We start from the raw sequence: 56,914 nt of genomic DNA on the forward strand, positions 1-56,914 counted from the left end.
GCCGCAAGCGGCGACCAGGGGACCCCAGACCAGTAGCGGGGGCAGGATTTGAACCTGCGACCTCTGGGTTATGAGCCCAGCGAGCTACCGAACTGCTCCACCCCGCGGTGATGTCTTAACTGTATGGGGTGGGGGGTGGTTAGGCAAACGGGTTGGGGTGGGGGGCTTGGAGGGCGGCGGTGAGCATGGCGGTGAGGTCGGTGGTGAAGGTGTCGTGTGCGGGGGTGGGTGGGGGTGTGGGGGGGTGGTGGGTGCGGGTGGCGCGGTCGGATAGGGCGGCGGTGAGGAAGGCGATGAAGAGGGAGATGCGTTCGAGGGCGATGGGTTCGGGGAGGGTGGCGCGGCAGGCGGTTTCGAGGAGGTGGAGTTGTTGTTGGAGGGCGGTGTCGTGGAGGAGGGGTGGGGGTTGGTGGTCGCGGATTCCGGCGCGTCCGGCGAGTTGGGCGGTGATGCGGAGGAAGTCGCGGCCGTGGGGGGTGCGGAGTTCGTCGGCGGTGGGGCGGACGATGGCGTCGACGATGGTGTGGGGGTCGTCGGGGTGGAGGGTGGGGAGGGTGGTGGCGCGGGCGGGTTCCATGCGGGTGATGCCGGCGCGGAGGATGGCGTGGAGGAGGCCGTCGCGGGAGCCGAAGTGGTAGGTGACGGCGGAGTCGTTGGCCTGTCCGGCGAGGGCGACGATGTCGCGGGTGCGGGTGGCGTCGATGCCGTGGGCGGCGAAGAGGTGGGCGCCGGCGCGGATGAGGGCGTCGCGGGTGGCTCTTGCGTCTTTCGGCACGCCGGTGATACTAACAGGGGGCGTTAATAACGACGCCTGTTATAACCGGAGGCGGGCATGGCGGACGTCTACGATCCCTTCGATCCCGGCTTCCAGGCCGATCCCTATCCGGCCTACCGGCGGCTCCGCGACGAGGAGCCGGTGCACCGCCACGGGGAGCCGCCGTTCTGGGCGCTGTCGCGGTTCGAGGACGTCTGGGCGGCGACGCGGGACGCGGAGGCGTTCTCGTCGGCGCAGGGTCTGACGTTCCACCCGGACGAGATCGGCACGCTGGGCCTGGCCCCGACGATCGTGATGCTGGATCCGCCGCGGCACACGGTGCTGCGGCGCCTGATCAGCCACGGGTTCACGCCGCGCCGGACGGCCGCGCTCGAAGGCCTGCTCCGGGAATTCGTCCGGTCCCGGATCGCGGTGATGGAACGCAGGGCGGCCGACGGCGAGACGCCCGACCTGCACCGGGACTTCTCCTCGCCGCTGCCGACGTTCGCGCTGGCGCACCTGCTCGGCGTCCCGGAGGCCGACCGCGCGAGGTTCGATCCGTGGGTGTCCGCCCTCACGACCCTGCAGGACGAGGGGTTCGGCCCGCACTCGGCGCGGGAGGGGGCGGTGAACGCGGTGGCGGAGATGTTCGGCTACTTCAGCGACGTGATCGCCGCGCGCCGCGCCGATCCGTCCGACGACCTGGTCAGCGCGCTGGCGGCCGCGGAGGTGGACGGGGAGCGCCTCACCGACTGGGACGTCCTCGGGTTCTGCTTCGTCATGGTGGCGGGCGGCAACGACACGACCGGGAACCTGATCTCGCACGGCGTGGCGCTGCTGGACGGCGCCCACGGGCAGCGCGAGCGCCTGGCGGCCGACCCGTCGCTGATACCGAACGCGCTGATGGAGTTCCTGCGCCTGGAGAGCTCCGTGCAGGCGCTGGCCCGGACGACCACGCGCCCGGTCACGCTGCACGGGACGCGGATCCCGGAGGGCGAGAAGGTGATGATGCTGTTCGGGTCGGCGAACCGGGACGAGCGCGAGTTCGGCCCGTCGGCCGGCGAGCTCGACGTCACCCGTGAGATTCCGCGCCATCTGGGTTTCTCCAGCGGCGTCCACTTCTGCATCGGGTCGCATCTGGCGAAGCTTCAGGCCCGTGTCGCGCTGGAGGAGCTTCTCCAGGCCCACCCCCACATCGGGGTGGACCTGGAGAACGCGGTGCGCATCCAGTCGCCCTTCACCCGCGGCTGGGTCTCGCTTCCGGCGACGGGCGTCGCGGGGCCGCCGCGGACGTCGTGAAGGGCGGCCGCCGTCAGAGAGGGGCGAAGGCTCCGTTCTCCTGGCAGGCTGAGACGGTCGCGGTGTCGACGTCGTAGTACCAGAGGTGCATGCGCAGGCGTCTGGCGCGCAGGCTCTTGGTCACCGCCGGGTAGCGGCGCAGCTTGTCGGCCTGGGCGAGCAGATGCTGGTGCCCGGGATCCGCGTCGGGGGTGTGCAGGCGGCGCCAGTGGTGGGTCTGGAGCAGCCACAGCCACATCGTCGGCGCCGTCCGCGGGGCCTGCGACCGGGTCCGCGCCTGGACGGCGCCGCACTGGGTGTGGCCGCAGAGGATCAGGTCGGTGACGCGCAGCACGTTGACGGCGTACTCCACCGTCGCGGCCTCGGCGGTGAGCCGGCCGATCCGGTGCGGCGGGATGACGTTGCCGGCGGTGCGGAGTTCGAACAGTTCGCCCGGCCGGGCGCCGGTCAGCTCGGTCGGCACGAGCCGGGCGTCGGAGCAGGCGATGAACATCGCGCGGGGCGCCGGGGCCGGCGCGCCGCCGGTCCGGTGGCCGCCCTGGCGCTGCGGGGCGAGGCGGGCATGGTCGATCAGGGGTTGCATGGGGAGCAGATCCTTCGGTTCCGATGACGAACCAGACGGGGCCGGGTGCGGGCACGCGGAGCTCGCACGCGCTCGACCGCGCGCCTATCCGCGTGGGCGTCCGGTTCTAGCAGCGCAGGATCTGCGATCGGTTGCGGGGCGGCGCCGCCGGACCCCCGGCCGCCGGTGGCCTGCCGGTGCCGGCCACGGGGCGCCGGGCCACGGCGGTCACCGTGGGGGCGGTCCGGCTCGGCGGGAAGTGCGCGGCGCCTCCGAAGTAGGAGCCGTGGCCGGCCTCGCAGTGCTCGAAGGACGGCTGGAGGAGGGCGTCCGCGCCATGGGCGGGCGACGTCGCGCAGGACACGGCGGCGGCCGAGCGGTCGGCGTCGGCGATGTACGCGGCGCTGCCGCGATGTCCGCTGGAGTGGCTCACCCCGTGCAGCAGCAGCACCAAGGGGATCGCCGCCAGCACCCACGCGCGCATCGCCCGCGTACGCGGTCGGCCTGCCCTGGTCGCACGGTTCCCCACGCCGCAGAGATTACTCAAAGTAATGATCGGACACTAGCTGTGACGGGTGAGGGGTTCCTGCCCCCCGTGACGCGGGCGGGCCCGCACCCCCCGGGGTGCGGGCCCGCCAGGACCAGGGGAACCGCCTACCCCATGTGCGGGTACCGGTAGTCGGTCGGCGGGACGAACGTCTCCTTGATCGAGCGGGGGGACGTCCAGCGCAGCAGGTTGAACACCGAGCCGGCCTTGTCGTTGGTGCCGGAGGCCCGGGCGCCGCCGAACGGCTGCTGCCCGACGACGGCGCCGGTGGGCTTGTCGTTGATGTAGAAGTTGCCGGCGGCGTAGCGGAGCACCTCGGCGGTGTGCGCCGCCGCGGCCCGGTCGGTGGCGATGACGGCGCCGGTCAGGGCGTAGTCGGCGACCGACTCCATCTGGGCGAGCATCGCGTCGTAGGCGTCGTCCTCGTACACGTGGACGCCGAGGACCGGCCCGAAGTACTCGGTCCGGAAGATCTCGTTCTCCGGGTCGCCGGACACGAGCACGGTGGGCCGGACGAAGTACCCGACGGAGTCGTCGCAGGTCCCGCCGGCCACGATCTCGACGTCCGGGTCGCCCTGGGCGCGCTCGATGGCGGCCTTGTTCTTGGCGAAGGCCCGCTCGTCGATGACGGCGCCCATGAAGTTGGACAGGTCGGCGACGTCGCCCATGGTGAGCTCGTCGACCTCGGCGGCCAGCTCCTCCTTGAAGCCGTCCTCCCAGATGGAACGCGGGATGTAGGCGCGAGACGCGGCGGAGCACTTCTGGCCCTGGTACTCGAAGGCGCCGCGGACGAGCGCCGTCTTCAGGACGGCCCGGTCGGCGGACGGGTGCGCGACCACGAAGTCCTTGCCGCCCGTCTCCCCCACGACCCGCGGGTAGCCGCGGTACTTCTCGATGTTGGCGCCGACGGTCTTCCACAGGTGCTGGAACGTCGCGGTGGAGCCGGTGAAGTGGATCCCGGCGAGGTCGCGGTGCTGGAGCGCGACGTCCGACACCGCGAGCCCGTCGCCGGTCACGAGGTTGATCACGCCCGGCGGGAGCCCGGCCTCCTCCAGCAGCCTCATGAGCAGCACGGCGGAGTACGTCTGCGTGGGGGACGGCTTCCACACCACGACGTTGCCCATCAGGGCGGGCGCGGTCGGCAGGTTCGCGGCGATCGCGGTGAAGTTGAACGGGGTGATCGCGTAGACGAACCCCTCCAGCGGCCGGTGGTCGGACCGGTTCCACACTCCGGGGCTGCTGATCGGCTGCTCGGCGAGGATCCGCCGGGCGAAGTGCACGTTGAAGCGCCAGAAGTCGACGAGCTCGCAGGGGCTGTCGATCTCCGCCTGCTGGACGGTCTTGGACTGCCCGAGCATGGTCGCGGCCAGCAGCGTCTCCCGCCACGGCCCGGCGAGCAGGTCGGCGGCCCGCAGGAAGATCGCGGCGCGGTCGTCGAAGGCCATCGACCGCCACGCGGGCGCGGCCGCGAGCGCCGCGTCTATCGCGTCCCGCGCGTCCTGCTCGGTGGCGGTGCCGAAGGTGCCGAGCACCGACGCGTGCCGGTGCGGCTGGACGACGGCGACCTTGGCGCCCGCGCCGAGGCGCCGCTCGCCCCCGATCGTCATCGGCAGGTCGATCGGGGTCTCGGCGGTCAGCTCGGCGAGCTTCGCCTCCAGCCGGGCCCGCTCGGCGCTGCCGGGGGCATAGCCGCGTACCGGCTCGTTCACCGGCGTCGGAACGTTGGTGACGGCGTCCATGGAAACTCCTTAGCGGGAGACGAACGAACGGAGGAAGAAGGCGAGGTTGGCGGGACGCTCGGCGAGCCGCCGCATGAAGTAGCCGTACCAGTCGGCCCCGTAGGGGACGTAGACGCGCATCCGGTGGGCCTCGGCGAGCCGCCGCTGCTCGGCGGCCCGGATGCCGTAGAGCATCTGGAACTCGTAGGAGGAGGGCGACCGCTCGGCGGCCAGGGTGAGCGCGATCTCGATGATGCGCGGGTCGTGGCTGGCGACCATCGGGTACCCGTCGCCCCGCATGAGCCGCCGCAGCGCCCGCACGTACGCCCGGTCCACCTCGTGCCTGCTCTGGAACGCGACCGAGGCGGGCTCGGCGTAGGCGCCCTTGACCAGCCGCACGCGCGACCCCTCGCCCACGAGGTCCCGCAGGTCGCCCTCGGTGCGCCGCAGCATCGCCTGGACGGCGACCCCGGCCCACGGGAAGTCGACCCGCAGCTTCCCGAGGATCTCCAGCGTGGAGTCCACGGTCGTGTGGTCCTCCATGTCGAGGGTGACGGTCATGCCGACCCGCTCCGCCGCGGAGCAGATCTCCCGCGCGTGGTCGAGCGCGAGGTCGCCGGGCAGCGCCTGCCCGAGCGCGGACAGCTTCACCGAGGCGTCGGAGCCCCCGGCGAGCCCGTGCTCGTCGAACGCCTCGAACAGGCGCAGGTAGGCGTCCCGGGTGGCCCGCGCCTGGGCGGGCTCGCGGGTGTCCTCCCCCAGGTGGTCGAGGGTGACCTCCAGCCCGCCGTCCCGCAGTTCCCGCACGGCCTCGAGCGCGGCGTCGAGATCGTCCCCGGCGACGAACCGGTCGACGACTCCCCTGGTCAGCGGCACGGAGGTGATGACATCGCGCATCCGTCCGCTGCGCGCGGCGGCGAGAAGAAGCGGGCTGAGCATGGAACCCTCCAACGTCAAGGAACACCTCGCACGTTAGGAGCACCGCCGCGCAGCCCCTATAGTCAAACGCCACTTTCAGGGTGGCCAGTCCTCATACAGATGTACGAAGGAAGCGCGATGGCACTCGACCTCCAGGAAATCGTGGAACAGGCCGCCGACCTCCTGGGCGCGCCCGCGACCCTGGAAGACCGCGACTTCCATCTGGTCGCCTACGCCGCGCACGGCGACACGATCGACCCCGTCCGGATGGACTCGATCCTGCACCGCCGCGCCACCGGGGCGGTCCGCGCCCGCTTCGAGCGCCACGGCATCGCCCGCGCCACGGGCCCGGTCCGCATCCCGGCCGACGCCGCGCTGGGCCAGCTCGCCCGCCTGTGCCTGCCCGTCCGCTGGAACAACGTCACCTACGGCTACCTCTGGCTGCTGGACGACCGGCAGCGCATCACCGACCCCCAGGCGGCCAGGGCCATGCCCCTGTGCGAGCGCGCCGGCCTCCTCATGGCCCGCCAGGCCCGCGAGCGCGACGACCTCGGCTGGAAGGTCGCCGACCTGCTGTCCACGCATCCCGACGTCCGGACCCAGGCGGCCGACGACCTCACCGACGCCGGGGCGGTCGACACGCCCCTCACGGTGGCGGTGCTGCGCACCCCGAGCCCCGAGCCCCTGAACCCGTGGCTGCTCCCCCACTCCGTCCTGGCGACGGTGTGGCAGCGCGACCACGTCCTGCTCCTCCCCGCGGGCAACGCCCCGGCGGCCCTCGCCCGCGCACGCCGCCTTCTGGAAGAGCGCAACGCCCCGGTCCAGACGGGTGTGCACTCGCCCTGCCCCACCTTGGACGACGTCCACGAGGGCTGGCTCAGGGCCCGCGTGGCCGCCCGCACCGCGGCCCCCGGCGAAACCCGCGACTGGACGTCCCTGGGCGTGCTGCGCCTGCTCCGCACCGCGGGCGACGAGGCGCTGGCCCAGACGACCCAGACGCCGGGAACCGAACGCCTCCTGCAGCACAAGGATCTCGCCGCGACGGCCCGCACCTACCTGGACCTGGCGGGCAACGTCCAGGAAACGGCGAAGACCCTGAACATCCACCGCCAGACCCTCTACCACCGCCTGCGCCGCATAGAGGAACTGACGTCCCTGACCCTCGCCGACGGCCAAGACCGCCTGACCCTCCACCTGGCCCTGACACTGGCCCCCCACCTGGCGTGAGGGTGAGGGCTCAGTCCTGCGCGAGCCCCGCGTGCCGTTCCCGCAGATCCCGCTTGAGGATCTTGCCGCTGGGGTTCTTGGGCAGGGCGTCCGCGAGCACGACGTACTTGGGGCGCTTGTAGGAGGCGAGACGCTCACGAGCATGGGCATGGACGTCGTCCACGGTCAGAGCGGCGCCCGGCTTCGGCACCACCACCGCCGTGACGGCCTCGATCCAGTGCGGGTGGCTGATCCCGAAGACGGCGACCTCGGCCACCCCGTCCAGCTCGTAGACGGCCTCCTCGACCTCCCGGCTGGCGACGTTCTCGCCCCCGGTCTTGATCATGTCCTTCTTGCGGTCGACGACGGTCAGGTAGCCGTCCTCGGTCATGATCCCGAGGTCGCCGGAGTGGAACCATCCGCCCCGGAACGCCTCGGCGGTCTTCTCCTCGTCGCGGTAGTACCCGAGCGCGGCGTGGGGGCTGCGGTGGACGATCTCGCCGACCTCCCCGGCCCTCACCGGCTCGCCCGCGTCGTCGACGAGGACGGTCTCCACGTTGACGGCCGCACGCCCCGCGCTCCCGGCCCGTTCGAGCTGCTCGTGCGGCTTGAGGATGGTGGCGAGCGGCGCCATCTCCGTCTGCCCGTAGAAGTTCCACAGCCGCACGTCCGGCAGCCGCCGCATCAGCTCCCGGAGCACCTCGACGGGCATGGGCGACGCCCCGTAGTAGCCCTTCCGCAGGCTGGACAGGTCGCGCCGCTCGAAGTCGGGGTGGCGCAGCAGCGAGATCCAGACGGTCGGCGGGCAGAAGAGCTTGGTGACCTTCTCCCGCTCGATCGTCTCCAGCAGCGCCGCGGGGTCGGGCCCCGGCAGGATGACGCTGGTGGCGCCGAGGTAGACGTCGACGGAGAAGAAGCAGTCGAGCTGCGCGCAGTGGTACATCGGCAGCGTGTGCGCCTCGACGTCGTCGGCGCTCATCTCGCCGTCGATCACGCAGCTCACGTACTGGCTGACGAGTGACCGACTGGTCAGCACCACGCCCTTGGGCCGCGACTCGGTCCCCGAGGTGTACATGATCCGCAGCGGGTCGTCGTCCTCGACCATGACGTCCGGCGCCGTCGCGGGCCCGTCGCGCCACCAGGCGTCGACGTCCTCCCACCCTTCGCCCGGCGCGGCGCCCGACAGGGGGATCCACCCGCGCACCCCGTCCTGGACGCCGGCCGCGGCGAGCGCCTTCTCCGCGGTCGCGGCGAGCGCGTCCTCCGCGACGATCCCGGACGCCCCCGAGTGCCCGAGGATGTAGGCGATCTCCTCGGCGTTCAGCATGAAGTTCACCGGGACGAGCACCACGCCGAGCTTGGCCGTGGCGAACACCGTCACCGCGTACTGCCAGCAGTTGTGGCTGAGCAGCGCCAGCCGGTCCCCCTTGCGGAGCCCCCGCGCCGCCAGAGCGTGCGCGGCCCGGTTCACCGCGGCGTCGAACTCCGCGTAGGTGACCCGCAACTCCCCGCTGACGACGGCCAGCTTCCGAGGATCCCGCCGCGCCGTCCGATGCAGCAGATCCCCCACCGAATGCCGCCGAGCCCGAGCAACGACCGACACAACCGCCACCTTCCCCACAAAGCCGCAGGTGAGAGCAAGTGGGACAGATCATAACCACCCACCCCAATCCCCACACCACCCCCGAAAAGGGGGACGAGGAGCAGAACCTGGAGGGGAAATGGAAGCCGAACCCGAGAGGAGTCGAAGGCCGAGGCCCGAGGAAAATCGAAGACCGAAGCCGGGGGGAAATCGATGGGCGAAGCCCGAGGGGGGTCTAGGGGCGAAGCCCCAGGGGCGGGCGGGTGGGGGATGGCGGAGGCACCAGGGGGCTCCGGGGGATCGTCCCCCGGGCGAAATGCGAAGGGTCCCCGGGAAGCCGCAAGCGGCGACCAGGGGACCCCAGACCAGTAGCGGGGGCAGGATTTGAACCTGCGACCTCTGGGTTATGAGCCCAGCGAGCTACCGAACTGCTCCACCCCGCGGTGATGTCTTAAGTCTATGGCATGGGAGGGGGTGGTTCGTACGGGGCGCTCATCGGGTGCAGGCGGGGACGGCGCCTTTGCCGCTCGTGAGGGCGTTGAGGGCCTGGACGGCGTCGTGGAGGGTGTCGGCGCGGACGAGGCGGAGGCCGTCGGGGCGGGAGCCGGCGGCGTCGGCGCAGTTGTCCTTGGGGGTGAGGAAGACGGTGGCGCCGGCCCGGCGGGCGGCGATCATCTTCTGCTGGATGCCGCCGATGGGGCCGACCTTGCCGTCGGGGGTGATGGTGCCGGTGCCGGCGACGAACCTGCCCTGGGTGAGGGCGCCGGGGGTGAGCTTGTCGACGATGGCGAGGGAGAACATGAGGCCGGCGGAGGGGCCGCCGATGTCGCCGATGCTGATGTCGATCTTGAAGGGGAACTTGTACTGGTCGGAGAGGACGATGCCGACGACGGCGCGCTTCCCGCTGGGGTCGGCGACGGTTTTGAGGGTGGCTTTGGCCTGCTTGCCGTCGCGGATGTAGGTGAGGGTGACGGGGGCGCCGATGGGGCGTTTGGCCATGGTGCCGGTGACCTGGGAGACGCTGGTGACGGCGGCGCCGTCGAGGGTGGTGATCTCGTCGCCGGGCTTGAGGACGCCGTCGGCGGGGCGCCCCTTCTGGACGCCGTCGACGACGACGCGGGTGGTGAGGGGGACGCCGAGTTCGTGGAGGGCGGCGGCCTCGGCGTTCTGCTGGGAGTCCTGCATCGCCCGGGTGTTCTCCTGGTCGACCTGCTTGGGCGACTCGTTCTTCGGGAAGATCGTCTCTTCGGGGACGATGGCGGTGTCGCCGGCGAACCAGCCGCGCAGGGCGGTGAACAGGTCGATGCGCCCGCCGGGGCCGCCGCGGTAGGTGACCGTGGTGAAGTTGAGGTGGCCCTGGTCGGGGTAGGTCTGGCGGCCTTCGATCCGGATGAGGGGCTGGCCTTTGTCGTTCGTGCCGAGGGTGTTGCTCGTGGGGCCGGGCATCAGGGCGACGTAGGGGACGCGCATGACGGAGCCGACGAGGGCGAGCACGAGGACGAGCACGCTCGCGAGGCTGAGCGTGGCGGCACGACGAGACATGCCGGAAACTCTATGCGGTTCGGGCCCTCAGCAGGCCCCGACCCACTCGTCGCCTCCGTCGGCGAAGGTCTGGTGCTTCCAGATGGGGACGGTGGCCTTGAGGTCGTCGATGAGGCGGCGGCAGGCGGCGAAGGCTTCTTCGCGGTGGGGGCAGGACGCGGCGACGACGACGGCGATGTCGCCGACCCGCAGGTCGCCGACGCGGTGGACGGCGGCGAGGCCGAGGACGGGGAAGTCGGCGGCGACCTTCTCCATGACGGCGCGGAGTTCGCGCTCGGCGGTGGGGTGGGCGCTGTAGGAGAGGGCGGTGACGGCGCGCGCGTGGTCGGTGTCGCGGACGGTGCCGGCGAAGACGGCGGTGCCGCCGGCGCCGGAGGCGCCGACGGCGGCGTACACCTCGTCGACGGACAGGGGCGTGTCGCGCACGCCGATCAGCCGGATGACGTCTCCGCCGGCAACGCTTTGGCTCACGTCCCGCAGGCTACCTCTCCGGGGCGGCGCCGTTCACTCGGGTGCGCCGGGCTCGTCGGGTTCGAGGGTGGCGGCGAGGGCTTCGGCGAGGGCGGGGACGAGGTCGGGTCCGGTGAGGACCTCGTCGTCGGCGTCGTGGCGGCGCAGCCGGAGGGCGGAGTGGCGGGCGCCGTCGCGCAGCACGCCGACGATCATGCGTACGTCCTCGCGCTTGGGGTGGGACGCGGCGAACTCGGCGGCCTGGGCCTCGTCCTCGGGGATCTGCTCCTCGACCTCGGGCGGCAGGACGATCCGTTCGAGGACGAGGGCGCAGCCTTCGACGGTGTCGGGCCAGGCGATGGTGGCGAGGGCGTCCTCGACGCCGGCCTGGTCGGGCAGGGCGGGCTGTTCGAGGGCGGCGAGGGTGTCGGCGCCTTCCCGCAGGCCGAGCTGCTCGGCGAGTTCGGGCTCGGCGCGGCGCAGTTCGGAGCTGCGGACAAGGGCGTAGATGCGGGGCGCGCTGTCCCAGCCCTCTTGGGCCGAGTGACGTTCTAGGTCCAGCACGACTTCTTCCAGAAGACTCACGGGCCCATCTTTCCCCCATTCAGCCCGGGGAAGTGCGGGAACCCCCGTCCCAGTCGGTAAGTTGCATCTACAGCACCGGCGGGCGGCCGGTGGGAGAGATCTCGATCGGAGGGGCCACTTGACCTTCCGGACTCCCGGTTTCGGGCGCCGGCTCGGTACCGGACGGACGCGGCCGCTGCTGCCGGTCCTGGTGGCGCTGGCCGCGCTGCTGGTGGCGTTCCTCACGTTCACGGCCGTGTACACGGACCTGCTGTGGTACCGCTCGATCGGCTTCTCGTCGGTCTACACGACGCAGCTGCGGGCGAAGGTGGTCCTGTTCTTCGGGGCGGGGCTGCTGATGGCGCTGGTGGTGGGCGCGAACGTGGCGGTGGCGTACCGGCTGCGCCCGGCGTACCGGCCGCTGTCGGTGGAGCAGCAGGGCCTGGAGCGCTACCGGGCGGTGATCGACCCGCGGCGGCGGCTGATCGCGTGGGGGCTGCTCGGGGTGCTGGGGATGCTGACGGGGTCGTCGGTGGCGGGCCAGTGGCCGGTGTGGCTGGCGTTCCTGAACCGGACGCCGTTCGGCGTGAAGGATCCGCAGTTCCACAAGGACGTCTCGTTCTACGTCTTCACGTACCCGTTCCTGCGCCTCGTCATCGGGGTGGTCTTCGCGACGGTGATCTTGTCGATCCTGGCCGCGGTGATGGTGCACTACCTGTACGGGGGGCTGCGGCTGCAGGGGCCGGGCGACAAGGCGAGCCCGCCCGCGCGGGCGCACCTGTCGGTGCTGTTCGGGTTGTTCATCCTGCTGAAGGCGGTCGCGTACTGGTTCGACCGGTACGGGCTGGTGCATTCGGAGCGCGGGGTGGCGACGGGCGCGTCCTACACGGACGTGAACGCGCTGCTGCCGGCGAAGACGATCCTGGCCGTGATAGCCCTGCTGTGCGCGGCCATGTTCTTCGGCAACCTGCTGCGGCGCGGCATGATGCTGCCGGGCGTCGGGTTCACGCTGCTGGTGCTGTCGGCGATCCTGCTGGGCGGGGTGTACCCGCTGCTGATCCAGCAGTTCCAGGTGAAGCCTGACGAGCTGGCCAAGGAGCGCCAGTACATCCAGCGCAACATCGAGTTCACGCGCAAGGCCTACGGGGTGGACGGGGCGCGGGTCGTCCCGTACGGGTCGCAGCCGGTGACCGACAAGAAGGCCCTCCAGGACGAGGCCGCCAAGCTCGGGCAGAGCGGGGTGCGCGTCCTCGACCCGAACGTGGTGGGCGAGACGTTCCAGCAGTTGCAGCGGATCCGGCCGTTCTACCGGTTCCCCGACACGCTGGATGTGGACCGCTACCAGGTCGACGGCAAGCTCGTCGACACGGTGGTGGCGCTCCGCGAGCTCTCCGGGGCGCCGGTGGGGCAGCGCAGCTGGGTGAAGGACCACATGGTCTACACGCACGGCTACGGGTTCGTCTCCGCGTACGGCGACCGTTTCGACTCGACCGAGCCGGCCTTCATCACCCCGGACATGCCGGCGTCCCCGAACCAGCCGATCAAGGTGGCGCAGCCGGAGATCTACTTCGGGGAGCGCTCGCCGCGGTACTCGGTGGTCGGCGGGCGCGGCCAGCAGGAGCTGAACTACCCGGACAACAGCCCGTCGGGGCAGCAGAGCAGCACCTACGACGGCCAGGGCGGCGTGCCGGTCGACTCGTTCGCGCACCGGCTGCTGTACTCGGCGAAGTTCCAGGACAAGAACCTGCTGCTGTCGGGCGCGATCAACAAGAACGCGAAGATCCTCTACGACCGGTCGCCGCGGCAGATGGTGCAGAAGGCGGCGCCGTGGCTGACGCTGGACGGCGACCCGTACCCGACGGTGGTGAACGGCCGGATCCTGTGGGTGGTGGACGGCTACACGACGTCCGACAGCTACCCGTACTCGGAGGAGATGAGCCTCGGGGAGGCCACCCGCGACACGATCACCGACACGCGGTCGGCGGTGGCGCGGCAGGCCAACGACCACGTCAACTACCTGCGCAACTCGGTGAAGGCGACGGTGGACGCCTACGACGGCACCGTCCACCTGTACCAGTGGGACGAGAACGACCCCATCACCAAGACGTGGATGAAGGTGTTCGACGGCACGGTGCAGCCGCGGTCGTCGATCCCGCCGGAGCTGGAGTCGCACTTCCGCTACCCGCAGGACCAGTTCAAGGTCCAGCGGAAGATCCTCACGAAGTACCACGTGACGGACCCGTCGGCGTTCTACAACGGGGAGGGCTTCTGGGAGGTGCCCGAGGACCCGTCCGCCAAGGGCAGGCAGCAGCCCCCGTACTACCAGAGCCTGCGGATGCCGGGCCAGGACGCCCAGTCCTTCTCGCTGACCACGGTGTTCAACCCGCGCGGCAACCCCCAGCTCGCCGCGTTCATGTCGGTGGGGTCGAACCCGGGGCGCGACTACGGGCAGATCCAGATCCTGCAGATGCCGCGCAACGCGCAGCCGGCGGGGCCGGGCCAGGTGCAGAACTCCTTCGAGACCGATCCGAAGGTGAAGGCCGACCTGTTCGCGTTGCGGCAGGGCGGGACGAAGACCGTCGCGGGCAACCTGCTGACGATCCCGTTCGGCGGCGGCCTGCTGTACGTGGAGCCGATGTACACGAAGGCGGCGGGCGGCTCCGAGCAGCAGCCCTACCCGATCCGCGGCAAGATCCTGGTGCGGTACGGGGAGAGCATCGCCGCGGCCGACACGCTCGACGAGGCGTTGAAGCAGGTGCTCGGCGGCACCGGGGCGCCGGCCCAGCCGGGGCCGCAGGCCCCGCCGGGCGAGGAGCTGAGCGCGTCGGCGCAGAAGGCGATCGACGATCTGAAGGCCGCCGTGGCCGACTACGAGAACGCCCAGAAGAAGGGCGACTACCCGGGCATGGGCGAGGCCTGGAAGCGGATCAAGGACGCGCAGGCCGCGCTGTCGGCCGCGGGCAAGGAGGAGCCGAAGACCTCCCCGAGCCCGTCGCCGAGCCCGTCGGCGTCGCCGTCCGCCTCGCCGAGCGCCACGCCGCCGGCGAGCTGACGGCGCCCGCCCGCCCTCCGGCGCGGGCGGGCGGGAGCTCAGCGGCGGCGCCTGCGGGCGCGGCGGATGGCGGCGGCCGCGCCGATCGCGGCGGCGGCGGCGCCCGCGGCGGTGGCCATGGTGGCCTCCTTGCCGCCGACGCGGCGGCCGACGACGGCGTGCCGTCCGGCGGTCTCCTCCATCACGGCGCGCAGGGCCGCGGCGTTGTCGTGGAGGGGTTTCCAGCCGGCGGCGCGCAGCCGCGCGCAGTCCACGACCCACGGGTAGGCCACGTAGTGCAGGTCGGTGGCGGGCGCCGGGGTCATGCCGAGCCGGTGCAGGCGCTGCGCCATCCCGAAGGTGAGGGCGGCGGGCAGCTCGAAGTGGCGCTTGCCGGTGATCTCGGCGACCTCCTCGGGGCCGAGCCAGCCTTCGGAGCCGACCGCGAGGGGGCCGGGCACGTTCTCGGTGACGACGACGTCCAGCGCGGACGCGAGGTCGTCGATGTGGCAGAACTGCCAGCCGGGCGTGCTGCCCTTGACCGACAGCAGCCGCGGCGCCTCGAAGTGGCGGGTGACGACGGTGTCCACGCCCGGCCCGGCGAGCGCGGCCGGCCGGACGACGGTGACCTCGACCCCCGGGTGGGTGAGGTGCGCCGTGGCGGCCAGTTCCTCGATCTCCAGGTAGTCGCCGGCGATGGAGGTGCTGGCCTCGGCGAGCAGCGGGGCGTCCTCGCTCAGCGGCACCTCGTTGTCCGGCCCCGCCCCGTAGACCATCGCGGACGTGACGAGGACCACGCGCCGGACGCGGGCCGCCGCCGCGGCGGTGACCACGGTCTGGGCGCCGCGGACGTTGTGAGTCCGGCGCTCGCGCGGGTCCGCGTCCGGGGACCGTTCGAGGTCCAGATTGACGATCACGTCGACGTCGGAGAGCCGGCCGGGCAGCAGCGGATCCCTGATGTCGACGACACGCCAGGTGACGCCGGACACGTCGCCGCGGTGCCCGTCGATGGCGACGACCTTGCGGATCTCTTCCCGTTCGGCGAGCCGGGCGGCCAGCAGCCGCCCCGCGCCGGTGGCCGCGCCGGTGACGGCGACGACCGGGCCCTTGCTACGCCGAGGGCGAACCTTGCCCGTTGCCACGGGGGTGCCCCCTTCCTTGAGTACGCGACCTTGCCGGGACCGGCTAACGTTGCGGATATGAGCCCATCATGCATCCCAGGGGCAAACCGATGAGTGACACTCCGTTCGGCTTCAACCGTCCCGGGGACGGCGACGACGACGACCGGCCCCAGGATCCGTTCAAGGGCATGGGCGGCGACATGGCCCAGTTCGCCGACATGCTGCACCGGTTCGCGGACATGATCGGCGCGCAGGGTGCGGGCGGCGAGGGCGGCGGCCCCCTCAACTGGGACCTGGCCAAGAACATCGCCCGGCACACCGTGGTGGAGCAGGGCGACCCGTCGGTGGTGGACACCGAGCGGCGCCAGGTCGAGGAGGCGCTGCGCCTGGCGGAGCTGTGGCTCGACGAGCGGACGACGCTGCCCGCCGGGATCCGCACGCCGCAGGCGTGGAGCCGGTCGGAGTGGATCGAGCAGACGCTTCCGGTGTGGGCGAAGGTGTGCGACCCGATCGCGTCCCGCATGGTCGAGTCGATGGGCGGGGCGCTCGGCGGCGGCGACATCCCCGCCGAGATGCAGGCGATGGCGGGCCCGCTGATCGGGATGGTCAAGCAGATGGCCGGGGCGATGGTCGGCGGCCAGGCCGGGCAGGCGCTCGGCGGGCTGGCCCGCGAGGTGACCGGCTCCGCCGACGTGGGGCTGCCGCTGGCGCCCGACGGCGTCGGCGCGCTGCTGCCCGCGGGCGTCGAGGCGTTCGGGGAGGGCCTGGAGGTCTCCTCCGACGAGGTCCGGCTCTACCTGGCGCTGCGCGAGGCCGCGCACCAGCGGCTGTTCACGCACGTGCCGTGGCTGCGCGCGCACATGCTGGGCGCGGTCGAGGAGTACGCGCGCGGCATCACCGTCGACCTGTCGGGCATCGAGCAGGCCGTGCAGGGGCTCGACATGAGCAACCCGGAGGCCATCCAGGAGGCGCTCGGCGGGGAGATCCAGCTCCAGCCCGAGGAGACGCCGCGGCAGAAGGCGGCGCTGGCCCGGCTGGAGACGACGCTGGCGCTCGTCGAGGGCTGGGTCGACACGGTCGTGAACGAGGCCGCGCAGGGCCGGCTGCCCGGCTCGGTGAAGCTGGCGGAGGCGGTGCGGCGGCGCCGCGCGACGGGCGGCCCAGCGGAGCGGACGTTCGCGACGCTGGTCGGCCTGGAGCTGCGGCCGCGCCGGCTGCGGGAGGCCGCGGCGCTGTGGCGGTCGCTGACCGAGGCCCGTGGCGCCGAGGGCCGGGACGCGGTCTGGGAGCACCCCGACCTGCTGCCGACGTCCGACGACCTCGACGACCCGGAGGGCTTCGTCCACGGCCGCGACGAGATCGAGGGCCTGTCCGACATCGACCTGTCCAAGCTCACCCGGGGGCTGGACGAGGACGAGAAGCCCGACGAGAAGCCCGACGAGAAGGAGTCCGGCGACGCGAAGGGGCCGGACGGCGGGGAGCCCGGGGGGGAGCCCGGCGGCGAACGGGGGCCCGGCGACGAGGGGCCGCGCGCATGAGCCGGTCGCGCCCGTCGCGGGTGAACGGCTGCCGCTACGAGCCGGGCTCGTCCACGAACGCGATCCGGAGGCGGGTCGCGCGGGCGAGCCTGTGCTGGCAGCGCCCGCTCGACCAGGAACGCCGCCGCCGCCATCCGGCCAACTCCCGCTACCCCCGCGTCGGCCGCGCATGAGGCGCTCACCGGGCCCGCGGTCGTGACGGCCGGGGTCCTCTACGGGGATGCGGTGCGCGTCCTCTCGTCCTGGCGGGCGCCCGATTCCGGCCAGGACGGGCTGCGGCAGGAGTTCCTGCGGCATCTGGAGCGGCACCCGGCCGACGGCCTGTGGCGCGAGTGCGCTGACGCGCACATCACGGCCAGCACCGCCGTGCTCGACGCGTCCGGTACCCGGGTCCTGCTGACGCTGCATTCGAAGGTGAAGGCGTGGCTCCAGCTCGGCGGGCACTGCGAGCCGGGCGATGTCGCGCTCGCGGGTGCGGCGCTCCGCGAGGCGACGGAGGAGTCAGGCATCCCGGGCCTGCGGCTGTTCCCGGGGCCCGTCCAGCTCGACCGGCACGAGGTCCCCTGCCACCCGCGGGGGACCTGGCATCTGGACGTGCAGTACGTCGCGGTCGCCCCGGAGGGCGCCCGGCACGCGATCTCGGACGAGTCGGACGATCTCCGCTGGTTCCCGGTGGACGATCTGCCGGAGTCGGCCGACGCGGCGGTCCGGCGGCTGGTGGCCCGGGCGATCGCCGCGCGAGCGTGACGCCCCGGTCAGCGGCCGAGCGGGTGGCCTTCGAGGAGGGCGCGGGTGTTCTCCCAGCCTTCCAGGCCGGGGTCGAGGAAGCGCAGGTCGTCGGGGGTGCGGAGGCGGTGCCAGCCGGGGCCCTGGGGCACGAGGCCGGGGCGCGGCGCGGCGGCCCGGAGCCGGGCGAGGGCGTCGGGGGTGTCGAGGTCGACCTCGCGCAGGGCGCCGGCCAGCCAATCCGGCAGCGGGAGGCGGGCGGCGAGGGCGACCAGGCCGTTGCCGAGGGCGGCGGCGCCTTCGGCCTGGCAGGCGGCGGCCGGGGCGGAGCCGAGGGCGCGGAAGAGCTTGCCGAGCAGCAGCGGCGGCAGGTCCGGGGCGTCGGGGGCGATCAGCGCGGCGGTCTCGGCGCCGAGGGCGTGCAGGGCGGCGAACGCGCCGGCGAGCGTGCCCTCCCGGACGATCGGCGTGCCCGGCCAGGTGACGGCCTCGGCGTCCGGCTGGTCCGGCGGGTCCAGGACGAGCGCGGGCGTCACGAGTTCGAGTCCGGCGACGACCTCGTAGGTGTCCTCGAGGAGCGCGAGCCGGTAGTCCTCCGGGTCGAGGCCGGGGGGCACGGCGGAGCGGAGCGGCCACGCGAGCACGGCGGCGCAGCGCGCCGGCCCTTCGGGCGTGTGACCCGTGGCGACCTGGTCGGTCACCCGGCGGCCTCGTGCGGGTACGCCTCGCCGGGGTGCAGGCCGTCGCCGTGGTGGATGTCGGCGACGTCGCCGGGGGCGTCCGCTTCGAGCGGCAGGTGGGCGGCGGCGGCGACGCCCTCCAGGTAGCCGCGGGCGCGGTCGGCCTTCGGGTAGTTGCCGACCAGCTCCCAGAAGTCGGCGCCGTGCCCGGGGATGAGCAGGTGCGCCAGCTCGTGGACCAGGACGTAGTCGACGACCCAGCCGGGCATGCCGCGCAGCCGCGTGGACAGCCGGATGGTGCCGTCGTCGGGGGTGCACGATCCCCAGCGGGCGCGCTGGTTGGCGACCCATCGGACGCTGACCGGGTCGGCGCGGCCGGCCAGGTAGCGGCGGGACAGCTCGCGGGCGCGGGACTGGAGGTCGGCGTCGGTGGGCCGCCGCCGGCGTTCCCGCTCCGCGAGGCGTTCCAGGATGGTCGCGATCCACTGTTCCTCTTCGGCCTTGCTCAGCCTTGACGGAACCATCACCACCACCTTGTCGCCCTCACGGTAGGCGGACACGGTGCGCCTGCGCCTCGGGCTGCGGCGGACCTCAACGTTAGGGGGCACGGTCAGAACCGTACTCGAATTTTTGCCGAATCCACAGGGGGTGTTTGACGTTACCGCAGGTCAACCCCTACGTTTTAGACAGTTCTCCAGCGGTTCCACCAATCTCGGCGGACCGTTGCGGCGGTGCGCCCGCGCACTTTACTCGCCTGAGAATTGCGGGCTGCGCTTCTCCCGCTGCGCCGCGAGGCCCTCGCGCATGTCCCGGGAGGCCATCGTCACCGGCTGGGCGAGGGACTCCCAGCGCAGCGCCGACTCCATGTCGGGGTGGCCGCCGTTCGCCAGGGCGACCTTGGTGAGCCGGGTCGCGATCGGCGCCTGCGCGGCGATCCGCTCGGCGACGGCGAGGGACTCCGCCAGCACGTCCTCGCGCGGGAAGGCCTGGTTGACCAGGCCGTGCCCGGCGGCCTCGGCGCCGGTGAGGACCCGTCCGGCCAGCAGCATCTCGCGGGCCAGCGGCAGCCCGGCGACCTCGGGGAACAGCCAGGTCGCGGCCATGCCGGGGTGCAGGCCGAGGGCGGTGAACGGGGCGAGCAGCTTGGCGTCCAGCGCCGCGTACCGCAGGTCGCAGGCCAGCGCGAGGCAGAGGCCGGCTCCGACGGCGTGCCCGTTGACGGCGGCGATCGTCGGCACCTCCAGGCCGCGGATCGCGAGCCACGTCCGGTAGAACTCCAGCATCCGGTCGCGCAGCGGCGGGACGGCGACGTCGCCGGTTCCGGCCAGCCAGGACAGCTCGCCGCCGGAGCTGAACGCGGTGCCGGCGCCGGTCACGACGACGCAGCGCAGCGCGGCGTCGGCGCGCAGGTCCTCGACGGCCCGCTTCCAGGCGGCGGTGAGCTCGTCCGCCATCGCGTTGCGGCGGCCGGGGTCGTTCAGGGTGAGGACGGCGATCCCGTCGGGACGGCGGTCGATCAATAGCACATCGGCAGGCTCCGCGGACATGTCCGGCACCGTACCGTGCCCGCCGCGGCGCGCGGCGCGCGGCCCCGCATCCGCGTGAGAAAGCGCACACTTACCGTGTTTGAGCAGGTCAGATCGGTGGACCGGTTCCGGCTGCGGGGAGAGTTCGGGATGGTTGTGGCGTGAACGACAGTGGATCATCGACAATGGTCGTCGTGAGCGATCTTCCCCGCCGCGCGGTGACGCGGTCAGCAAAGCTGGCGTCCCTCCCCATCGGCTTCGCGGGACGCACCGCCCTCGGCGTGGGGAAGCGGACCTTCGGCCGGCCGGCGGAGACGGTCGCGATGGAGATCCAGACCCGGACCGCCGAGCAGCTGTTCAAGGTGCTCGGCGAGCTCAAGGGCGGCGCGATGAAGCTCGGCCAGATGCTGTCGATCTTCGAGGCGGCGCTGCCCCCGGAGATCGCCGGCCCGTACCGGGCCACGCTGACCAAGCTGCAGGAGGCCGCTCCCCCGCTGCCGGCGTCGACCGTCCACAAGGTGCTGGAGGAGTTCCTCGGGGAGGACTGGCGGGACTACTTCGAGTCGTTCGACGACCGGCCGGCCGCCGCCGCGTCGATCGGCCAGGTGCACCGCGCCGTCTGGCACGACGGCCGGGCCGTCGCGGTGAAGGTGCAGTACCCCGGCGCGGGCAAGGCGCTGATCAGCGACTTCAACCAGCTCGCCCGGCTGGGGCGGCTGTTCGGGGTGCTGATGCCGGGCCTGGACGTCAAGTCGATGCTGGCCGAGCTCAAGGAGCGGGTGGTCGAGGAGCTCGACTACACGATCGAGGCCGAGTCGCAGACCCGGTTCCGCGAGGCCTACCTGGACGACCCCGACTTCGCCATTCCCGAGGTCGTCGCGCAGTCCGGCAACATCCTGATCACCGAGTGGATGGACGGCACCGCGCTCTCGAAGATCATCAGCGACGGGGACCAGGAGACCCGCGACCACGCGGCCCTGCTGTACTGCCGCTTCCTGCTGTCGGGGCCGAAGCGGTCGGGGATGCTGCACGGCGACCCGCACCCCGGCAACTTCCGGCTGCTGGAGGACGGGCGGCTCGGCGTCCTGGACTTCGGCGCCGTCGACCGCATCCCCGGCGGGTTCCAGCGGCGCCTCGGGCTGCTGCTGCGGATCGGCACGATGGCCGACATCGACGAGGTCGAGGAGGCCCTGCGCCGGGAGGACTTCATCCGCGAGGGCGTGGAGATCGACGCCGAGTCGCTGCAGGCGTTCCTCGCGCCGATCACCGAGCCGTTCGTCACCGAGACGTTCAAGTTCAACCGCGAGTGGCTGCGCGACATGGCCGCCCAGGTCACCGACCTGCGGCCGTCCAACGTCGTCCGGCAGCTGAACCTGCCGCCCGAGTACGTGATCATCCACCGGGTGCTGTCGGCGGGCACCGGCGTGCTCTGCCAGCTGGAGTGCGAGATCCCGGCCCGCGCCGAGTCGCTGAAGTGGGTGCCCGGCTTCGCCGACGACGCGGACGGCGAGCTGGTCGGCGGCTGACGGCCCCGTCCGGGAGGCGCCGGAAAAGCTCGGGGGCCCCGCGCACTGATGAGGTGCGCGGGGCCCCGCTCTTCGCGCGGCCGGCGAGTGGGTCACCGGACGCGCTCCACGCGCCCGCCGGGAGGCGTGCCGTCCGCCAAACCATCCAAGAAAGGACGGACGGCGGCCTGCGACCGGCGGGTCTGAAGCCTTTCGGTCCTGCGTCGTCTGTCGAGCCTGCGCCGTCTGTCGAGCCTGCGCCGTCCGTCGAGCCTGTGCCGTCTCCCGGCCCCGGCTCGTCCGCCGGGCACGGTGGGCGGTCGGGCCCGGATCGGGATCCGGGCCCGGTCCGTCGGTCAGTCCCGGTGCCGCGGCCGCTGCGGGTGCGCGTACGCCTCGCCGGCCGCGGTGGGCGCCAGCAGGACGCGCCGCACCCGCGACGCCCTCGTCCGCGCCTCCCGGCGGGCGCGCCTGAGCGCGACCACGCGGGCGGCGAGCTCGTCGGGCACGGGTGGTCGCTCCCGGGACAGGTCCTGGCTGAGCAACGTCATCTCGCTGAGCGGTGTCATCTCGTTCTCCCCGGCCGCCCGTGGGCGCGGTCCCCGCGCGGGGACCGCGTCCACGGGTTCGATTCGGCCGATCACCGGCGTGCTGGGCATCGTCGCCTCACACGGCCACTTCGTCGGGCCGCGGGTGCTTGCGCGGGCGGCCGCGCGGCCGCTTGCGCGGCACGATCACACCGCGGACGAACAGTTCGCCGCCCCAGACGCCCCAGGGCTCCTTGCGCTCCAGCGCCCCGGCGAGGCACTCCTTGCGGAGCGGGCACTCCAGGCACAGGGCCTTGGCGAGCTCGACGTCGGCGGGAGCCTCGGCGAAGAACAGCTCCGGATCGGTCCGGCACGGAAGCGTGAGGTCCTCCTCGCTTACTGCGAGAGCCCCCTGCATCACAGTCACCCTTGTTCCTCTCGTTGGATCTCAACGGGCGTGTCGGTGGGTCTGGACAAAGAAGAAGGCCGCGGATCCGGTGTCGGATCCGCGGCCTGGGGGCTTGCCGGCCTTGTTCTAGACCGGTCGTCGCCTCCAGGGGTACGGACCCGACACGCCACCCGTGAAGGTGACGCCCGTGTGGGCCGTGGCCGGAGCCGGAACGCTCATGTCCTCGAGAAGGTGTTCGAAGACACTGCGCCCCTGGTCGTCCTGGATTCGCTGCTCGAAGCGCAGATCGCACAGATTCGTGCCGCGCAGCCCGCGCTCGTCGCGCCGCCACATGCCGCGCTCACGCTGCCGCAGGGCGGACGCCTCGAAGACGGACGCCTCGACATACGCGGCGGACTCGCCGGGCTTCGAGACACGGGTCATCGGGGCGGGCACGGAGGTGCCGAGCATCGAGGTGCCGGGGCAGGCCGCGGTCCAGGACGCGAATTTGATCAACGTGTTGCTCACCGGACTGCACACCACCTCTCGGGCTCCTCGGGCCGTGTCCGGCGGATCCAAGATCCACACCGGTCGGCCGGTTGATTGCTCGCGTCGAGCGTACGGGGACTCCGCCGAATCAAGCAAGATATTTTTGACCTGCGGTTTCGTGGGCGACCTCACCCGGATTCCGCAGAACCCCGGGCGTCCCGCGAGCGTCGAAACTCCCGGGCGCCCCTTACGGAACGATCATTTCACGGACGGGCCGCCGGGCGCCTCGCGTCCGGTGTCGGAGACCCGGACCAGGCCCTCCTGCATGACCGACACGACCAGCTCCCCCGAGCGGGTGAACACCTGGCCGCGGGCGAGCCCGCGGGCGCCGCCGGCGAACGGCGTGTCCTGGTAGTACAGCAGCCAGTCGTCGGCGCGGAACGGCCGGTGGAACCACATCGCGTGGTCGAGGCTGGCGCCCATCGTCCGCTTGTCGCCCCAGGCCAGCCCGTGGTTGAGCAGGACGGTGTCGAGCAGCGTCATGTCCGACGCGTAGGTCATGAGGCACACGTGCAGGAGCGGGTCGTCCGGGAGCTCGCCGTCGACCTTCAGCCACACCTTCGACTCGGGCGTGGCGAGGGCCGGGTCCTTGGCCGCCTCCCACGTCAGCGGCGTCGCGTGCCGGATGTCGAACGGGCGGCGGGTGACGAACTCGCGCGCGCCGACCTCGCCGAACAGCGGCGTGAGGCGGGTCAGGCCGTCCGGCAGCGACTCCGGGGCGGGGGCCTCGGGCATCGGCGCCTGGTGGGACGGGCCGTCCTCGACGATCTGGAACGACGCCGACAGCGTGAAGATCGCCTTGCCGTGCTGGACGGCGGTGACGCGGCGGGTGGTGAAGGACCGCCCGTCCCTGACCCGGTCGACGGTGTAGACGAGCGGGACCAGCGGGTCGCCGGGGCGGATGAAGTAGGCGTGCAGCGAGTGGACGGGCCGGTTCGCGGGGACGGTGCGCCCGGCGGCGACGAGCGCCTGCCCCGCCACCTGCCCCCCGAACACGCGCTGCCGCCGCTCCTCGGGGCTGCGGCCGCGGAAGATGTCGTTCTCGATCTGCTCCAGGTCGAGCAGGTCCAGCAGTGCCTTCAGCGATTCCTTCACGGCGGCCAGTCTTCCCTATCGGTACGAGTGAGCCAGGTCTCACCCCGCGTCACCGGCGCCTCCGCGCCGCCCCGCCACGCCCGCGGCGCTAGTGCCCGCACAGGCCGAGGACGGCGTCGCCGTAGCGGTCGAGCTTCACCCTGCCGACGCCGGGGATGCGCGCCAGCTCCTCCATGGACTCGGGGGCGTGCTCGGCGATCGCCTGGAGCGTCGCGTCCGTGAACACCACGTAGGCGGGCACCTTCTGCTCGGCCGACACCCCGGCGCGCCACTCCCTGAGCGCGAGGAGGAGCTCCTCGTTCAGCTCGGAGGGGCAGTCCTCGCAGCGGCCGAGCTTGCGCTCGACGGCCGCGGTCAGCGGGCGCCCGCAGACGCGGCACGGCTGCGGGCCCTTGGCGGGGCGCCGCTTCGACCGGTCGACGCGCGCGGGCGTGTGCGTGGTGGTCTTGCCGGTCAGACCGTCGAGGAAGCGGGACGGGCGGCGCGCCTGCGTCCCGCCGGGCGAGCGCGCCAGCGCCCACGACAGGTTCAGGTGCACGCGGGCCCGCGTGACGCCGACGTACAGGAGGCGGCGCTCCTCCTCGATCTGCTCGGGCGTCTTGGCGTAGACGATGGGCAGCGTGCCCTCGGCCAGCCCGACGAGGAACACGGCGTCCCACTCCAGGCCCTTGGCGGCGTGCAGCGAGGCGAGGGTGACGCCCTCCAGCGGCGGCGCGTGCTGCGCGGCGGCGCGCTCCTCCAGCTCGGCGACGAACTCGGGGAGCCCGGCCCTGGGGTCGTCGGCGGCCATGTCCTCGGCGAGCTGCGCCAGCGCCGCGAGGGACTCCCAGCGCGCGCGGGCCGCGCCCGCGCCCTCGGGCGGCCGGTCGGAGAACCCCGCCCCGCTCAGCACGTGGCGGACGGTCTGGATCAGCCCCATCCCGTCGGTCTCGGCGTCGGCGCCCGCCCTGGCCGCGCCGCGCAGCCGGACGACGGCCTCGCGCACCTCGGGCCGCTCGAAGAAGCGCTCCGCGCCGCGCAGCACGTACGGGACGCCCACGGCCGCGAGCGCCGACTCGTACGTCTCGGACTGCGCGTTGATCCGGTAGAGGATCGCGATCTCCCGCGCGGGCACGCCCTCCTCGATCAGCTTGCGGGCCCGCCGCGCGGCGTCGTCGGCCTCGGCGACCTCGTCGTCGTACTCGTTGAACACGGGCTCGGGCCCGTTCTCGCGCTGCGCGACCAGCTCCAGCTTGTGCCGCGCGCCCCGCGCCTGCCCGATCACCCCGTTCGCCAGCCGGACGACCTGCGGCGTCGAGCGGTAGTCGCGGACGAGCCTGACGACCTTGGCGTCCGGGTGCTCGCGGGTGAAGTCGAGCAGGTGGGAGGGGGACGCGCCGGTGAAGGAGTAGATCGTCTGGTTGGGGTCGCCGACGACGCACAGGTCGTCGCGGTCGCCGAGCCAGGCGTCGAGCAGCATCTTCTGCAGCGGGTTGACGTCCTGGAACTCGTCGACGACGAAGTACCGGTACTGCTCGCGGACCTGGTTGGCGACCTCGCGGTGCTCGGTGATCACGGCGGCGGTCAGCTCCAGCATGCCCTCGAAGTCGAGCAGGTTGCGCTCGCGCCTGAGCTGCTCGTACATCGCGTAGACGCGGGCCACGTCGACGATCTCGGCGGGCGGGCGGCGGCTCGCCTTCACGACCGCGGCGGGGTAGTCCTCGGGGCGGTTCTGGGTGACCTTCGCCCACTCGATCTCGCTCGCGACGTCGCGCAGCTCCGTGCGGCCGAGCGAGAGCCGGCACGCCCGCGCCGCGTCCGCGACGAGCCCGATCTTCGAATCGACGATCTTCGGCGGCTCGCCGCCGACGACGCGCGGCCAGAAGTAGCCGAGCTGCCGCAGCGCGGCCGCGTGGAACGTGCGGGCCTGCACGCCGGGCGCGCCGAGCTGCCGCAGCCGGCTGCGCAGCTCCCCCGCCGCCCGGGTGGTGAACGTCACGGCGAGCACCCGCTGCGGCGTCACGACGCCGGTGAGCGTGGCGTAGGCGATCCGGTGGGTGATGGCCCTGGTCTTGCCCGTCCCGGCGCCCGCGAGGACGCAGACCGGGCCCTTCACCGCCTCGGCGACCGCCCGCTGCTCGGGGTCGAGTCCCTCCAGCACCGACTCAGCTGACATTCCCCCATACTCGCAGCCCGCCTCACCTGCATCGGCCATCCCGCCGCCTGTGGACGGCGCGGAATGCGAAACGGCTGTCTACTGTTCTTCCGGAGGTACACCCCCGAGCGCAAGGAGACGCGGAAGCGATGGCGACGCCGACGACCGACCGGGCCAAGGGCGCGGCCGGCCAGCTCACCATGTACACGACGTCCTGGTGCGGTTTCTGCCGGCGGCTGAAGAGCCAGCTGGCCCGCGACGGCATCCATATGGTGGAGATCGACATCGAGCGCGACCCCGAGGCCGCGGAGTTCGTGATGAGCGTGAACGGCGGGAACCAGACGGTCCCGACCCTGGTGTTCCCCGACGGCACGGCCGCGACCAACCCCAGCGCCAAGGAGGTCAAGCGCCGCCTCGCGCAGATCGCCGACGCGGGCTGAGACCCACGAGAAAGGCCCGCCGACCGTCCGGTCGGCGGGCCTTTCGCACGCCCCTAGAACGGCGGCATCTTGGGAAGCTCGCCGCCGTACCAGCGCATGATGATCTGGGCGGCGATGGACAGCGGGCCCGGCGCGACGATCTCGCCCGCGTCGATCGCCGCGCGCAGCTCCTCGCGCGTGTACCAGGCGGCGTCCAGGATCTCCTCGGGGTCGGGGCGCAGCGGGAGGTCCCCGTCCGTCTTCGCGGTGAACCCGAGCATGAGGCTCCGCGGGAGCGGCCACGGCTGGCTGCCGAGGTAGCGGACGTCCCGGACGGGCAGCCCGACCTCCTCCTGCACCTCCCGCGCGACGGCCTGTTCGAGGGACTCGCCCGGTTCGACGAACCCGGCGAGGATCGAGCGGCGGTCGGCGGGCCACTGCGGGCCGCGGGCCAGCAGCACGCGGTCGGCCTCGTCCGTCACCAGCATGATGACGGCGGGGTCGACGCGGGGGAAGTGCTGCGAGCCGTCCTCGGGGCAGACGCGCACGTGCCCGGCGGACGCCACGCGCGTCTCCGCGCCGCACCGCGGGCAGAACCGGTGGGTCGCGTGCCAGTGCTCCAGGGCGACGGCGTGGGTGAGCAGGCCGGAGTCCTGGTCGCCGAGAAGGGCGCCGACGCGGCGGAGCCCGGCCGGCTCCGCCCCCTCGATGACGGGCAGCGGGCCGCTCACCCCGAAGTGGGCGACGCCGTCGCCGTCGACGCCGAGGAGCCACCGGTCGCCGTCCGGCGCCTGGTCCGGCGGGACGAGGACGAGCGCGGGGACGGGCTCGAAGGCGACCGGCGACCGGCCGTCCTCGATGACCAGGACGCGCGTCCTGGGGTCGGCCCACGCCTCGTCCAGCCAGGCCTCGTCGCGCCGGTTCAGCGCGACGCGGTCGAGCGTGCCGCGCGCGAGCGCGAGCCACTCCAGCGGGGCGTGCGGACTGTCCGTCGGGGCGTCGGTCATCGTGCTCCTCTCCTGCGTGTTCAGCGCAGCGCGGCCGCGAGTTCTTCCCACAGGTAGGCGGCGGTCTCGGCGCCCTTGAGCAGCAGGGGGATCTCGACCTTCTCGTTGGGGGCGTGGATGCGGTCGCCGTCCAGCCCGACCGCGACGAAGATCAGCGGCGCGTCAAGGATGTCGGCGATGTCGGCCTCGGGGCCGCTGCCGCCCTCGCGGGTGAACAGCACCTCGGTGCCGAACGCCCGCTCCATGGCGCGCCGGGCGGCCTTCACGCCGGGCGAGTCGATCGGCGAGAAGCAGGGCCGGACGCCGCCGCCGGACACGCGGACCTCGGCCTCGACGCCGGGCGGCGCCTGCTCGGCGACCCACGCCTCGAAGCACTCCTGGATCTTGCGGGGGTCCTGCCCGGCGGCGAGCCGGAACGAGATCTTGGCGTGCGCCTCGCGAGGGACGATCGTCTTGCCGCCCGGACCGGTGTGCCCGCCCCACATGCCGTTGATCTCGGCGGTCGGCCGCGCCCAGACGCGTTCGAGGGTGGTGTAGCCCTTCTCGCCGTGGGCGGCGCGGCTGTTCCCGGCGGTGCGCAGCCACTCGGCCTCGTCGAACGGCAGCTTGGCGAACAGCTCCCGCTCCTCGTCGCTGAGCGGGACGACGTCGTCGTAGAAGCCGGGGACGGCCACGCGGCCGTCGTCGTCGTGCAGGGCGGCGAGCAGCGAGACCATCGCGTGGAGCGGGTTGGGGACGGCGCCGCCGAACGAGCCGGAGTGCAGGTCGCCGTCCGGGCCCCGCAGCGTGACCTCGGCCTCGGCGAGGCCGCGCATGCCGGTGCACATGGACGGCACGTCCGCCGCCCACATCGTGGTGTCGCTGATGACGACGGCGTCGCAGGCGAGCCGGTCGCGGTGGGTGCGCAGCAGCTCGGCGAAGTGCACCGAGCCGGACTCCTCCTCGCCCTCGACCAGCAGCTTGACGGTGACGGGCGGGGCCTGCCGCCCGGACGCGGCGAGCGCCGCGCGGATGCCGAGGGTGTGGAAGAAGACCTGGCCCTTGTCGTCGGAGGCGCCGCGCCCGACGAGCCGGTCGCCCTTCTCCACGGGCTTGAACGGGTCGGTCTCCCATTCCTCCAGCGGCTCGACCGGCTGGACGTCGTGGTGCCCGTAGACGACGACCGCGGGAGCCTCCGGGTCCTCGGCGGGCCATTCGGCGAACACCGCCGGCAGGCCGGGGGTCTCCCAGACCTCGACGGTGGGGAAGCCCTGCCCTCGCAGGTACTCGGCGAGCCATCCGGCGGAGGTGCGCACATCCTCGGCGTGCGCCGGGTCCCCGGAGATGGACGGGATCGCCAGCCACTCCTTGAGGTCGGCGACGAACCGGTCGCGGTCCGCCTGGATGTAGGCGACTACATCGTTCACCTGCATGCCCCTTCGCATGTCGTAATGTCGGGCTGAGTTACCTCTGTCCGGGGTCTCCGGACGTCCCGACCCCTCGGGTTCCCCGAGACTGGAGAATCACAGTAGGGGATCCCCTTGCCTCGATCGCGGGAGTGGCCTTGATCCTCATCGACCCGCCGCTGTGGCCCGCGCGGGGCCGCGTGTGGTCGCACATGGTCAGCGACGTGTCCTACGACGAACTGCACGTCTTCGCCGCCGAACTGGGCATGCCGCCGCGGGCGTTCGAGCGCGACCACTACGACGTCCCGTCGGAGCTGTACGAGGCGGCGCTGCTCCAGGGCGCCGAAGCGGTGGGCTGCCAGGAGCTGCTCCTGCGGCTGACCGAGGCGGGCCTGCGCCGCCGCAAGGCGTCCCGGCCCCGGCCGGTGCCGGACGGCCGGCTCGGCGTCTAGGCGTTGAGGAGGAGGAGTTCGGTCCGCATGTTGCCGCGGGCGCGCTCCTCGAAGCGCTCGCGCGCGGCGGGCGTGTGGAAGAGCCGGGGCAGGGCCAGGAGGCCGTTGAGGACCTCGGCCCGTCCGGCGCGGAAGAACTCGTCGGGGACGAACGCGTACTCCTCGCGGACGGCCGCCGCGTAGGCCGCGTACTGCTCGGGCTCCGCGCCGAGGACGGCGAGGTCGGCGTCGCAGAGCACCTGCCCGTCCCGGTCGTCCTCCTCCGGGGCGTGCGTGGCGGTCAGCTCGACGAGGCGGACGACCCGCGCGACGACCGCCTCCGGGAGGTCGGTGTCGGCGAGCATGCGCGCGGCCAGGCGGGCGCTGCGCTCCTCGTTGTCGGCGCGCTCGGGGTCGTAGACGGCGTCGTGGAACCAGGCGGCGATCCGGACGGCGTCGGGGTCCTCGGCGTGCCCGGCCAGCTCGTCCACGAGATCGAGCACCGCGGCGAGGTGCGCGCGGGTGTGGTAGCGGCGGTGCGGCTCCCCGTAGCGCTGGTCGAGCTCGGTCCCGATGTGCCGGGTGTGGGGCCCCGCCAGCGCCACCCACCGGTCGACAAGATCCATGGGCCCATCCTGGCGGATCGCGGGACGGGCCGGGACACGCGGTGCCATCGTTCTTGCGTGCGGAGGGCGCCCCGGCCACTATGGTTGATCACTGCGAGTTAGGCAAGGCTTACCTCACTCACTGGAAGGGCCGGTCGTGGCCGCCTCTCTCTACCTGGTCGCCGGCAAGGCGACCGACTCGGTGACGCACGGGTTCCTGCCCGCCGCCGCGCGCCTGGGCCTCGACGTCACGCTCCTCACCGACCGTCCCGCCGACCACGACGCCGGCGTGCCGATGGTCGAGTGCGACGTCTCCGACTTCCGCGACATCATCGCGCGCGTCGAGGACACCGCCGCGCGCGGCGGGGGCCGGCCCGCCGCCGTGTTCTCCAACAGCGACTTCCTGCAGGCGCCCGCCGCCTTGGCCGCCGCGTACTTCGGCCTGCCCGCCAAAGACTGGCGGGCGGCGACCCGCGCGAAGAACAAGGCGCTCATGCGGCGGCACCTGGCGTCCCTCGACCCGGTCTTCTCGGCGGACGCGGGACAGGTCCCGGCGGACGCGCCGTATCCGCTCGTCGTCAAGCCGCGCGAGGGCGTGGCGAGCGAGGACGTGTTCCTCGTCCACGACGCCGTGGAACTGGCCGCCCGGGTGGAGGAGATCAGGGCCCGCCGCGGCGATCCGCTCGTGGCCGAGGAGTACCTGCCGGGCCGTCTCCACACGCTGGAGACGCTGGGCGACGGGCGGGAACTGCGGGTGCTGGGCTCCTTCCGCACGACGCTCTCGCCGCCGCCGTTCTTCGTGGAGGAACGACTTGAGTGGGCGCCCCCTCCCCCGGAGACCGGGGAGGTCCTGCGGCAGCTGGAGGCGCTGGGGGTCGGCTTCGGGGCGTGCCACACCGAGTTCGTCGTCCATGAGGGGCGCGCCCGCGTCATCGAGGTGAACTACCGGCTGATCGGCGACCACTGCGACTTCCTGCTGGCCGATCTGCTGGATGCGCCCCTCTTCGAGCAGATCCTGCGGGTCCATCTCGGGGCAGCCCTTCCGGGGCGGCGGGTCCCCCGTCCGCGCCATGCCGTCGCCGAGCCGGTCATCGCCGATCGCTGCGGCACGCTCACCGCGGCTCCCGGCCCCCTGCGGTTCGAGGACGGCCCGGTGCGGCTGGCGTACCGTCCTCAGCGCGCGGTGGGCGACACGGTCTCCCTCACCCGGACCAACCGCGACTACCTCGGCACCGTGCGCGCCATCGGTCCCGGACCGGACGAAGTGAACGCCGCCCTGGCGCGGTTCCGCGCGACCCACGACTGGACGATCGCGTGACGGGCGACGATGGCGAGGGCCCGCTCGCGGCCCGCGTTCTGGACGCGTTGCTGAGGGAGGACTACGCGGGCCTGAGGCGATTCGTCCGGGGCCGCGCGTTGGAGCTTCCGGGCCGTACTGTGCGTCTTCTGGAGGCCCGGCCCGCCTTCCTCTCGGAACTCGTCGTGGATCCTGGGCAGGGCCTGAGGCTGAACGACGTCTTCCATGCCGTTCGCCTGGTCTCCGACCCGCGTGACGACACGGCGTCCTTCGAGCGCGAGTGCCTTGAGGCCCTGGCGACCATCAAGCTGCACGACGACGCGCGTCCGGCCGTCCACAGGCGGCTGGGCCGCCTCCCTGCCGAGCTGCGCAAGGGCCCCGGCACGTTCTACGAGACGCTGGCGGCCTACAACGACCACCCCGTGCATCCGACGGGCCGGAGCCGTTCCGGACTCTCCCTGGGCGAACTGAGCCGCTACGCACCCGAGTTCGCGCCGTCGTTCCCGCTGCGCTGGGCGGCCGTGCCGAACGCGACGCTGGCCGGGACGCTCCCCGCATGGTGGCCCAGGCCGTCCGACGTCGGCCTGCGCTTGGACGACGCGGCCGGAGCGCTGTTTCCCGTCCATCCGCTGGCGGCGCGGCAGGTGCGCTCCCGGCCCGGCGTTTCCCTCGCGCCCGAGCCGTACTTGCACGTCACGCCCACCTTGTCGATGCGGACGGTCGCCGCGGCACCGCTCGACCACGTGAAGATGCCGCTGCCGACGAGCACCCTCGGGCTGCGCAACCGGCGCACCATCATGCCCGGCACCCTCCCGGACGGCGCGCTCGTCGAGCGGATCCTGCGCCAGGTACTTCTGCAGGAGCCGTCGCTTCCCGTGCTCCTCGCCGACGAACAGACCTACGGCCACGCCGACGACCCGCTTCTCGGCTATCTCGTGCGCCGTTTCCCGTCCGAGACTGCGCGCGCGCACATCGTCCCTGTCGCTGCCCTGCTCGCCGAGGCACCGGACCGCGGTCACGTCATCGAGCGCTGGGACGTCGAGGAACTGTTCGGCGCCTACCTGTCGGCACTGCTCTCCTGGAACGTCACGCTGTTCCGGTACGGCATAGCGCTGGAGGCGCATCAGCAGAACGTGGCGCTCGTCCTGGACGAGTCTCCGCTGCGCCTCCTCATCAAGGACAACGACGGTGCGCTCATCGACCCGTCCCGCCTCCGCGAGCGCGTCACGCCCACCCCTGGCACGGACCCTCGCGACCTCGTCGACCACCGGATGACGACGTCCGACCCTGAGGCGCTCGCCCGCGTCTTCGTCACCATCACCCTGCATCTGTGCGCCGCGGCGCCCGCGCTGGGCCTGGCCGAGCGCGGCCTGCTCCCCTGGCGGGCCGGGCGCCGGATGATCCGCGAACGGCTCGACGCGGCCCTCGGGCCCGAGGACGCGTTCCTGCGCGCCCGCACGCTCGACGCCGGCACGCTGCCCGGCAAGGCCATGGTCACCGCCGGGACCCTCGTCGACAAGGCGAGGACGGGCGCGGCCGACATCAACAAGCACTACGGCCCGCCGGGGCCCAACTACCTACTGGACACGACGTGCTGCTGACAGAACCGGCCGTCACGGCCGACGACGCGACCGCGACCGCCCTGCTCAACTGCCTGATCCGGGAGGTGTGCGGGCCGGAGCAGCAGGTCTGGCCGGACGGCGCCCGCCTGGTGTTCCGGCTGCCCCGCGCGGGGGTCGTGCTGCGTGCGGGACTGGCGCGCCCTCCGGTCGGGGCGACCTACCGCCTGGCGCCGCCCTACGAGGAGCGCCGCGAGGACGACTGGATACCCGCCGCCTGGGGCAGGCTGGCGAACCTGGTCGCGGGCGAACTGGAACTGGCGACCGGCTCCCCTAACGCGGAGTTCCTCGCCCAGGTGGACGACAGCCACACCGCGCTCACCGCGATCCTCGCCGCCAGGGGCGAGTCCGCTGAGGACCGCTCCATCGACTACATCGGGTCAGAGCAGTCCCTTGTCGCGGGGCACCGTTTCCACCCGTCCCCCAAGGCCCGCCAAGGGTCGCCGGAGGAGTGGCTGGCCTACGCGCCTGAGGCGAGGGCTCGATTCCGTCCGCTGTGGCTGGCCGTTGCTGCGGAACTCGTCGCCGAGGAGGGGGCCGCGGAGGCGTTCGCGGCTTTGGAGGCGCACGGCCCCTCGGCGCCGCCCGGACGTCGGCTGCTTCCCGTTCACCCGTGGCAGTTCTCCTTGCTGGCGGACAATCCCGTCTTGCAGAAGGCTTTGGCGAACGGCTCTCTGGTCAATCTCGGTCCATCCGGCATGGAGGCGGTGCCCACTTCGTCCGTCCGGACCGCGTACCTGCCCGACGCCGACGTGTTCTGCAAGTTCAGCCTGGACGTGCGCATCACCAACTGCGTCCGTAAGAACGCCTGGTACGAGCTGACCGGGGCGATGACGCTCGACGAAGTGCTGCCGCCCATCCTGGAGAAGCTGAACGCCACGTTTCTCAGAGAACCCGCCTACCGCAGCGTGGCCCTCCCTGACCGACGCCTGTACGAGGGCCTGGGGGTGATCCTGCGGCAGGGCGTCAGATCCCTTCCCGGGACGCCTCTCCTTGCGGGAGCCCTGGCCGATCCCTATAACGCGGTCCTCGCCGGGCTGCCCGTCCTCTCGTCTCTGGAGGGCGCCCAAGCTTGGTGGGACGCGTACGTAGCCCATGTGGCACCGCCTGTCCTGGGCGCCTATCTGGACCACGGCGTCGTCCTGGAACCTCATCTGCAGAACGTCCTCGTCTGCGTCGACGCCGACGGGATGCCGGTCCATGCCGTCTTCCGCGACATGGAGGGCACCAAACTGACCGCCGGCCAGTGGGATCTGTCGCATCTCCCCTCCCGCGTGGCCGAGGGGCTCACCTACTCCCCCGACGAGGGCTGGAACCGTGTCGTCTACTGCCTCCTCGTCAACCACCTCACCGAGATAGCCGCCGCCGTGGCCGACCTCCACCCGCCCTTGGACGAGACCCTCTGGCGCATGGCGCGCAAGCACTTCGCCGCCTATGACCGCCACCCGCAGGTGAGGGCTCTTCTCGCCGGTGTGCCGCTGCCCGCCAAGGCCAACCTCCGCACCCGCTGGTCGCGGACGGCCGACCGCGGCGCGGCCTACGTCCCCGTCCCCAACCCGCTCGCCGCGTCCCGACCGCTGTGAACGACCTCGCGCTCGGCCTCGACCGGTACCCCGCCTACGTCTATGACCTTCCCGGCCTCGAAGCCCACGTCCGCAGCATCCGTGCCGCGCTGCACGGCACGGAGGTCTTCTACGCCGTCAAAGCCAACCCGGACGCCGAGATCCTCCGGACTCTCGCGCCCCACGTCGACGGCCTGGAGGTGTCGTCCGGCGGCGAACTCGCCCACGTCCGGGAGACCCTCCCCGGCAAGCCCGTGGCTTTCGGCGGCCCCGGGAAGACCGCTGACGAACTGGAGTCCGCACGCACGCTGAAGGCCGACCGGATCCACGTGGAAAGCCCTAACGAATTGGTCCGCCTCGCCGGCATGGGGCCCGCCGACGTCCTGCTCCGCGCGAATCTGCCCGTGAACGTGCCGGACGCCGCCCTCACCATGAGCGGCCCTTTCGGCATGGACGAGGACGCCCTCGACCATTGCGCCCGCCTTTTGACCGAGCACCCGCACCTCACGCTTCGAGGCGTCCACGCCCATCTGGCATCCGGCCTGGACGCTCCGGTGATGCTCGAACTGGCCCACCGGATAGCGGAATGGGCGATCCCCTGGCTCCGCTCCCGAGGAGTGGACGACCCCGAATTGAACGTCGGCGGCGGAATGGCGGTGGACTACACCTCCCCGGAGGCTCGCTTCGACTGGCAGACCTACGGGGCAGGCCTAAGGCACATTCCAGCGAAAGTCCGCATAGAGCCGGGACGGGCGATGACCGCCTACCACGGCTGGTACGTCACCGACGTCCTGGACGTGAAGACCACGCGCGGAGAGACCTACGCCATTCTCAGAGGCGGCACCCACCACCTGCGGACTCCCGTGACGAAGGGCCACGATCAGCCTTTCGAGGTTCTGACCGCGAACGGCCCGCAGCGCCCGGCGACCCTGGTCGGCCAGCTCTGCACCCCGAAGGACGTGTTCGCACGCGACGTCCTCGTCCCGCCCCTCGCGCCAGGCGACGTCATCGCCTTCGCCATGGCCGGCGCCTACGCCTGGAACATCTCCCACCACGACTTTCTGATGCACCCCAAGCCGGCCTTCCACTACCGGCGCTGAGCGAGACGGCCGTCAGCCGCGGGGGCTCCCGTACCAGCGCCAGGACGTCACGCGCGGGTGGCCGGGCAGGTCCCCGCGACCGGTGGCCCACAGCAGCGTCGACCAGGGGTCGGTATCCTGCGGCGCGCCGGGGAACAGGCGTCCCAGCACGCGGGCGCACAGGTCGGCGGGCGGCTCCCACGACAGCCCCAGGCCGTCCGCGAGGTCGTGCATGTGGACGAGGGTCTCGACGATCCCCATCGCGGCGAACCCCTCGGCGTCCGATGCGCCGAAGGTGTGGTGCGCGCGGACGTCCGGAGGCGTGCGGCGGACCACGGCGGACAGCATCCCGCCGCACGCGTCCAGCACCTGCAACAGCCCCGCGGGCCCGGCGCTCCTGTCGGCGTGGACGGCGTTGGCCGGCCCGCCGGGACGCCGGCTCTCCCAGACGAACGGCACCTCGCCGTCCGCCGGCGGCGTCCTCGGCGCGATCTGGGCGGCGTAGGCGAACAGGTCGTCGCTGAGGTGCTCGACGGTCTCCCAGCAGCTCCATTCGAGCGACCCGGCCTTCCCGTCCCAGGCCTCCGGCGGCGCCTCCCGCAGAGCGGCGACGGCCAGCTGGACGGCGAGGTCGAGATCGTCTGCGGTCACGGCAGCGGTCGAGTTCGGCATGGCCCGACGCTACTGGACGCCGCCGGTCAGCCCATCGGCGCGGCGGTGCCGCTCACGCCGACGCCCGCGTCCCCCGGGGGGACGTCCACCAGCAGCCGGCTGGGACGGCCCATGTCCTCCCCCTGGTTGACGGTGATCTCGGCGGGGGCGGAGACGAGGCCCAGCGAGCGCAGGTACCCGCCGAAGGCCGCCGCGGCGGCGCCGGTCGCCGGGTCTTCCACGACCCCGCCGGGCGGGAACGGGTCGCGCGCGTGGAAGACCGTCTCGCTCTCCCGCCAGACGAGGTGGACGGTCGTCCAGCCGCGGCGCGCCATGAGCTCGCCGAGGGCTTCCCAGTCGTAGTCGAGGTCGGCGAGCCGCGCGCGCGTGGACGCCGCCAGGACCAGGTGGTCGTTGCCCGCGTTGGCGATGCGCGGCGGCAGTTCTGGGTCGAGTTCCCCGGCCTCCCAGCGCAGCGCGGCCAGCGCGGCGCCGAGATCGGCCTCCTCCACGGCCCGGACGGTGGGCGGAACGCTCGTGAGGGTGGCGAGGACGCGGCCGCCCGCCTCCCTCGTCTCGACCCCGATCTCGCCGGCCGGGGTCCTCAGCCTCACGGTCCCCGTCCCCTGACGCTCGGCCAGCGCGACGGCGGTCGCGATCGTGGCGTGCCCGCAGAAGGCGACCTCGGCCAGCGGGCTGAAGTAGCGGATCGCGAACCGGCCGGGCGCGCCGCCCTCGTCCACGAGGAAGGCCGTCTCGGAGAACCCGACCTCGGCCGCGATCTCCTGCATGCGCGCGTCGTCCAGGCCCCGGGCGTCCAGGACGACCCCGGCGGGGTTGCCGCCCTCGCCGTCCACGTCGAATGCGGTGTAGCGGAGTACTTGTGCGCTGTCGCTCATGCGGGCAGTCTGCTCCAAGGACTAGCATCGCGTCCAACGATGGTTATTGATTGAGCACATCGGGAAACTCGATGGACACACGCCTTCTCACCACCTTCCTGGCCGTCCTGCGCACCGGCGGGATGACCGCCGCCGCGGCGGAGCTCGGCTTCGTGCAGTCCACGGTCACCGCGCACGTCCAGGCGCTGGAGCGCCTCGCCGGGACGCCGCTGCTCGACCGCCGCCCCGGCGGCGTCTCCCCCACCCGCGCCGGTTCGCTGCTCGCCGAGCACGCCCGGGGCGTCCTCGACCTCCAGGAGCGCATGCTCGCCGAGGTCGGCGCCGCCGCCACCGAGCCGTCCGGCCCGGTGCGGGTCCGGGCGCCGGAGTCCGTGTGCGCCTACTGGCTCGCGCCCCTCCTGCCCCGGTTGCGGGCGCGGCTCCCGGACGTGACCCTGTCGCTGTTCCCCGCCGACACGCGGACCGCTCTCACCGCCCTCGCCGACCGCCGCGCCGACCTCGCGCTCGTCCTCGACCCCTCGCCGGACCCGTCCGGGGCGGACCTCGTCGACCTAGGCGCCCGGCCCCTGTCTCTCGTCGGGGCGGCGGCCACGGTCCTCCCCCAGGACCGGCCCCCCACCCCGGCGGAGCTGGCCGCGACCGGCATTCTGCTCCTGGAGGAAGGCTGCTCCTACAGCGACGAGCTCGCCGCCCTCGTCAAGGCCGCCGACCCCGCGGCGGACCCGCCCCGCTTCGGCGGCGTCGAGACGGCGAAGCGCTGCGCGGCGGCGGGCCTCGGCGTCACGCTGCTGCCCACGGTCACGGTCGCCGACGAACTCGCCGCCGGCGCGCTCGTCGAGCTGCCCCTGCCCGCCGGCCTGTCCCGGCACCACCTCTGGCTCGCCGAACCGGCCTCCCGCTGGCGCTCTCCCGCCGTCCACGCCGTGCGCACCGCCCTGATCGACTCGATCAGGGCGGGCACACCCGGTCCAACCCCGCGCGCCTAACGTCCGGTCTTCGCGCGCTCGTAGTGCCGGGCGGCCTTGGCCCGGTTCCCGCAGAGCGCCATGGAGCACCAGCGCCGGGTGCCGTTCTTGGTCGTGTCGTGGAAGTGGAGCACGCAGCTGGGATGCGCGCAGGGCTTGATCCGCTCGGGACTGTCGGCCATGAGGCGCAGGTAGTCGGCGGCGGCCGACCATGACGGCAGCCAGGCGGGGTCGTCGGTCCGCGGATGGCTCTCCGGGCCGTCGGGCCCGAGCCGGTGATGCAGCGCGCCGCGTTCCAGGACGCCGTTGAGCGCGGCCACCGCCTGCGGGGACGGGCCCTCGTCCACGAGCGTCAGAAGGATGTCGCGGGTCTGAACGGCGGCGTCGAGCGCCGCCCGGGTGGCCGCCGCGCGTCCGTCCAGCCCGGCCGACCGCAGCCAGACGGCGAGGCCGTCGGTGGAGTCGAGCAGGTCGCGCCGGACGCCGTCCTCGACCCACCGGGTGTTGAGCAGGTCGAGGCAGAGCGGCTCCCCGACCAGCGGACGAGGGTCCGCGGCGTCCCGCCTGGCGGTTCCGTCTTCCGGCTGCACACCTCGATTCTACCCGCCTATCCCGCCTTAGCCGGTTGACGCCGCACCTCTAACCACTTATCTTCAGTTAGCCAGTTAGATCGAGACCGGGCGCGACGGCCCGGGTTTGCGAGGTGTGTCATGGAGACGGTCGCCATCAAGTCCCTGCAGACGGGGCACGTGGGACTGAACGTGAACGACCTGGATCGGTCCTTGCCCTTCTACCTGCGCGTCTTCGGACTCCAGGTGCAGGCCCGGGGCGACGAGCCCGGCCGCCGCTGGGCCTTCCTCGGCCGGGACGGGCGGCTGGTGCTGACCCTGTGGGAGCAGAGCGACACCGTCTTCGCGACCCGCTCGGCGGGCCTGCACCACCTGTCCTTCCAGGTCGAGACGATCGAGGAGGTCAGGGCCGCCGAGCAGGTGCTGCACGACCTGGACGCCGCGTTCGCCCACGACGGCGTCGTCCCGCACGGCGAGGGCGCCTCCTCCGGAGGCGTCTTCTTCACCGACCCCGACGGGACCCGCCTGGAGATCTACGCGCCCTCCGGCGCCGACACCGCCCCCGCGCCCAGCGGAGCGGCCCCCACCTGCGGATTCTTCTGACCCACCGGCACGTCGAAAGGAGGCCGCCGTGGCGGCCGACGTCTACCACCGAGGCGAACGAGCCGCCCAGCGGCGCGCCGGGCTGCTGGACCAGGGCGCGTTCTCCTCCCGCGCCGTCCGCGCGGAGATCCCCGAGGTCGCGCGCGGGTTCCTGCTCCAGCAGCCGATGCTGGTCCTGGGCGCCGCCGACGACCGGGAACGCATGTGGGCCACCCTGCTCACCGGGCGGCCCGGCTTCCTGCACGCCGAGGACGACCGCACCCTCGCGATCGACGCCCGTCCCGCGCCCGGCGACCCGCTGCACGACCGGCTCACCGAACCGGCCCCGGTCGGCATGCTGGCCGTCGAACCGGCCCGGCACCGCCGGATGCGGATGAACGGCCGAGCCGTCCCGACCGCGCGCGGCCTGCGCGTCGATCTCGACCAGGTGTACTCCAACTGCCCCAAGTACATCCAGAAGCGGCAGCCCCGCTGGGAGCAGGCCACGCCGTCCGCGCCGCGCCGGTCGCGCGCCCTGACCGGCGACCAGCAGCGGTGGATCACCGGCGCCGACACCTTCTTCATCGCCACCGCCGGCCCCGACGGCCACGCCGACGCCTCCCACCGCGGCGGCGCTCCCGGCTTCGTGCACGCGCCGTCGCCGACCGTGCTGCGCTGGCCGGACTACGCAGGCAACGCCATGTTCAACACGCTCGGCAACCTGGAGGTCCGGCCCCGGGCCGGACTGCTCTTCTGCGACTGGCGCACCGGCGGCGTCCTCCAGCTCACCGGCACCGCCCGCACCGACTGGGACCCCGCGCACGCCGCCGCGGTGCCGGGCGCCGAACGGCTGGTCGAGTTCACCGTCACCGACGTCGTCGAGACGGCCGGAGCGTCACCGCTGCGGTGGAGCGACCCCGTCCCGTCCCGCTTCAACCCCCCCGCGGCCTTGGATCTCCCCTCCTGACCGACGTCGCCCTGCGGCACACTCGACGTTGGCCATCGCTAGAAGATGCCTTTGCTCGGCCGAGAGCCGGGTATGCGGGGAGCGAAGCCGGGTCATCGGAGGAGTGACGTGCTGTTGCTTGAGCGGGTGCGGGGTGCTGCGGAGGCGGGAGTCAAGGCGGCTCGGGCGGTGCGGGACGCCGGGTTGGTGCGGCCCGTCCGGCCTGATCGGGCCGCGCGGCTGCTGTTCCCGTACGCGCGGTACGGGCCCGTCCCCGCGACGCTCGGCGCGATGGCCGCGCTGCGGTTCCCCGACCGGACGGCCCTCATCGACGAGCGCGGGGCGCTGACCTACGCGGAGCTCGAACGGCGGGCCGCGTCGCTCGCCACGGCGCTCGCCGGCCGTGCGGGCGACGGGAAGATCGGGATCCTGTGCCGCAATCACCGGGGGTTCGTCGAGACGGTTCTCGCGGCGACGCGGCTCGGCAACGACGTCGTGCTGCTGAACACCGACTTCTCCGGCAGGCAACTGGGCCAGGTCGTCGAACGCGAGGAGATCGAACTCCTCGTCCATGACGAGGAGTTCGGGCCGGCCGTCGAGGAGTCGGGGTTCGGCGGGGAACGGGTCGTCGCCTGGGCCGACGGCGGCGGGGCGCTCGACTCGCTCGTCGCGGAGACCGCTCCCGAGCCCGTCAAGCCCGAGCGGGCGAGCCGGGTGGTCCTGATGACGTCCGGGACGACCGGCACGCCCAAGGGGGCGCGGCACGACCTGTCCGCCTCGTCGCTGCTGCCCGCGGCCCTGAGCCACCTGATGCGCGTCCCCGTCCGGTCGGGCGCGCCGATCGTCATCGGGCCCCCGCTCTTCCACCTGCTCGGCTTCGCCTACACCACGGTCGGGCTCGCCATGGGGATGCCGCTCGTCCTGTCCCGCCGCTTCGACCCCCGGCAGGTGCTGGAGACGATCGCGGACTGCCGGGCGGAGGCGCTCGTGGCGGTGCCGGTGATGCTCCAGCGGATCCTGGACGTGCGGGACGCGCCGCCGACCCCGGCGCTGCGGGCGGTCGTCTGCGGCGGGGCGGCGCTGCACCCGCACCTGTCCGAGGCGTTCATGGACGCGTTCGGCGACGTGCTCGTCAACGTGTACGGCGCGACCGAGACCGGGTGGGCCACGATCGCCACGCCCGAGGACCTGCGGGCCGCGCCCGGCACGGTCGGCAGGCCGTCCTTCCGGCTCACGATCAAGGTGCTCGGGGAGGACGGGCGGGAGCTGCCCGCCGGCGAGACCGGGGAGGTCTACACCGGCGGCGGCCTGCGGTTCGCCGGGTACACGGGGGGCGGCGGCAGGCGGACGCGGGACGGCCTGACCGGCACCGGCGACCTCGGGCACTTCGACGCGGCGGGACGGCTGTTCATCGACGGCCGCGCCGACGACATGATCGTCTCGGGTGGGGAGAACGTGTTCCCCGCCGAGGTGGAGGACCTCCTCGGCGGTCACCCGGACGTCGCGGAGGCGTCGGTGACCGGGGTGAACGACGAGAGGTTCGGGCAGCGGCTCGCCGCGCACGTCGTCAGGACCGAGGGGGCGTCGGTCACCGAGGACGAGCTCAAGGAGTACGTGCGCGCGCACCTGGCCCGGTACAAGGTCCCGCGCGACATCCGGTTCGTCCGGGAACTGCCCCGCACCAGCACCGGCAAGGTCAAGCGGCCGGCCGCCGGCGACCGATGAGGGAAACGCCCGGGCCCAGGGCCGCGAGGTCCCGGGCGTGCCCCGTCCCGAGGGTCAGGCGGCGCCGGCGCTCCGCTTGGCGGCCATGCAGATGCGGGCGAGGTCGTTGAGGGCGTCGGCGCGGCGCTCGTCCAGCGTCCGGCGGTCGCCCGGCCCGGCCTCGGCGAGGGTGTCGATGACCAGGGAGAACACCGGCCACTCGGCGGGCCCGATGGCGCCCTGGAAGTCGACGCCGCCCTCAAGGTCGTCCAGGTCGAGGTTGCGGGCGAAGGTGGCGAGGGCGGCCTCGGCCGCGACCACGCCGATGCGCATCGCCAGCGCGGCCGGCTCGCGGTCGAGAGCACGCGCGGTGCTAGAACCCATGTTCGACAACATAGACCACACGCGTCACACGCGTCGAAAGTTTGCTCGAAAAAACGTCTACCCGGCGATGGCCTGCTGGAAGACGTAGGAGTGCGTGAAGTGCAGGACGCCGTCGACCATGCTCGGGCGCATGCCGGTCGCGGGGCCGCCCGCCAGCTCGTCCCGCAGCTCCCGCCTGATCTGCTCCGCGGTGTCGGAGGGGGTGTGCGAGAACTCCAGCCACGGGTCCAGCGGGCGGGTGTGGTCGAACCGGTCGGCGCGCTTGACCTCCGCGCCCGCCGCCGCCACGAGCTCGGCGATCCGCGCCTCGGTGAGGGCCTCGCCGTGCGAGGGGTCGCGGAGGCGCTCGATGCGGTCGGGGTCGCCGTCCAGCCCCTCGGGCCGGACCAGGTCGGCGATGATCAGCGCCGCGCCGGGGCGGCTGACCCGGGCCATCTCCCGCACGACGGCCTCCGGGTCGGCGACCTGGTGCAGCGAGAAGCGGGTGACGACGAGGGTGAACGACCGGTCGAGGTAGGGCAGGGCGGTGGCGTCGCCGTGCGCGAAGGTGACGTTGGTGAGGCCGGCGTGGTCGGCGTCGCGCTTGCCCTCGGCGAGCATCGCGGGCGTGAGGTCCAGCGCCGTCACGTGCCGGACGCGGCGGGCGATCGCGCGGGCCACCATCCCGGTCCCCGCGGCGACCTCCAGCACGACGTCCTCCAGGTCGAGCTCGGGGTCCATGAACCGGACGAGCCGGTCCAGGTGGCGGGTGAAGGCCGCGTTCGGCCTCGGGTCGGAGAACCCGGCCGCCTGCTTGGAGAACTCCCGTACCACCTTCTCGTCATGGGTCACCGACACGTCGCCTCCTCGGATGGTTGCCCGGATCATCCCCGAAACCACGCACGGTGAACAGGGGGCGGCGGCGAAACCCTCAGGCGGCGGGGACGCCGTCCAGCAGCGCCGCGAGCCCGGCGGCGTCGAGCAGGTCCGCGGGACGGACCGTGACCTCGGCGGAGACGTAGTGGAACGCGGCGCTGACCCGATCGACGCCCACCCCGGCGAGCTCGGCCCACGCCAGCCGGTACGCGGCGAGCTGCACGGCGGCGAACCGGGCCTCGTCCCCGCGCGGCGGGGAGCCGGTCTTCCAGTCGACGACCTCGTACCCGCCGTCCCGGGACCGGAACACGGCGTCCATCCGGCCCCGGACCAGCCGGTCGCCGATGACGGTCTCGAACGGCACCTCGATGTCGAGCGGCTCGCGCGCCGCCCACTCCGACCGCTCGAAGCGCTCGCGCAGCGTCGCCAGGTGCGCGTCGTCGGCGGCGCCCTCGTCGGCGGCGCCGGGCAGCTCGTCGGGGTCGAGGAGGCGCTGCTGCCCCCAGCGGCCCTCCAGCCAGGCGTGGAACGCGGTGCCGCGCCGCGCGTAGGGGGCGGGCGGGCGCGGCATGGGACGGCGGATCTGCCGCGCGAGCGCCACCGGGTCGCGGGCCAGCGACACCAGCGACGACACCGACAGGTGCGCGGGAAGCTCGACGAGCAGGCCGTCGCCCCCGCGCCCCCGGTCGCGCTCGGCGAGCAGCAGCTCGACGTCGCGCGCCCACGCCGTCATGCGCCCCCGGTCGGCGTCGGACAGCCCGGCGTCCCCGGCCCAGTGGCGGGTGCGCCCGGCCATCTCGTCCTCGACCATGCGGGCGCCCTCCACGACCGCCTCGTAGCGCGCCCGCGCCGACAGGTCGGACCGGCCCCGCTCCCCCGGCGCGACGGGCCACTGCGCCTCGTCGGGGTCGGCGAGCAGCGGGTTGGCGGCGCCCTCCTCCGGCGGGTCGGCCCACACGGCGACGGACCCGGCCCCGCCGAGGCACACCGCCCGCACCTCCTCCAGGAACGGCGACGGGCCGAGCGGCCGCCCCGAGGACCCCCACCAGTACCCGGTGGTGATCAGCAGGCTGGACGCGCGGGTGACCGCGACGTACGCGAGCCGCCGCTCCTCCCGCAGGTCGCGCTCGGAGCACGCCTGGTCGAAGGCGGAGAGGTCGTCCTTCTCCAGCCCGGTCAGCGCGGGCAGGTCGGCCCGGTCGCCGCGCAGCATGAACGGCAGGACGCGCGGGTTCGCCGTCCAGCGGGTGGCGTTCTGCGGCGGCGAAGGGAAGATCGACCCCTTGGCGGGGGATCCGTTCTTCTGCGGCGTGTAGGCCAGCCCGGGGACGACGACGACCGGCCATTCCAGGCCCTTGGAGGCGTGCACGGTGAGGAGCTTGACGCTGTCGGTCTCTCCGACCCGCCCGGCCTCCAGCCCGAACTCCTCGGTCTCGGCGGCCTTGAGGTAGGCGAGGAACGCGCCGAGCGTCGGGTCTTCGGCGTCGCCCGCGAAGGTGGCGGCGGCGTCGATGAACGCGTCGAGGTCGGCGCGGGCGGTGACGGGGTCGAGCCCGGACCGCGCCGCGACCTCGATGTCGAGGCCGAGCGTGCGCTCGACCTCGTTGACCAGGTCGGGAAGCGGCAGCCCGACCTGTCCGCGCAGGGCGCGCAGCTCGTCGCGGAGGCGGCGCAGGCGCCCGTGGCCCTCGGGCGAGAACGCGTCGGGCGGGCCGAGGTCGTCGAGCGCGTCGACGAGGCTGCCGGTCTCCTGGTTCAGCTCGCTGACGAGCTGCCGCAGGGGATCGTCCCCGGCGCCTTCCTCGCCCCCCTCACCAGGCGCGATGTCGGAGGCGGACGTCATGTCGAACGAGGGGCCGGCCTCTTCGCGGGGCGCGGCGCCGGACTCGGCGGCGCCGGGCGCGGGGCCGGGGTCCTCCTCGGGCGCGGCGGCGGGTTCGGGGCGGGTGATGTCGCGGGCCGTCTCCTGGGCCAGGGCGCGGGCCCGGCGGCCGAGGGCGACGAGGTCGCGGGGGCCGAGGCGCCAGCGCGGGCCGGTGAGCAGGCGGGCGAGGGACGCGCCGGCGGTCGGGTCGTGCATGACGCGCAGCGTGGCGACGACGTCCTGCACCTCCGGGACGGTGAGCAGGCCGCCGAGCCCGACCACCTCGACCGGGATCCCGCGCGCCTCCAGGGCCCGCCTGATCAGCGGGAACTGGGACCGCTTGCGGGCGAGGACGGCGACGTCGGAGTAGCGGAGCGGCTCGGTCTGGGGGCCGCCGTCCGGGGCGGTCCCGGGGTCGGCGGCCATGAGCCCGGCGATGCGCGCGGCGATGCGGTCGGCCTCGTCCTCGACGGTGGGGAAGAGGGCGCATTCGACGCGGCCGCGCCCCTCGCGCCCGGCGCCCGGGACGAGGCGGGGCACGGCCTTCGTCTCGGCGCGCAGCTCCTCCTGCACCCTGGCCGCCGCCTCCAGGATCTGCTCGCCGTTGCGGAACGAGCGGCTGAGCTGGACGACCGGAGCCGCCACGGGACGTCCGCCGGGGGCCGCCGCGGGCTGCGAGGGGAAGTCGTAGGCGAAGCGCAGCAGGTTCCCGGCGCTCGCGCCGCGCCACCCGTAGATGGACTGGCACGGGTCGCCGACGGCCGTCACGGGATGCCCGCCCGCGAACAGCGACTTGAGCAGGACGAGCTGCGCCTGGCTGGTGTCCTGGTACTCGTCGAGCAGGACGACGGAGAACCGGGACCGCTCGATCATCCCGACCTCGGGATGCCTGTGGGCGATGCGGGCCGCCAGGGCCATCTGGTCGCCGTGGTCGATGACCTCGCGGTCGGCCTTCGCGCGCCCGTACGCCTCGACGAGCGGCATGAGCTGCTCGCGGACGGCGTGCTTGGCGAGGATGTCGCGCTGCGCCTTGAGCGGCTTCTTCACCACGGCGAGCCGCTCGTCGAGCCACGCGCCGACCTTGCGGACGTCCTCGGCCGTGCGCAGGTGCTCCGACAGGTCGCCCGAGAGCTCCATGACGGCCTTGGTGACGGTGTCGGGCTGCCAGTCGATCCGGTCCATGGGGCCGTGGTAGGCGTCCACCACCCGGGAGCAGATCTGCCAGGCGACGGCGGGGGAGATCAGCCGCATCGTGGGTTCGAGGGCCTCGCGCAGGGCGTGGTCGCCGAAGAGCCGCGCCGCGTACGAGTGGTACGTGGACACCATCGGCTCGCCGTCGAACAGGGCCTCGCCGCCCAGCCGCTCCAGCTCGTCGCCCGGCAGGACCTCGCGGAGCCGGTCGAGCCGCTTGCGCACGCGCACGCCGAGCTCGGCGGCGGCCTTGCGGGTGAAGGTCAGCCCGAGGACGCGCTCCGGCCGGACGAAGCCGTTCGCGACCAGCCACACCACCCGGGCGGCCATCGTCTCGCTCTTGCCCGACCCGGCGCCGGCTATCACCGCCATCGGCGCCATCGGCGCCTCGATCACCCGGGCCTGCTCCTCCGTCGGCGCCGGGATCTCCAGCAGCCGGGCCAGCTCTCCCGGCGTGATCACCTCGCTCCCCCCGAGCTAGTCAGTCACCCACCTGCCCGCCCTCGTCATGGACGGGGCAGCAGGAGCGTACGGGACAGGTGCGACACTTGTCGTTCGCCCTGGCCTGGAAGACGTCGCCGGCCATCCCCGTGGCGACGATCTCGACGAGCCTCTTCGGCCACTCGGGGTCGGCGTCCTCGGCGGGCGGGGGCTGCTCCTGCTCGCGCGCCTTCGCCGTGAACGCGGCCTTGCCGACCTGGATCAGCTTCGCGCCGCCCGGCTCGATCAGCCCGTGCCGCTCGAACGCGCCGAGCATCACCGCGTACTGGTACACGCCGAGCTGGGGGTGCCGGGCCAGCTCGTCCTTCGGGACGGCGGTCGAGGAGGTCTTGATGTCGATGATGACCGCGCGGCCCTGGTCGTCGCGTTCCGCGCGGTCGATGCGGCCCTTGATGACGACGCGGCCGAGGTCGACCTTGAACGACTCCTCCAGCGCGACGACCTCGTTGGGGTTGTCGCGGTGCCAGGCGAGGAACTTGTCGACCATCCTCGCGGCCTGCTCGCGCTGCTTCTCCGAGTACCACGAGCTGCGGAACTCCAGGTCCTTCCAGATCTCGTCGAGCCGCTGGGCGACGTGGACCTCGTCGACGCCGTCGTCCGCGCCCGCCATCTCGGCGACGGCGTGGACGACCTTGCCCATGGTGCTGTACTCGTTGGGCCCGCCCTCCTGGGCGCCGACCGCCGAGGCGAGCAGCCAGCGCAGCCCGCACGTGGTGAACGCCTCGACCTGGGACGGCGAGATCGTGATGGGCTCGTCCTCGGCGAACGCGGGCCCGCCGTCGGACAGCGCGGTGATCGCGTACCAGTTCTCCGGCCGCGCGCCGCGCACGCCCGCGCGCGCCAGGCGGGCCAGGTGCCCGGCCGCCGCGCGCCGCAGCGGTTCCGGCCTGGCCGGGTCGCCGACGACGGAACGCAGGTCGGCCACCAGCGCGGACAGCGACAGCCAGCGGGTCTTCTCGTCCAGCTGCGACTGCTCGATCGCGCCGGGGAGCAGCTCGTTCAGGAAGCGGGACGGGCGCTCCTCGGTGTCGTCGCCGCCGACGGCCGTCACCACGAGCCGCCGGCGCGCCCGCGTGACCGCCACGTAGAACAGGCGCCGCTCCTCGTCGAGCATCTTGGCGGCCATCGAGGCGCCGGCGGCGGCGTCCCCGTCGGGCTCGGCCCCGGCCGCGTGCTCGATCAGCTCCTCGACGCCGAGCAGCGACCCGCGCAGCCGGACGTCGGGCCACACGCCCTCCTGGACGCCGGCGACGACGACCACGTCCCACTCCAGGCCCTTGGAGCGGTGCGCGGTGAGGATCCGGACCGCCTCGCCCTCGGGCGCCTGCTCGGCCAGCGTGTCCCCGGCGATCTCCTGGGACGCGATGTTGTCGACGAACAGCTCGGGCCCCGCCTGGGGAAGCCGGTCCACGAACCGCGCGGCATGGTCGAACAGCGCCACCACGGCGTCGAGGTCGCGGTCGGCCGCCGCGCCGCGCGTCCCGCCCTTGACGCTCTGCTCCAGCAGCACGTCGGCCTGGCCGCTCTCCTGCCAGACGGCCCACAGCACGTCCTCGGCGGTGCCGCCGTCGTGCACGCTCCGCCGCGCCACCTCGATCAGGTTCGCGATCCGCTCCGCCGGGGCGCGGACCCTCTCGTGGACCAGAACCAGCTCGCGAGGGTCGTTCACCGCCGCGACCAGGAGCTCCCCCAGTGGGCGCTGCCCGCCCGACAGCTCCTCCAGATCGCGCAGGGCGCGCTTAAGGCGGCGCATGGCGAGCGCGTCGGCGCCGCCCAGCGGCCCGGTCAGGAGGTCCTCGGCCACGACCTCGTCCAGGAAGCCCTTCTTCAGCGCCGCCCGCAGCAGGACGAGGAACGGGCGGACGGCGGGCTCCCCCACCAGCGGCACCTCGTCGCCGGCGACCACCACCGGCACCCCGGCCTGGGCGAGCGCCCGCCGCAGCACCGGGACCTGCCGCACGGCGCTGCGCACCAGGACCGCCATCCGCGACCACGGCACCCCGTCGAGCAGGTGGGCGCGGCGCAGCTCGTCGGCCACCAGCGCGGACTCCTGGCTCTCGGAGTCGGCGATGACCGCGCGCACCTCACCCTCGTCCAGTTCCTCCACCGGCCGCAGCGCGCGGTGCTCGGCGGCGCCCGCCGACCCGGCGGGCAGCCGCCGCGCGATGCGGCGCGACGCGGTGAGGATCTCGGGCCCCATCCGGCGGCACGTCCGCAGCGCCACCACGGGCGCCGGGTCGCCGCCCAGGGTGCGGAAGCGGTCCGGGAACTCCTGGATGCCGCGCACGTCGGCGCCCCGGAACCCGTAGATCGACTGGTCCGGGTCGCCGACCACGACCAGGTCGCGCCCCTCGCCCGCCAGATGGTGCAGGAGGGCCTCCTGCGCGGGGTCGGTGTCCTGGTACTCGTCCACGAACACGGCGTCGTAGGCGTCGCGCTCCCGGATCCGCACCTCCTCGTCCGCGAGCATGCCCGCGGCCATGTGGATCAGCTCGCCGTAGTCGTAGGTGGGGACGGGGTCGAGCAGGAACCGGTCGACGTACCGCTCCATGAACCCGCCGACGGCGGCCCAGTCGTCGCGGCCCCGCAGGCGTCCGAGAGCGGCGAGGTCTTCCGCGGCGTACTGCCGCTCGACCGCGCGCAGGGCGAAGTCGCGCAGCTCCTCGGCGAACCCCCGCGTCGCCAGCGCGGCCCTCAGGCGCTCCGGCCAGTCGCGGGCGCCGTCCGCGAGCTCGCCCTCCAGCAGCCGCCGCACCTCCAGCAGCTGCTCCGGACCGGACAGCAGCCGGGGCGCCGGCTCCTCGTTCAGCACGGCGTCCCGCCGGATCAGCGCGTACGCGTAGCTGTGGAAGGTGAGCGCCAGGGGCGTCCGCGTGGTCCGGTGCAGGCGGCCGGTGATGCGCTCCCGCAGCTCCCCCGCCGCCTTGCGGCTGAACGTCAGGACGAGCACGCGCTCGGGGTCGACGCCGCGGTTCTCGATGCGGTCGACGACCGCCTCGACGATCGTCGTCGTCTTCCCGGTGCCCGGCCCCGCCAGCACGAGCATCGGCCCGCCGGCATGCTCGACCACCCGCCGCTGCTGCTCGTCGAGCACGGGCGGGACGCTCCGCGCGGGACCCGCGCGTCGCACGAGACGGTAGGAAGCAGACGGCACAACAGTTCATTGGAACAGATCAGCGGGACCGTTCTGACCACAACGCACGCATGTCGCCAGAGAGAAAGACCACCGGAGCGGCGCCCCCGCACGGCGACACCCTGCACAATCCACGGCCCCCGCGCTGTGCGGTTTCGTCATTGCTCCCGCCGGGAGGCATCGTGCACATTCACCAGAACCCTCGTGCACGGACGCGGACCCACCGCGTCCCGGAGGTGGGAGGTACGCGTTGTCCCCTGCCCACTGGATCTACCTGCTCGGCCTGGCCGCCCTCATCGCGACGGTGGTCGCGCGGAGGAACGTCGTCGCCCTCGCCCTCCTTGGAACGTTCCTCACCGCCCTCGTGTACAGCGGGAGCGTCACGACCGGCCTCGGCGCGGTGTTCAACGCCGCCATCACCGCCGCGAAGGAACTGCTGCCGATCTTCGTCATCATCGCGGTGGTGACGGCGATGCTCGGCGCCATGCGCACCCTCGGCTCCGACCTGATGATGGTACGGCCCCTCCAGCGGCTCGTCCGCAACGGGCACGTCGCCTACCTCGTGCTCGCCGTCGTCACCTACCTGTTGTCGATGTCGTTCTGGCCGACGCCGGTACTGCCGCTGATCGCCGCGATCCTGCTCCCCGCGGCCGTCCGGGTCGGGCTGCCGCCGATGGCCGCCGCCATCGCGATCGCCATCACCGGGCAGGGCATGGCGCTCAGCTCCGACTACGTCATGGGCGTCGCGTCCGGGCTGTCCGCGCAGGGGGCCAAGGTCCCCGCGGACGCCATCGCCGGCCGCGCGCTGGTCATCTCGCTGATCGCGGGCGTGGTCGCGCTGGCCTTCTGCTACCTGCGCGACGTGCGCGGCAGGCTGCTGGACCCGGCGGAGGCCGAGGCGGAGGCGGTCGACCTGGCGGCGGTCGGCGAGGGCTCCGCGCACGCGGCGGCCGGAGACGACGGGACGCAGGCGGTGAGCGCCGAGCCCTCCGGCGGCGGCACCGCGACCCTGACCGCCACCGGCGGCGACGGTCACGGTGACGCGGAGGCTCCCTCAGGCCGGACGCGGCTCGTGGCGTTCGCCGTCCCGCTGGCGTTCGCCGCGCTCCTGGTGGTGATGCTGCTCGGCCGGTTCACCTCCCTCGTCCCCGACATCGACGACGGCGCGGGGGCCCCGCTGGTGGGCGGGACGGCGTCGCTCGCGCTCGTCGCCATCTGCGTCATCGCGAACCGGCGGACCTGGCTGCAGGACTGCGCCGACCATTTCACCGAGGGCATCGCGTTCGCGTTCCGCACGATGGGGGTGGTCATCCCGATCGCCGGGTTCGTCTACGTCGGGCTCTCCGACTACTCGGGGCAGATCCTCGGGCTGCCGGACGGCGAGCAGGGCCCGGCGCTCCTGCTGGACGCGATCGCCAAGGTCCAGCCGCACATCCCGCACGTCCCGGTGTTCGCCTCCTTCGCGATGCTGCTCGTCGGCATGGTGATCGGCCTGGACGGCAACGGCTGGCCGGGGCTGCCGTTCACCGGCTCGCTCGCCGGGGAGCTCGGCCACAGCGCGGGCGCGGACCCGGCGACGCTCGCGGCCATCGCCCAGAACGGCGCGAGCTGGACCGGCGGCGGCACCCTCGTCATCTGGTCTTCGCTGATCGTCGTCGCGGGCCTGACCGGCGTCTCCGTCATCGACCTGGCGCGACGCCTGTTCCTCCCGGTCGTGGCGGGCCTGGTGGTGGCGACGGCGGTCGCGGCGGTGGCGCTGTGAACGCGGTCGAGCTGGCGGAGGAGGTCCGCGCCGGACGGCTCTCGGCGCGCGAGGCGGTGGCGGAGGCCCTCGCGCGGATCGAGCGCTCGGACGGCGCCGTCGGCGCGTTCGTCCACGTGGACGCCGAAGGCGCGCTCGCCCGCGCCCGGGCCATCGACGCGGCGGTGGCGCGCGGCGCGGACCCCGGGCCGCTGGCCGGGGTGCCGCTCGCGGTGAAGGAGCTGCACGCGGTGGCCGGATGGCCGTACGCGATGGGCAGCGTCCTGCACGCCGGCCGGATCGCCGACCACACCTCCACGATGGTGGCGCGAGCGATGGCGGCCGGGGCGGTCCCCGTCGGGCTCACAGCGTCGCCGGAGTTCGGGCGCGCGTCGTTCACCGCGTCCGCCCTGCACGGCGTGACCCGCAACCCCCACGCCCCGGAGCTGACGCCGGGCGGGTCGAGCGGCGGATCCGCGGCGGCCGTGGCCGCCGGGATGGTCCCACTCGGGACGGGCACGGACGGCGCCGGCTCGCTCCGCATCCCCGCCTCCTACTGCGGGCTGGTCGGATTCAAGGGGACCTACGGGCGCGTCCCCCGCGGGCCCCGGCACCGGGGCACGGCCGAGAACGACCACTACGGCGTCCTCACCCGCACGGTGCGCGAAACGGCCCGCTTCCTGGACTGCGTCTGCGGGACGGACGAGTACGACCGCGCCTCCCTGCCCGCCCCCGCCGCGCCCTTCGAGACGTCCCTCGACGGCATCGACTTGAGCGGCCTCCGGGTCGCCTGGTCGCCCGACCTCGGCTACGCGCCCTGCGACCCGGAGGTGGCCGCCGTCGTGGAGGACGCGGCCAAGACGTTCATCGCCGGAACCGGCGCCCGCCAGGTCCCCGCCGACCTGACGCTGGAGTCCTGCGGGGCCGCCTTCCGGACGCTGTCGGTTCCGGACGTCCACGCCGAACTCCGCGACGCCCCGGCCGACCGCCTGGAGTCCGTCCACCCCACGGTCCGCCGCTACGGCGACGCCGCACGCGCCCTGGACGCCGACGCGCTCGTCGACGCCCACGAGGCCCGCGCCCGCCTGGTGGCCGCACTCGCCGAGGGCTTCGCCCGCTTCGACCTCCTGCTCACCCCGGCCACCCAGGCACCGGCGTTCCCGGCCGAGGGCCCGATGCCGACCGAGATAGCGGGCCGCCCGGTGGACCACTGGGGAGCCCTGGCCGTCACCTTCCCCTTCAACCTCTCAGGCCACCCGGCGATCTCCGTCCCCGCAGGCCGGGCAGGCGGCACCCCCACCGGCCTCCAGATGGTCGCCCGCAGACACGAGGACCTGCTCACCCTGGCGGCCGCGGCAACCTACGAACGGCTGTGTTGAATGCCTTTTTCTCCTCCGCCAGGCCCGAAGGAGGAGAGAAAAGCAATCCTATACAGCCACTTTTTCCTTGAAGGCTTTCAGGGCGGCGGCGCCCACGGCCTTGTCCTGCTCGCCGTTGCCGCCGCTGACGCCCACGGCGCCGACGACCTCGCCCTCGTGGACGATGGGGAAGCCGCCCACGAAGATGGCGAACTTGCCCGGGTGCATCTGGTTGATGCCGAAGGCCTCGTTGCCCGGGAGGGCGGGGCCGTTGGGCGGCTCGTTGAACGTGTGGGTGTCGCGCTGGTGGCCGGCGGCGGTGAACGCCTTGGCGATGGCGATGTCCACGCCGGTGAGGCGGGCGCCCGTCATGCGGTGGACCGCGATCGGGTGCGCGCCGTCGTCGGCGATGCAGATCGTCTGCTTGACGCCGATGCGGCGCGCCTCCGCCTCGGCGGCGGTGAGCATGACGAGGGCGTCTTCCAGGGTGAGCCGGTGGACGGTGTGCACGGGGCCTCCAGAGGGGTATTGCCCTATTCAGGTCGGTAAAGCAGGATGTGAGGGACGGTTTCTCCAGGTCACGCCGTCCGCCACGTACCTCTTCCCACCCCGTCAGTCTCGAAGGACCGCGTCCGTCGGGGCTATGTACACTTCGCCGAACGAACCCGACGGGATGTGGGCACATGGCACATCACCCTGCGATCGTCACGACCGCCGGCGGGCATCTGCCCGTCGGGGCGCTGCTGGCAGAGCCGCTGCTGCGCGGGACGCTCGTCGCCGGACGGGCGGGGCTGGAGCGCGGCGTCGGCTGGTGCCTCCCGCTCTCGGAGACCCGCCGCTGCGCCGGCGACCCCGACCGCGACCTCGCCGGCGTCGCCGTCCATCTGCCGGTGACGGCGGTGGCCGCGCCGGAGGAGGCGGCGGCCGTGGTGGGCGACCTCGTCCGGCGGGACGCCGCCGCGCTGCTGGCGTGGCGGCCGCCCGGCGTCGACTCCGACCTCGACGCGGCGGCGCGGGCCGCCGAGGCCGCGGGCGTGCCGCTGCTGGCGCTGCCCGCGGAGGCCGACTACCGGGCGGTGAGCCGGCTCGTCGGGCAGAAGGCGCTGGCGCAGTCCGCGCACATCCTGGAGTACGGGTCGCGGGTGCACCGCACGCTCGCGGAGGTCCTCGCGCGGGGCCCGGGGGTGCCCGCCATGGCCCGCGCGGTGGTCGGGCTGTCGCGCTGCGGCGTCCTCATCTGCGACGCGGACGGCGAGCGCCTCGCCTGGGAGGAGGCGCCGGACGCCGCGCCGATCGACCCGGACGCGCTGCTGGCCGCGCTGCCCGAGGAGCCCGGGACGGACGCGCAGGCCGCCGAGACGCGGCTGCGGCCCGACCCGGACGGCCCTCCCGTGCACGTGATCGTCATGCCCGTCCTGGTGGGCGGGGAGGCGTTCGGCCGGATGGTGATGGTGGAGCGGGCGTGCCCGCCCGACCCGCACGACCTGGCGCAGCACCGCGTGGTCGCCGAGCACGGCGCGACGCTGGTCGGGTCGGAGATGCTGCGGCAGCGGTCGGTGCGGGCGGCCGAGGAGCGGGCGCGCGGCGACTTCGTCGAGGCGCTCGTGCACGGCCGGTTCGCCGACTCCCACGAGCTGGGCGCGCGGGCCCGCCACCACGGGTTCGACGTGGACGGGCACTTCGCCGTGCACGTGGTGGCGGCGGCGTCGCTGCTGCCCGTCGGCCGCGACTACCTGCGCCGGACGGTGTCGGCGACGCGGACGGCGCAGAACCTCGAACCCGGCGGGTGCGCGCTGACCGCCGCGATCAGCTCGACGATCGTGGTGATCCAGCAGGTCCCGGCGCGGCCGGACCCGAACGGGCAGCGGGCGGACGCCGCCCGGTTCGCCGAGCGGCTGCACCGGGCGCTGCGCCCGCACCTCGGCGACGACCTGCGGGTCGCGCACGGCCGCCCGGGGCAGGGCGCCGCCGGGGTCGCGTCGGGGTACCACGAGGCGCGGCTGACGATGGGCCTCGCGTGGCACACCGCCGCCGAGCCCGTCTGCGGCTACGACGACCTGCGGGTGTTCGCCGCGCTGAAGGACGTGGCGCGCAGCGCGGAGGCCAAGTCGTTCGCCCGCGAGACCCTGGCGCCGCTGCGCCGCGCGAACGGCGGCGACCTGGAGCGGATCGTGCTCGCCTACATCAGGACGTCGGGGAACCTGAACGCGGCGGCGCGCGACCTCGGCCTGCACCGCAACACGATGCTCTACAAGCTCGACCGGGCGTCCCGCGCGCTGCGCATGGACATCCGGTCGGCGGACGCGCAGTTCATGTTCTGGCTGGCGCACCACATCGACACGCTGACCACGGTCACCGGCGCCCTCGACGAGGAGATGGCCCCGCCGGCCGCCGCGCCCGGCTGATCAGGCACCGCCGGTTCCCGGCAGATCAGGCACCGCCGGTTCCTGGCAGATCAGGCACCGCCGGTTCCTGGCAGATCAGGTGGGGTCGGGGCCGGCGAAGGACGCCAGCAGCCCGAGCGCGGCGGTCGCGGCGCAGACCGCGAACATGACGCCGAAGGCGGGGGCCCGGTCCAGCACGGCCCCGACCCACGCGGCGCCGAGGGCGGAGCCGCCGAAGCGCAGCAGGTTGAACAGGCCGAGGCCGGCGCCGCGGCGGCCGGCGTCCGAGCGGGTGGCGCCGGTCGCGGCGGGCGTCTGGACGAACGCGACGCCGGCGCCGGTGAGGGCGAGCGCGGCGAGCAGCCACGGGACCGGCCCGGACGCGGCGAGGACCGCGGCGACGAGGACCTGGCCCGCGATGAGGACGAGCAGGCCGCCGCGCAGCACGGCGCGCGGCGACAGCCGTTCCATGAGGACGCCCGTGACCGGTCCCAGCACCGACATCACGACCGGCAGGCTCAGCAGGACGGCCCCCGCGTAGAGGGTGCCGGCCTGCCGCTGGGTGGTCAGGTAGACGGGGACGGCGAGCAGCGTGGCGCCCAGGCAGAACATCTGCGCGAGCACGCTCAGGCAGGAGCGCAGGTAGCGGGTCTCCAGCAGCAGCCGCGGCGGCAGGAACGCGTCGGGCCGCCCGCGCGAGGTCGCGGCGTAGGCGGCGGCGGTGAGGAGGCCTGCGAGCACGCCGCCCCAGACGAGGGGCGAGGTCGCGCCGAGGGTCGCGGCGGAGGAGGTGGCGCCGAGGCCGAGCCCGGCGGCGAGGGTGAGCAGGGCCGCGCCGCGCCGGTCCAGCGGGACGCGCCGGGGCCGCCCCGCCGGGACGAACCGGACGGCCAGCGCCGCGGCGGCGGCGCACAGCGGCACGACCGGCCAGAACACGGCGTGCCAGCCGAACCAGGTGGCCAGGCCGCCGCCGAGCGTCGGCCCGGCGGCCTGGCCGACGCCGTTGGCGGCCGCCCACAGCCCGAGGGCGCGGCCGCGCCGCCCGCCGCCGAACAGCGAGGCGATCAGCGCCATGACCGCGGGCAGCATCGCGGCGGTCGCGACGCCCTGCACCGCGCGCATCGCGACCAGGGAGGCCAGGTCGCCGGCGAGCCCGGCGCCCGCCGAGCCGATCCCGAGCAGCAGCATCGCGGCGAGGAACACCCGGCGGGGGCCGCAGCGGTCGCCGAGCCACCCCGACAGCGGCAGCAGCACGGCGAACGGGAGCGTGAACCCGACGACGACCAGGGTGCCGGCGGAGATCGAGGCGTCCAGGTCGCGCAGGATCAGCGTGAGCGGGACGTTGACGATCGTGTTGGCGACGGTGCCGGTGAACGTGCCGAGCAGCAGCGGGACGAGCGCCGGCCACGGCCCGCGCCCCGTGCCGCGCCCGTCCGCCGGGTCAGGCTCGGCCAACGGGCCGCCGCCGTCGGGGCCCGCCGTTGGCGGCGTCCTCCGGGGGGACGTGCACGAGGATCTCCCCGTCCTCCTCCTTCACCGGGTACACCGTGATCGGCCTGGTCGCGGGCGGGGTGATCGGCTCGCCGGACCCGAAGTCGAAGACGCTGCCGTGGCACGAGCACAGCAGCCCGTCCTCGGTCACCCGCCCGGACGACAGGAGGCAGTCCAGGTGGGTGCAGTAGTTCGACATGGCGTGCACCTCGCCGTCCCAGCGGGCGACGGCGACCTCCGCCTCGCCCACGAAGAAGCGGCGGACGACGCCCTCGGGCACCTGGCCCGAGCGGGCCACGCGCTGGTATTCCATCGGTCGCTCCCTAGCTG

The 56,914-nt window shown here is 73.4% G+C and carries 52 protein-coding genes and 2 tRNA genes (1 of these 54 cut by a window edge); 20 read left to right on the forward strand and 34 right to left on the reverse strand.

Annotated features, from left to right (window positions below; translation table 11 throughout):
• Positions 1 to 33: 33 nt before the first annotated feature.
• Together ABD944_RS35395 and ABD944_RS35400 are read right to left on the reverse strand one after the other, a co-directional pair.
• Positions 34 to 107 (reverse strand) — tRNA-Met (locus ABD944_RS35395).
• Between the two features lie 32 nt (positions 108 to 139).
• Complete coding sequence (locus tag ABD944_RS35400; protein WP_345184411.1) at positions 140 to 775, reverse strand: TetR family transcriptional regulator; 636 nt, start codon at positions 773 to 775, stop codon at positions 140 to 142.
• Positions 776 to 832: 57 nt separating this feature from the next.
• Here ABD944_RS35400 and ABD944_RS35405 point away from each other — a divergent pair, with 57 nt between their 5' ends.
• Complete coding sequence (locus tag ABD944_RS35405; protein ID WP_345184414.1) at positions 833 to 2,053, forward strand: cytochrome P450; 1,221 nt, start codon at positions 833 to 835, stop codon at positions 2,051 to 2,053.
• Positions 2,054 to 2,066: 13 nt separating this feature from the next.
• On the opposite strand, the gene ABD944_RS35410 is transcribed toward ABD944_RS35405, so the two are convergent.
• The 4 genes from ABD944_RS35410 to ABD944_RS35425 all read right to left on the reverse strand — a co-directional run bounded on the left by ABD944_RS35410 (position 2,067) and on the right by ABD944_RS35425 (position 5,819).
• Positions 2,067 to 2,636 carry a carbonic anhydrase gene (locus ABD944_RS35410; protein WP_345184416.1) on the reverse strand — a complete coding sequence of 190 codons (570 nt, stop codon included), beginning with the start codon at positions 2,634 to 2,636 and terminating at the stop codon, positions 2,067 to 2,069.
• A gap of 106 nt (positions 2,637 to 2,742) precedes the next feature.
• Positions 2,743 to 3,144, reverse strand: coding sequence for a hypothetical protein (locus ABD944_RS35415; protein ID WP_345184418.1), 402 nt, complete (start codon positions 3,142 to 3,144; stop codon positions 2,743 to 2,745).
• A gap of 125 nt (positions 3,145 to 3,269) precedes the next feature.
• A complete protein-coding gene (gene pruA, locus ABD944_RS35420; RefSeq protein ID WP_345184420.1) occupies positions 3,270 to 4,901 on the reverse strand; it encodes an L-glutamate gamma-semialdehyde dehydrogenase in 1,632 nt (543 codons plus the stop codon).
• A 9-nt stretch (positions 4,902 to 4,910) separates the two neighbouring features.
• Positions 4,911 to 5,819: a proline dehydrogenase family protein gene (locus ABD944_RS35425; protein WP_345184422.1), complete on the reverse strand. Its 909-nt coding sequence runs from the start codon at positions 5,817 to 5,819 to the stop codon at positions 4,911 to 4,913.
• 117 nt (positions 5,820 to 5,936) lie between these two features.
• Between ABD944_RS35425 and ABD944_RS35430 the strand changes: the two genes are divergently transcribed.
• A complete protein-coding gene (locus ABD944_RS35430) occupies positions 5,937 to 7,025 on the forward strand; it encodes a PucR family transcriptional regulator (protein WP_345184424.1) in 1,089 nt (362 codons plus the stop codon).
• 10 nt (positions 7,026 to 7,035) lie between these two features.
• Here the strand turns inward: ABD944_RS35430 and ABD944_RS35435 are convergent, their stop codons facing one another.
• The 5 genes from ABD944_RS35435 to ABD944_RS35455 form a co-directional block, all read right to left on the reverse strand.
• On the reverse strand, positions 7,036 to 8,625 hold the full coding sequence (locus tag ABD944_RS35435; RefSeq protein WP_345184426.1) for an acyl-CoA synthetase: 1,590 nt from the start codon (positions 8,623 to 8,625) through the stop codon (positions 7,036 to 7,038).
• Positions 8,626 to 8,955: 330 nt separating this feature from the next.
• Positions 8,956 to 9,029: transfer RNA gene (locus ABD944_RS35440), tRNA-Met, on the reverse strand.
• 49 nt (positions 9,030 to 9,078) lie between these two features.
• A complete protein-coding gene (locus ABD944_RS35445) occupies positions 9,079 to 10,128 on the reverse strand; it encodes a YlbL family protein (protein ID WP_345184429.1) in 1,050 nt (349 codons plus the stop codon).
• 27 nt (positions 10,129 to 10,155) lie between these two features.
• On the reverse strand, positions 10,156 to 10,599 hold the full coding sequence (locus ABD944_RS35450) for a molybdenum cofactor biosynthesis protein MoaE (protein ID WP_345184431.1): 444 nt from the start codon (positions 10,597 to 10,599) through the stop codon (positions 10,156 to 10,158).
• Positions 10,600 to 10,632: 33 nt separating this feature from the next.
• Positions 10,633 to 11,163, reverse strand: coding sequence for a PPA1309 family protein (locus tag ABD944_RS35455; protein ID WP_345184433.1), 531 nt, complete (start codon positions 11,161 to 11,163; stop codon positions 10,633 to 10,635).
• A gap of 118 nt (positions 11,164 to 11,281) precedes the next feature.
• Here ABD944_RS35455 and ABD944_RS35460 point away from each other — a divergent pair, with 118 nt between their 5' ends.
• Positions 11,282 to 14,194, forward strand: coding sequence for a UPF0182 family membrane protein (locus ABD944_RS35460; protein WP_345184435.1), 2,913 nt, complete (start codon positions 11,282 to 11,284; stop codon positions 14,192 to 14,194).
• 38 nt (positions 14,195 to 14,232) lie between these two features.
• Here ABD944_RS35460 and ABD944_RS35465 read toward each other — a convergent pair whose 3' ends face one another.
• Positions 14,233 to 15,315, reverse strand: coding sequence for an NAD-dependent epimerase/dehydratase family protein (locus tag ABD944_RS35465; RefSeq protein ID WP_345184437.1), 1,083 nt, complete (start codon positions 15,313 to 15,315; stop codon positions 14,233 to 14,235).
• Between the two features lie 89 nt (positions 15,316 to 15,404).
• Between ABD944_RS35465 and ABD944_RS35470 the strand changes: the two genes are divergently transcribed.
• Genes ABD944_RS35470 through ABD944_RS35480 form a run of 3 tightly spaced genes read left to right on the forward strand, consistent with a single transcriptional unit; the run spans position 15,405 to position 17,579 of the window.
• On the forward strand, positions 15,405 to 16,832 hold the full coding sequence (locus tag ABD944_RS35470; RefSeq protein WP_345184440.1) for a zinc-dependent metalloprotease: 1,428 nt from the start codon (positions 15,405 to 15,407) through the stop codon (positions 16,830 to 16,832).
• Positions 16,829 to 17,005: a hypothetical protein gene (locus tag ABD944_RS35475; protein ID WP_345184443.1), complete on the forward strand. Its 177-nt coding sequence runs from the start codon at positions 16,829 to 16,831 to the stop codon at positions 17,003 to 17,005. Before ABD944_RS35470 ends, ABD944_RS35475 begins: the two co-directional genes overlap by 4 nt.
• Before the next feature lie 22 nt (positions 17,006 to 17,027).
• On the forward strand, positions 17,028 to 17,579 hold the full coding sequence (locus tag ABD944_RS35480; RefSeq protein WP_345184445.1) for an NUDIX hydrolase: 552 nt from the start codon (positions 17,028 to 17,030) through the stop codon (positions 17,577 to 17,579).
• A gap of 8 nt (positions 17,580 to 17,587) precedes the next feature.
• On the opposite strand, the gene ABD944_RS35485 is transcribed toward ABD944_RS35480, so the two are convergent.
• The 3 genes from ABD944_RS35485 to ABD944_RS35495 form a co-directional block, all read right to left on the reverse strand.
• On the reverse strand, positions 17,588 to 18,259 hold the full coding sequence (locus tag ABD944_RS35485; protein ID WP_345184446.1) for a hypothetical protein: 672 nt from the start codon (positions 18,257 to 18,259) through the stop codon (positions 17,588 to 17,590).
• The gene (locus ABD944_RS35490) at positions 18,256 to 18,798 is read right to left on the reverse strand and encodes a M48 metallopeptidase family protein (protein ID WP_345184542.1); all 543 of its coding nucleotides are present in this window, start codon (positions 18,796 to 18,798) and stop codon (positions 18,256 to 18,258) included. Before ABD944_RS35490 ends, ABD944_RS35485 begins: the two co-directional genes overlap by 4 nt.
• Positions 18,799 to 18,984: 186 nt before the next feature.
• Entirely contained in the window at positions 18,985 to 19,785 is an 801-nt protein-coding gene (locus ABD944_RS35495) for an enoyl-CoA hydratase/isomerase family protein (protein ID WP_345184448.1), read from the reverse strand.
• 173 nt (positions 19,786 to 19,958) lie between these two features.
• On the opposite strand from ABD944_RS35495, the gene ABD944_RS35500 reads away from it, so the two are divergent.
• Positions 19,959 to 21,290 (forward strand): ABC1 kinase family protein, encoded by a 1,332-nt coding sequence (locus ABD944_RS35500; protein ID WP_345184450.1) that lies wholly within the window; start codon positions 19,959 to 19,961, stop codon positions 21,288 to 21,290.
• 335 nt (positions 21,291 to 21,625) lie between these two features.
• Here the strand turns inward: ABD944_RS35500 and ABD944_RS35505 are convergent, their stop codons facing one another.
• From ABD944_RS35505 to ABD944_RS35525, 5 genes are all read right to left on the reverse strand, one after another.
• Positions 21,626 to 21,838, reverse strand: a complete 213-nt coding sequence (locus ABD944_RS35505) for a hypothetical protein (protein WP_345184455.1) — start codon at positions 21,836 to 21,838, stop codon at positions 21,626 to 21,628.
• 97 nt (positions 21,839 to 21,935) lie between these two features.
• A complete protein-coding gene (locus tag ABD944_RS35510) occupies positions 21,936 to 22,214 on the reverse strand; it encodes a WhiB family transcriptional regulator (RefSeq protein ID WP_052357680.1) in 279 nt (92 codons plus the stop codon).
• A 117-nt stretch (positions 22,215 to 22,331) separates the two neighbouring features.
• A complete protein-coding gene (locus ABD944_RS35515; protein ID WP_345184457.1) occupies positions 22,332 to 22,712 on the reverse strand; it encodes a hypothetical protein in 381 nt (126 codons plus the stop codon).
• A 219-nt stretch (positions 22,713 to 22,931) separates the two neighbouring features.
• Complete coding sequence (gene tesB, locus ABD944_RS35520; protein WP_345184460.1) at positions 22,932 to 23,828, reverse strand: acyl-CoA thioesterase II; 897 nt, start codon at positions 23,826 to 23,828, stop codon at positions 22,932 to 22,934.
• 88 nt (positions 23,829 to 23,916) lie between these two features.
• Positions 23,917 to 25,983 carry an ATP-dependent DNA helicase UvrD2 gene (locus ABD944_RS35525; RefSeq protein ID WP_345184463.1) on the reverse strand — a complete coding sequence of 689 codons (2,067 nt, stop codon included), beginning with the start codon at positions 25,981 to 25,983 and terminating at the stop codon, positions 23,917 to 23,919.
• Between the two features lie 128 nt (positions 25,984 to 26,111).
• Here ABD944_RS35525 and ABD944_RS35530 point away from each other — a divergent pair, with 128 nt between their 5' ends.
• Positions 26,112 to 26,402: a mycoredoxin gene (locus ABD944_RS35530; RefSeq protein WP_345184466.1), complete on the forward strand. Its 291-nt coding sequence runs from the start codon at positions 26,112 to 26,114 to the stop codon at positions 26,400 to 26,402.
• A gap of 53 nt (positions 26,403 to 26,455) precedes the next feature.
• Here ABD944_RS35530 and nudC read toward each other — a convergent pair whose 3' ends face one another.
• The gene (nudC, locus tag ABD944_RS35535) at positions 26,456 to 27,388 is read right to left on the reverse strand and encodes an NAD(+) diphosphatase (protein ID WP_345184469.1); all 933 of its coding nucleotides are present in this window, start codon (positions 27,386 to 27,388) and stop codon (positions 26,456 to 26,458) included.
• A gap of 20 nt (positions 27,389 to 27,408) precedes the next feature.
• On the reverse strand, positions 27,409 to 28,794 hold the full coding sequence (locus ABD944_RS35540; RefSeq protein WP_345184471.1) for a dipeptidase: 1,386 nt from the start codon (positions 28,792 to 28,794) through the stop codon (positions 27,409 to 27,411).
• 137 nt (positions 28,795 to 28,931) lie between these two features.
• On the opposite strand from ABD944_RS35540, the gene ABD944_RS35545 reads away from it, so the two are divergent.
• The gene (locus tag ABD944_RS35545; protein ID WP_345184473.1) at positions 28,932 to 29,225 is read left to right on the forward strand and encodes a DUF4031 domain-containing protein; all 294 of its coding nucleotides are present in this window, start codon (positions 28,932 to 28,934) and stop codon (positions 29,223 to 29,225) included.
• On the opposite strand, the gene ABD944_RS35550 is transcribed toward ABD944_RS35545, so the two are convergent.
• Positions 29,222 to 29,830 (reverse strand): HD domain-containing protein, encoded by a 609-nt coding sequence (locus ABD944_RS35550; protein WP_345184475.1) that lies wholly within the window; start codon positions 29,828 to 29,830, stop codon positions 29,222 to 29,224. The two genes, ABD944_RS35545 and ABD944_RS35550, sit on opposite strands and share 4 nt — an antisense overlap.
• Before the next feature lie 136 nt (positions 29,831 to 29,966).
• Between ABD944_RS35550 and ABD944_RS35555 the strand changes: the two genes are divergently transcribed.
• Genes ABD944_RS35555 through ABD944_RS35570 form a run of 4 tightly spaced genes read left to right on the forward strand, consistent with a single transcriptional unit; the run spans position 29,967 to position 35,387 of the window.
• Positions 29,967 to 31,127 (forward strand): ATP-grasp domain-containing protein, encoded by a 1,161-nt coding sequence (locus tag ABD944_RS35555; RefSeq protein ID WP_345184477.1) that lies wholly within the window; start codon positions 29,967 to 29,969, stop codon positions 31,125 to 31,127.
• Positions 31,124 to 32,707 (forward strand): IucA/IucC family protein, encoded by a 1,584-nt coding sequence (locus ABD944_RS35560; RefSeq protein WP_345184479.1) that lies wholly within the window; start codon positions 31,124 to 31,126, stop codon positions 32,705 to 32,707. Before ABD944_RS35555 ends, ABD944_RS35560 begins: the two co-directional genes overlap by 4 nt.
• Positions 32,698 to 34,308 (forward strand): IucA/IucC family protein, encoded by a 1,611-nt coding sequence (locus ABD944_RS35565; RefSeq protein WP_345184481.1) that lies wholly within the window; start codon positions 32,698 to 32,700, stop codon positions 34,306 to 34,308. Before ABD944_RS35560 ends, ABD944_RS35565 begins: the two co-directional genes overlap by 10 nt.
• A complete protein-coding gene (locus tag ABD944_RS35570) occupies positions 34,305 to 35,387 on the forward strand; it encodes an alanine racemase (protein ID WP_345184484.1) in 1,083 nt (360 codons plus the stop codon). Before ABD944_RS35565 ends, ABD944_RS35570 begins: the two co-directional genes overlap by 4 nt.
• A gap of 12 nt (positions 35,388 to 35,399) precedes the next feature.
• Here ABD944_RS35570 and ABD944_RS35575 read toward each other — a convergent pair whose 3' ends face one another.
• A complete protein-coding gene (locus ABD944_RS35575; RefSeq protein WP_345184486.1) occupies positions 35,400 to 36,038 on the reverse strand; it encodes a DinB family protein in 639 nt (212 codons plus the stop codon).
• Positions 36,039 to 36,064: 26 nt separating this feature from the next.
• Positions 36,065 to 36,916 (reverse strand): PhzF family phenazine biosynthesis protein, encoded by an 852-nt coding sequence (locus ABD944_RS35580; RefSeq protein WP_345184488.1) that lies wholly within the window; start codon positions 36,914 to 36,916, stop codon positions 36,065 to 36,067.
• Between the two features lie 71 nt (positions 36,917 to 36,987).
• On the opposite strand from ABD944_RS35580, the gene ABD944_RS35585 reads away from it, so the two are divergent.
• The gene (locus ABD944_RS35585; protein ID WP_345184490.1) at positions 36,988 to 37,902 is read left to right on the forward strand and encodes a LysR family transcriptional regulator; all 915 of its coding nucleotides are present in this window, start codon (positions 36,988 to 36,990) and stop codon (positions 37,900 to 37,902) included.
• Here ABD944_RS35585 and ABD944_RS35590 read toward each other — a convergent pair.
• Positions 37,899 to 38,471: a CGNR zinc finger domain-containing protein gene (locus tag ABD944_RS35590; protein WP_345184492.1), complete on the reverse strand. Its 573-nt coding sequence runs from the start codon at positions 38,469 to 38,471 to the stop codon at positions 37,899 to 37,901. The genes ABD944_RS35585 and ABD944_RS35590 overlap by 4 nt on opposite strands.
• 120 nt (positions 38,472 to 38,591) lie before the next feature.
• Between ABD944_RS35590 and ABD944_RS35595 the strand changes: the two genes are divergently transcribed.
• From ABD944_RS35595 to ABD944_RS35605, 3 genes are all read left to right on the forward strand, one after another.
• Complete coding sequence (locus ABD944_RS35595) at positions 38,592 to 39,053, forward strand: VOC family protein (protein ID WP_345184495.1); 462 nt, start codon at positions 38,592 to 38,594, stop codon at positions 39,051 to 39,053.
• 28 nt (positions 39,054 to 39,081) lie between these two features.
• Complete coding sequence (locus tag ABD944_RS35600; protein WP_345184497.1) at positions 39,082 to 39,999, forward strand: pyridoxamine 5'-phosphate oxidase family protein; 918 nt, start codon at positions 39,082 to 39,084, stop codon at positions 39,997 to 39,999.
• A 108-nt stretch (positions 40,000 to 40,107) separates the two neighbouring features.
• Positions 40,108 to 41,703, forward strand: coding sequence for an AMP-binding protein (locus ABD944_RS35605; RefSeq protein ID WP_345184499.1), 1,596 nt, complete (start codon positions 40,108 to 40,110; stop codon positions 41,701 to 41,703).
• A 54-nt stretch (positions 41,704 to 41,757) separates the two neighbouring features.
• Here ABD944_RS35605 and ABD944_RS35610 read toward each other — a convergent pair whose 3' ends face one another.
• The 4 genes from ABD944_RS35610 to ABD944_RS35625 form a co-directional block, all read right to left on the reverse strand.
• Positions 41,758 to 42,066, reverse strand: a complete 309-nt coding sequence (locus tag ABD944_RS35610) for a hypothetical protein (protein WP_345184501.1) — start codon at positions 42,064 to 42,066, stop codon at positions 41,758 to 41,760.
• 57 nt (positions 42,067 to 42,123) lie between these two features.
• On the reverse strand, positions 42,124 to 42,903 hold the full coding sequence (locus tag ABD944_RS35615; protein ID WP_345184504.1) for a class I SAM-dependent methyltransferase: 780 nt from the start codon (positions 42,901 to 42,903) through the stop codon (positions 42,124 to 42,126).
• A 73-nt stretch (positions 42,904 to 42,976) separates the two neighbouring features.
• Positions 42,977 to 46,438 carry an ATP-dependent helicase gene (locus ABD944_RS35620; protein ID WP_345184506.1) on the reverse strand — a complete coding sequence of 1,154 codons (3,462 nt, stop codon included), beginning with the start codon at positions 46,436 to 46,438 and terminating at the stop codon, positions 42,977 to 42,979.
• A gap of 19 nt (positions 46,439 to 46,457) precedes the next feature.
• Complete coding sequence (locus ABD944_RS35625; protein WP_345184508.1) at positions 46,458 to 49,571, reverse strand: ATP-dependent helicase; 3,114 nt, start codon at positions 49,569 to 49,571, stop codon at positions 46,458 to 46,460.
• 289 nt (positions 49,572 to 49,860) lie between these two features.
• Here ABD944_RS35625 and ABD944_RS35630 point away from each other — a divergent pair, with 289 nt between their 5' ends.
• Both ABD944_RS35630 and ABD944_RS35635 read left to right on the forward strand, forming a co-directional pair.
• On the forward strand, positions 49,861 to 51,372 hold the full coding sequence (locus ABD944_RS35630; protein WP_345184510.1) for a hypothetical protein: 1,512 nt from the start codon (positions 49,861 to 49,863) through the stop codon (positions 51,370 to 51,372).
• The gene (locus ABD944_RS35635; RefSeq protein WP_345184512.1) at positions 51,369 to 52,730 is read left to right on the forward strand and encodes an amidase; all 1,362 of its coding nucleotides are present in this window, start codon (positions 51,369 to 51,371) and stop codon (positions 52,728 to 52,730) included. Before ABD944_RS35630 ends, ABD944_RS35635 begins: the two co-directional genes overlap by 4 nt.
• Before the next feature lie 48 nt (positions 52,731 to 52,778).
• Here the strand turns inward: ABD944_RS35635 and ABD944_RS35640 are convergent, their stop codons facing one another.
• Positions 52,779 to 53,219 (reverse strand): GlcG/HbpS family heme-binding protein, encoded by a 441-nt coding sequence (locus ABD944_RS35640; RefSeq protein WP_345184515.1) that lies wholly within the window; start codon positions 53,217 to 53,219, stop codon positions 52,779 to 52,781.
• A gap of 173 nt (positions 53,220 to 53,392) precedes the next feature.
• On the opposite strand from ABD944_RS35640, the gene ABD944_RS35645 reads away from it, so the two are divergent.
• Positions 53,393 to 55,114 carry a PucR family transcriptional regulator gene (locus tag ABD944_RS35645; RefSeq protein WP_345184517.1) on the forward strand — a complete coding sequence of 574 codons (1,722 nt, stop codon included), beginning with the start codon at positions 53,393 to 53,395 and terminating at the stop codon, positions 55,112 to 55,114.
• Positions 55,115 to 55,189: 75 nt separating this feature from the next.
• On the opposite strand, the gene ABD944_RS35650 is transcribed toward ABD944_RS35645, so the two are convergent.
• The 3 genes in view from ABD944_RS35650 to ABD944_RS35660 are tightly spaced (at most 10 nt apart) and all read right to left on the reverse strand, a layout consistent with a single transcriptional unit that may run on beyond the window.
• A complete protein-coding gene (locus tag ABD944_RS35650) occupies positions 55,190 to 56,548 on the reverse strand; it encodes an MFS transporter (RefSeq protein ID WP_345184519.1) in 1,359 nt (452 codons plus the stop codon).
• Positions 56,535 to 56,897, reverse strand: coding sequence for a Rieske (2Fe-2S) protein (locus ABD944_RS35655; RefSeq protein ID WP_345184521.1), 363 nt, complete (start codon positions 56,895 to 56,897; stop codon positions 56,535 to 56,537). Before ABD944_RS35655 ends, ABD944_RS35650 begins: the two co-directional genes overlap by 14 nt.
• 10 nt (positions 56,898 to 56,907) lie before the next feature.
• Positions 56,908 to 56,914, reverse strand: the end of a protein-coding gene (locus tag ABD944_RS35660; protein WP_345184523.1) for an NAD(P)/FAD-dependent oxidoreductase. The gene runs 1,211 nt beyond the window's last position; only the last 7 of its 1,218 coding nucleotides appear in the window; its start codon lies off the right edge, out of view; it ends in the stop codon at positions 56,908 to 56,910.

Origin of the sequence: Actinomadura verrucosospora, assembly GCF_039540335.1 — a bacterium.
Taxonomy (GTDB): domain Bacteria; phylum Actinomycetota; class Actinomycetes; order Streptosporangiales; family Streptosporangiaceae; genus Spirillospora; species Spirillospora verrucosospora.

Coding starts and splice junctions, on each gene's coding strand:
- ABD944_RS35410 (WP_345184416.1), bottom strand. CDS start 2,636: ATGCAACCCCTGATCGACCATGCCCGCCTCGCCCCGCAGCGCCAGGGC.
- ABD944_RS35505 (WP_345184455.1), bottom strand. CDS start 21,838: ATGACACCGCTCAGCGAGATGACGTTGCTCAGCCAGGACCTGTCCCGG.
- nudC (WP_345184469.1), bottom strand. CDS start 27,388: ATGACCGACGCCCCGACGGACAGTCCGCACGCCCCGCTGGAGTGGCTC.
- ABD944_RS35655 (WP_345184521.1), bottom strand. CDS start 56,897: ATGGAATACCAGCGCGTGGCCCGCTCGGGCCAGGTGCCCGAGGGCGTC.
- ABD944_RS35550 (WP_345184475.1), bottom strand. CDS start 29,830: ATGGATCTTGTCGACCGGTGGGTGGCGCTGGCGGGGCCCCACACCCGG.
- ABD944_RS35575 (WP_345184486.1), bottom strand. CDS start 36,038: ATGCCGAACTCGACCGCTGCCGTGACCGCAGACGATCTCGACCTCGCC.
- ABD944_RS35585 (WP_345184490.1), top strand. CDS start 36,988: ATGGACACACGCCTTCTCACCACCTTCCTGGCCGTCCTGCGCACCGGC.
- ABD944_RS35495 (WP_345184448.1), bottom strand. CDS start 19,785: ATGTCCGCGGAGCCTGCCGATGTGCTATTGATCGACCGCCGTCCCGAC.
- ABD944_RS35445 (WP_345184429.1), bottom strand. CDS start 10,128: ATGTCTCGTCGTGCCGCCACGCTCAGCCTCGCGAGCGTGCTCGTCCTC.
- ABD944_RS35510 (WP_052357680.1), bottom strand. CDS start 22,214: ATGCAGGGGGCTCTCGCAGTAAGCGAGGAGGACCTCACGCTTCCGTGC.
- ABD944_RS35580 (WP_345184488.1), bottom strand. CDS start 36,916: ATGAGCGACAGCGCACAAGTACTCCGCTACACCGCATTCGACGTGGAC.
- ABD944_RS35475 (WP_345184443.1), top strand. CDS start 16,829: ATGAGCCGGTCGCGCCCGTCGCGGGTGAACGGCTGCCGCTACGAGCCG.
- ABD944_RS35530 (WP_345184466.1), top strand. CDS start 26,112: ATGGCGACGCCGACGACCGACCGGGCCAAGGGCGCGGCCGGCCAGCTC.
- ABD944_RS35430 (WP_345184424.1), top strand. CDS start 5,937: ATGGCACTCGACCTCCAGGAAATCGTGGAACAGGCCGCCGACCTCCTG.
- ABD944_RS35525 (WP_345184463.1), bottom strand. CDS start 25,983: ATGTCAGCTGAGTCGGTGCTGGAGGGACTCGACCCCGAGCAGCGGGCG.
- ABD944_RS35645 (WP_345184517.1), top strand. CDS start 53,393: ATGGCACATCACCCTGCGATCGTCACGACCGCCGGCGGGCATCTGCCC.
- pruA (WP_345184420.1), bottom strand. CDS start 4,901: ATGGACGCCGTCACCAACGTTCCGACGCCGGTGAACGAGCCGGTACGC.
- ABD944_RS35425 (WP_345184422.1), bottom strand. CDS start 5,819: ATGCTCAGCCCGCTTCTTCTCGCCGCCGCGCGCAGCGGACGGATGCGC.
- ABD944_RS35595 (WP_345184495.1), top strand. CDS start 38,592: ATGGAGACGGTCGCCATCAAGTCCCTGCAGACGGGGCACGTGGGACTG.
- ABD944_RS35470 (WP_345184440.1), top strand. CDS start 15,405: ATGAGTGACACTCCGTTCGGCTTCAACCGTCCCGGGGACGGCGACGAC.
- ABD944_RS35405 (WP_345184414.1), top strand. CDS start 833: ATGGCGGACGTCTACGATCCCTTCGATCCCGGCTTCCAGGCCGATCCC.
- ABD944_RS35610 (WP_345184501.1), bottom strand. CDS start 42,066: ATGGGTTCTAGCACCGCGCGTGCTCTCGACCGCGAGCCGGCCGCGCTG.